The sequence below is a fragment of the Bacillus sp. NPDC057893 genome, assembly GCF_042796455.1.
Lineage (GTDB): Bacteria > Bacillota > Bacilli > Bacillales > Bacillaceae_G > Bacillus_A.
On record NZ_JBHVNG010000001.1, the window covers coordinates 1 to 57,671 of the forward strand.

The following is a 57,671-nucleotide window of genomic DNA, read 5'->3' on the forward strand; positions in this document are numbered from 1 at the left end:
ATGATCAGGTTGATAGGTTCGAGGTGGAAGCATGGTGACATGTGGAGCTGACGAATACTAATAGATCGAGGACTTAACCATATAATATGAAGCAATGTTATCTAGTTTTGAAAGAATATAAAAAACTTGTTGACTTTAAATGTCGAATAAGTTATGATAATTCTTGTCTTAAATGAATACAGTCTGGTAATGATGGCAGAGAGGTCACACCCGTTCCCATACCGAACACGGAAGTTAAGCTCTCTAGCGCCGATGGTAGTTGGGACCTTGTCCCTGTGAGAGTAGGACGTTGCCAGGCAATTCGGAGGATTAGCTCAGCTGGGAGAGCACCTGCCTTACAAGCAGGGGGTCGGCGGTTCGATCCCGTCATCCTCCACCATTCTAGCCGACTTAGCTCAATTGGTAGAGCAACTGACTTGTAATCAGTAGGTTGGGGGTTCAAGTCCTCTAGTCGGCACCAGAAAATCATGGCGGTTGTGGCGAAGTGGTTAACGCACCGGATTGTGGCTCCGGCATTCGTGGGTTCAATTCCCATCAGTCGCCCCATTTTTTCTTTTAAAATCATAATATGCGGGTGTGGCGGAATTGGCAGACGCACTAGACTTAGGATCTAGCGCCTTTGGCGTGGGGGTTCGACTCCCTTCACCCGCACTTTTAATAAAATAACTCATACATGTCTTGCGGAAGTAGTTCAGTGGTAGAATACAACCTTGCCAAGGTTGGGGTCGCGGGTTCGAATCCCGTCTTCCGCTCCAATTTTCAATATGACATGCCGGGGTGGCGGAACAGGCAGACGCACAGGACTTAAAATCCTGCGGTGGGTGACCACCGTGCGGGTTCGACCCCCGCCCTCGGCACCATATGCGCCCGTAGCTCAATTGGATAGAGCGTTTGACTACGGATCAAGAGGTTAGGGGTTCGACTCCTCTCGGGCGCGTTTTTTATTAACGGGAAGTGGCTCAGCTTGGTAGAGCACCTGGTTTGGGACCAGGGGGTCGCAGGTTCAAATCCTGTCTTCCCGATATTTCAACATATGGGGCCTTAGCTCAGCTGGGAGAGCGCCTGCCTTGCACGCAGGAGGTCAGCGGTTCGATCCCGCTAGGCTCCACTTATTTGAATATCACTTATGGCGGTGTAGCTCAGCTGGCTAGAGCGTACGGTTCATACCCGTGAGGTCGGGGGTTCGATCCCCTCCGCCGCTACCATAAGGACCTTTAGCTCAGCTGGTTAGAGCAGACGGCTCATAACCGTCCGGTCGTAGGTTCGAGTCCTACAAGGTCCACCACTCAAAGTTCATATCTCGGAGGTATACCCAAGTTCGGCTGAAGGGATCGGTCTTGAAAACCGACAGGCGGCGAGAGTCGCGCGGGGGTTCGAATCCCTCTACCTCCTCCATTTTTTCTAAATTAAATATTATATCATCGCGGGGTGGAGCAGTACGGTAGCTCGTCGGGCTCATAACCCGAAGGTCGCAGGTTCAAATCCTGTCCCCGCAACCAAATGGTCCCGTGGTGTAGTGGTTAACATGCCTGCCTGTCACGCAGGAGATCGCCGGTTCGACCCCGGTCGGGACCGCCATTTTTTTACATAAAGGCTCGGTAGCTCAGTCGGTAGAGCAGAGGACTGAAAATCCTCGTGTCGGCGGTTCGATTCCGTCCCGAGCCACCATTTTGAAATCGCAAGCCGGCTTAGCTCAATTGGTAGAGCAACTGACTTGTAATCAGTAGGTTGGGGGTTCAAGTCCTCTAGCCGGCACCACTTTCAAAATGAGCCATTAGCTCAGTTGGTAGAGCATCTGACTTTTAATCAGAGGGTCGAAGGTTCGAATCCTTCATGGCTCACCATTTTTAATTTAATGCGGGTGTAGTTTAGTGGTAAAACAAGAGCCTTCCAAGCTCTGGTCGAGAGTTCGATTCTCTTCACCCGCTTTTTATGGGCCTATAGCTCAGCTGGTTAGAGCGCACGCCTGATAAGCGTGAGGTCGATGGTTCGAGTCCATTTAGGCCCACCATAATTATTCCGCAGTAGCTCAGTGGTAGAGCTATCGGCTGTTAACCGATCGGTCGTAGGTTCGAGTCCTACCTGCGGAGCCATATTATAGAGAAGTACCCAAGTGGCTCAAGGGGCTCCCCTGCTAAGGGAGTAGATCGCGAACGCGGTGCGAGGGTTCGAATCCCTTCTTCTCTGCCAGATTTTGGCCCGTTGGTCAAGTGGTTAAGACACCGCCCTTTCACGGCGGTAACACGGGTTCGAATCCCGTACGGGTCATACTAAAAGAGATAGCATAATCTGCTATCTCTTTTTTGTTGTGTAAAAGCGGACTTTGGATAGTCCGCTTTTTTTATGAAATGTTGTATACTTTTTTCTATTTCAATCGTCTAACTAATAGAAAGGAGAGAGCGATGGAGTATGAAAAGATCATTATAGAAACATCAAAAAGTATTTATAGATATTTGCTTAAAATTGGAGTAACACCAGCAGAAGCAGAGGATATCGTTCAAGATACGATACAAAAAAGTTATATTAATTTAAATAGGATTACCTCTTCTTATACATAAGAAGAGGTAATCCTATTTTTTGAATATGTTTTAACTCTCTGCTGAATGCCCATCCGGTTTCATAACAGCATGACTATATGCGGAGTGGAGAGTTTTGTATCCTAAAAGTGCAATAGTTAAGGCAAGGCCTCCTGCAATAATAGCCACACTAAATCCTGCGCGAGCTCCAAAGGTATCAATAACTAAACCAGCTACCGCTGATCCTAGAGAGACTCCAATACCAAGTCCTGTAATTGCCCAGGTCATTCCTTCGGTTATTTTTGATTCAGGTACGATTTTTTCCACCAGTCCCATAGTAATAATCATAGTAGGGGCAACAGATAAGCCTGCAAAGAAAACAATAACTACTAGCCAAGCAATAGTGTTTACGAAAACTAGTGGCAGCATTGTTACCATTGATAGTGTGACTGCTATTAAAAATTGATTATATGGTGGAGTACTGAGTTTAAGAGTACCGAAAATAAGACCTGCCAGGCATGAACCGATTGCATAGACGGAAAGCACAAAGCTAGCAGCTACTGTGTTTCCTTGATGCTCAGCAAAAGCCACACTAACTACATCTATTGTGCCAAATATAGTACCTATAGCGATGAGTGTGAATACAAGCACTCGTAATGTACCAATTTTAAATACTGTTCCTTTGTTTGTAATGTCGTGGGGATGTACATGTGGTTCTGTGCTTTTTTGCATGGTGAATAGGCATACCCCGATTGTAAGAAAAACACATGATAAAAGTGGTCCTGCTTCTGGGAAGAACATAACACTTAAACTGACGGATAATACAGGACCAATGATGAAGCAAATTTCATCGACGACCGATTCGAAGGAAAATGCTGTATGCAATTTATGAGATCCACGGTATAGTTTAGTCCAACGTGCACGTACCATGGCCGACATGTTTGGCATACAACCCGCACATAAGGCGGATAGAAATAGCGTCCAATAAGGAGCCTCATATTTCGTACATAGAAGTAAGAGAATCGTAAAGAAAACACTGATACCTGTAGTCGGAAGAAGTATACGAGATTGCCCTAATTGATCAGCCATACGAGAAATATGAGGAGCTAGTAAAGCTGATGATAATGTGAAGGTGGCTGCAACGGCTCCGGCAAGCCAATAGTCACCACGTAACTGAGATAACATTGTAACAATACCAATCCCCATCATTGATATGGGCATCCGAGCTATAAAGCCTGCTAATGAGAATCCTTTTGTACCAGAAGCACTGAAAATCTCACGGTAGGAATTAAACATAATAATCACCAAAGTATTTGACGTTTACATATACATTCTTCATTCTTGTAACTCCTCCTCTGTGTCGTTAATACCTTCTATAAAAAGGGACAGTGAGTCAATTTAGGGTATAAGTAAGAAGTTATATTATCTTGTAAGCTAGAAAAAATTTACATACGCACCGTATGTCAATATCATATTAACATACGGTGCGTATGTCAATTGAAATATTTTATCTCTGGATGGAGAGCTAACGTTAAAAGGAGTTATTCTTTTATATAGAGAACGATACTATAATGGGATTCATTTTGAATAAAGGGAATGAATAGAAGTAGGAGGAAAAGATGGTTAAAAAAACAAGAGCAGAAATGATCATTGAAACACGCGCTAAATTGCTGAGTGCAGCAAGAGAGGCTTTCGGTACAGTTGGATATGTAAACACATCTATGGATGATTTTACTGCATCTGTCGGTTTAACGCGTGGTGCAATTTATCATCATTTTGGCGATAAAAAAGGATTGTTAGAAGCAGTTGTAAAAGAAATTGATATGGAAATGGATAATAAATTACGGAAAGTATCAGATGAGGCGGAAGGAAATTGGGAAGGATTTGTTGGGCGCTGTCGAGCTTATTTAACGATGGCACTTGATCCAGAAATTCAGAGAATCGTACTTCGGGATGCACCAGCAGTATTAGGAACTAGCTATTATCAATCATCGCAATCACAATGTTTAGCAACAATGGGTAATATGCTTCTGCAATTGATGCAGGAGCATATTATTGAAAAAACAGACTGTGAAGCTTTAGCACGGCTCATAAATGGGGGATTAGTGGACCTCGCTTGTTGGATTGCGAATTCTGAAGATGCCGAGGCACAGTTGTCTAAAGCTTTGCATAGCCTATCACTTATATTGAATAGTTTGGTGTTAGAAAAGAATGAGCGATCGTAACGGATATTTTTATTGATATGCAATAATGGTTAGAGTGGAAGTGTACCGTGTGAGGAGTAGTTGAGGCTACTCTTTATTTTTTTCTATTGACGAAAGAGTATTATCTGCTCGTTGCTAAAAATGGTGAGGAATAAAAACATTTTTAAAGTGGTAATTAAACTTGTTTATTTCGATTCACAATCTTTATAAAACATCTTCATTGGTATTGATTCCACACTTGATCTAATCATTTTACACTCTATGTGAAAAAGTTCACAAATAGGTCATAATTTGTGAAGGAATTCACAATAATCCGTGCTACAATATGTATGTAAAGAAGTTAAACAACATTAAATTAGTATTTTAATTAATTACTTAAACAATAATATAAAATATATGTGAACAATAGAGAGGGGAAATTATCATGAAAAAAGGTATCAATCGTGTAGTATTAGTAGGAACAGGAGCTGTAGGTTGTAGTTATGCTTACTCAATGATCAACCAAGGTGTAGCTGAAGAATTCGTACTTGTAGATGTAAATGAAGCAAAAGCAGAAGGGGAAGCAATGGACTTAAGCCATGCGGTACCATTCTCTCCAGCACCAACAAAAGTTTGGAGCGGTAGCTATGCAGATTGTAAAGATGCAGATCTAGTTGTTATCACTGCTGGATTACCACAAAAGCCAGGCGAAACTCGTTTAGACTTAGTTGAAAAAAATACAAAAATCTTTAAACAAATCGTTCGCGGTATTATGGATAGCGGATTCGATGGAATCTTCTTAATCGCAACTAACCCAGTTGATATTTTAACTTACGTAACTTGGAAAGAATCTGGCCTACCAAAAGAGCGCGTAATTGGTTCTGGTACTACTTTAGACTCTGCTCGTTTCCGTTACATGTTAGGCGACTACTTAGATGTAGATCCACGTAACGTTCATGCTTATATCGTTGGTGAGCACGGTGACACTGAACTTCCAGTATGGAGCCACGCTACTGTAGGTGTACAAAAACTAGAAACAATCTTAGCGAACAACGAACAGTATAGCCAAGAAGATTTAGATAAAATCTTTGAAAATGTACGCGATGCAGCTTACCACATTATCGAGCGTAAAGGCGCAACTTACTACGGAATCGGTATGTCATTACTTCGTGTAACTAAAGCGATCTTAAGCAACGAGAACAGCGTATTAACTGTATCTGCATACCTTGAAGGTCAATATGGTGAGAAAGATGCTTACGTAGGTGTTCCAGCTGTTATTAACCGCGAAGGTGTACGTGAAATCGTAGAACTTGAATTAAACGAAGAAGAAAAAGCGAAATTCGCTCATTCTGTAAAAGTGTTAAAAGAAACAATGGCACCAGTACTATAATAATTGTTAAATAATTCAGAGGCGGGAAACTGCTTCCTACCTCTGAATTAATATAAATTAATATAAATTCCTTTTCCGGTTTCCCTTGTATATCCCCAATATACCCCTTTTGCTGGATAAGGGTCGTTTATAGAAAAAGCACTCTATTTTTGAATAGAGTGCTTTTGTGCGTTATCCCACTATTTGCGAGCAGAATTTCACTTTATTCTTTAGGAGTTAACCTTGTGGCAATTTTTCCTAAACGCCATTCATCTCCTGCATACTCATTAGACCATGTCCTACCTATTCCTTGAGGTGGGAGTTTTCGTCGGGAAATGATAAAATTTGTGACGAAAAATGTTGAGAAATATTTTTAAACAATAGATTATTTCGCTTGTATTTTACGTGAGAAATAGCGTGAAAAATGGAGAGAAACCAATAAAATAAATATTGAGCAACAATGAAGGGCGAGAAATAGTAAGGAAAATGAAGCGTTTACAATGAATATTCGTCAAAATTCGATATTTTACACGATAAATGTAAACATTTTAAGTGAAATTTAAGAAAAAAACGAATATTTTTTAAAAAACAACAAGGATATTTCAGTTTTTTGCAGAAATGATAAAGAGTAAAAAATTTCTGTCATCTTAGTGAGGTGAACATATTGGATGTAATAAATTGTGAAGAAGTGAAACGAGATGAGTTTCATACAGAAAAGTACTATGACAGTTATAACATCTTTGGGGCACATATTGTGACGGAAGATGGGATGCGAGGTGTACGATTCACAGTATGGGCTCCTCATGCGAAAGCAATGAGTGTTGTTGGGAATTTTAATGAATGGGATTATGAGCAACATAAGATGCTACAAGTGACAGAAGAGGGGATTTGGTCCTTGTTTGTACCGCATATTGAAGAGAATGAGATATACAAGTATGCGATTGAAACGATGGGCGATGACGTTATTTTAAAAGCAGATCCTTACGCAGTATATGCAGAAGTAAGACCAAATACGGCATCTGTAGTTTTTGATATAGAGGGATATGAATGGAATGATAAAAACTGGATTCGTAAGAGAAAGAAAAAATCGATTTATAAAGAAGCGATGACAGTTTATGAATTACATTTCGGTTCTTGGAAAAAGAAAGAAGATGGCGCTCTGTATTCTTACAGAGAAATGGCCGAGGAGCTCATTCCGTATGTGGTGGAACATCAATTTACACATATTGAAATTATGCCGCTTGTTGAGCATCCATATGATCGTTCTTGGGGATATCAAGGAACGGGATATTATGCAGCTACAAGTAGATTCGGCACGCCACATGATTTGATGTATTTTGTCGATGAATGTCATAAATATGGAATCGGTGTCATTTTAGATTGGGTGCCGGGGCATTTTTGTAAAGATGCTCACGGTTTATATTTGTTTGATGGGACACCGACTTATGAATATAAAGATAGAGATGTACAAGAAAACCTTGTATGGGGAACTGTTAATTTTGATTTAGGGAAGAGGGAAGTACGTAATTTCTTAATTTCAAATGCGTTATTTTGGATGAGGTATTTCCATATTGATGGTTTCAGGGTAGATGCAGTTGCGAATATGCTGTACTGGAATAAAGAAGGAAAAGAGCAAAGCAATGAACACGCTGTCTCTTTCTTACGAGAGTTAAATGAAGCTGTGTTTGCAGAAGATGAAGAGTTTCTTATGACAGCGGAAGATTCAACAGCTTGGCCACTTGTAACAGCTCCAACATACGAGGGTGGACTTGGATTCAATTATAAATGGAATATGGGTTGGATGAATGATGTGCTGAAATATATGGAATGTGCGCCAGAGTACCGGAAATACATTCATGAGAAAATGACTTTCTCTTTAATATATGCTCACTCTGAAAACTTCATATTGCCGCTTTCTCATGATGAAGTCGTTCATGGGAAAAAGTCGTTATTAAATAAAATGCCGGGAGATTACTGGGATAAGTTCGCCCAACTTCGTTTATTATATGGATATTTCTTTACTCATCCAGGTAAGAAATTACTCTTTATGGGTGGAGAATTCGGTCAATTTGATGAGTGGAAAGACCTTGAAGATTTAGATTGGAATTTACATGATTTTGAAATGCATCGTTACATGCATGATTACTTTAAAGAGCTCATAGCATTGTATAAGCGCTCAAAACCACTTTGGCAGTTAGATCACTCGCCTGAAGGATTTCAGTGGATTGATGCTAATAATAATGAGCAAAGTATTTTCTCGTTTATCCGCCAAGGGGATAAGCAGGAAGATGCGTTAGTTATCGTATGTAATTTTACGAAAGCTACATATGAAAACTATAAAGTAGGTGTACCAGATTTCGAGTATTATAACGAAATTTTAAACAGTGACTCGGCGCAATATGGCGGATCGGGGCAAGTTAATAAGAAACGTCTCAAGATGATTCTAGAGCCATATCATAATCAAGCGGGACATATAGAAATTACAATTCCACCATTTGGCGTATCCATATTACGACCAGTGAAGACGAGAAAGGGGAGCAAAAAACAAGATGGCTCAAAAACAAAAGTGCGTAGCAATGTTACTAGCAGGGGGAAAAGGTAGTCGTTTAAGTGCATTAACAAAAAATTTAGCCAAGCCAGCTGTTCCATTTGGTGGTAAATATCGCATTATTGATTTTACGTTAAGTAACTGTGCAAACTCCGGTATTGAAACGGTGGGGATTTTAACACAATATCAACCGCTAGAACTTCATAATTATATTGGAATCGGAAACGCTTGGGATCTTGATCGCGTAAACGGTGGAGTCACTGTGTTACCTCCTTATGCGGAGTCTTCAGGTGTGAAGTGGTATACAGGTACGGCAAGTGCTATTTATCAAAACTTAAACTATTTAAGTCAGTACGAACCAGAATATGTCCTTATTTTATCAGGTGACCATATTTATAAAATGGATTACAGTAAAATGCTAGATTACCATATTGAGAAAGAAGCAGATGTTTCGATTTCTGTTATTGAAGTCCCGTGGGATGAAGCAAGTCGCTTTGGCATCATGAATACAAATGAAGAGATGGAAGTTGTTGAATTTGAGGAGAAACCGCAATTTCCAAGAAGTAATCTTGCATCAATGGGAATTTATATTTTTAACTGGGCCATTTTAAAAGAATATTTAGAGATGGATGCAAGAAATCCTGAATCTAGTAATGATTTCGGAAAAGATGTACTTCCGCTTTTATTAGATGAAGGGAAGAAGTTGATGGCGTATCCATTTGAAGGATATTGGAAAGATGTTGGAACGGTGAAAAGCTTATGGGAAGCGAATATGGATTTACTTCGTGATGAAACATCGTTGAACTTGAACGATCGTAATTGGCGCATTTATTCTGTGAACCCAAACGAGCCGCCTCAATATATTGCAGAACAGGCAAAAGTAGAAGAGTCACTTATTAATGAAGGATGCGTCATTGAAGGGGACGTGAAGCATTCTGTTTTATTCCAAGGAGTGACGGTGGAAGAAGGTAGTATGGTAATCGATTCTGTCGTTATGCCGGGGGCAAAGATTGGTAAAAACGTTGTGATTGAAAGAGCGATCGTTGGATCGGAAATGGTTATTGAAGATGGGACAATAATTCGTCCAGAAAAAAATGTTGATGATGTAGTACTAATTGCTGAAGGAAAATAGAAAAGGGGGATGAAATGAATGGGAGAAAAAATGTTAGGAATTATTAATGCAACGGGAAGTTTTCCTTCCTTAAAGAAAGTAACAGGGCATCGTTCATTAGCGGCATTACCGTTTGGAGGCCGTTACCGCCTCATTGATTTCATGCTTTCAAATATGGTGAATTCTAATATTCATAGCGTGGCGGTTTTTACAAGTCATAAAAATCGTTCTTTAATGGATCATGTCGGTTCAGGAAAACAGTGGGATTTAGATAGAAAGCGTGATGGACTGTTTTTATTCCCACCGAACTGCCAATGTGACCAAGATGAATTTGGATCTTTTGCACATTTTAGAAGACATATTGATTATTTTCTAAGAAGCAGAGAAGAATATGTTGTTATTACGAATAGCCATCTTGTAACAGCGTTAAACTTTCAAGCGGTGTTAGAGCGACATATACATACGTCTGCAGATATTACTGAAGTTTGTCATGAAGGGGTTTCGCTTCAAACATATGTGTTAAAGAAACAATTATTGCTAGACTTATTTGAGACATATAAAGATGTGGAGCAATACAGTTTATTTGATGTAGTGAGAGAAAAGAGCGGGAAATCACTGCATATTGCTACGTATGAGCATACAGGATATGTAGCTATCATTGATTCGATTGAAAGTTACTATAAGCATAGTCTAGAAATTTTGCAGCCTACTATTTGGAAGCAATTATTTAAGAAAGAAGCACCAATCTTTACGAAAGTAAAAGATGAGCCGCCAACTCGTTATATGAAGGGTGCAGTAGTGAAAAATACGATGATTGCAAACGGTAGTATTATTGAAGGTGAAGTGGAAAATAGTGTTATCTCCCGTTCTGTTAAAATTGGAAAAGGTTCAATTGTTCGTAATAGTATTATTATGCAAAAGAGCAAAATTGGAGATAATTGCATAATAGATGGTGTTATTATTGATAAAGATGTGAAACTTGGCGACGGCGTAGTGTTAAAAGGAAGTGCTGATGAGCCATATGTTGTAGAAAAAGGTAGTGTACAAAATAGTACAATCAACAGTTATTCGTAAATAGCAGGTGCATAATTAGTGGGGGATTTAGAAAACCCCCACTAATTAAGGTTTTACTCTATATGAAAACTTGAAGGGAGGAAGCTGTAAGAAGAGCGATTTATGATGTATACGCTTTTCGTGCAGTGGAACAACAGGTGAATATTTTATTTGCAGTATCAGAATGTGTACCGTTTATTAAATCCGGAGGTCTAGCTGATGTAGCAGGCGCGCTCCCAAAAGAATTAAAAAAATTAGGAGTGAATGTTCGCATTATACTTCCAAACTACAGTCTTATCCCGAAAGAGTTAAGAGAAGGATGTACGCTTCATAAAGTAATTAACGTTCCTCTTGGATGGAGAAACCAATATTGCGGGATTTTAAAAGGTGAGCAGGATGGGATTACGTATTACTTAATAGATAATGAATATTATTTTAAGAGAGATTCTCTCTATGGCCATTATGATGATGGGGAGCGTTTTTCTTATTTTTCAAAAGCAGTTTTAGAGTGTATTCCGCATCTTGATTTCGAAGTAGATGTTCTTCATAGCCATGATTGGCATACAGCTATGGTTAATTTCTTACTTCGTGAAAAGTATCAAGATAACCCGTTATATGAGCATATTAAAACGGTATATACGATTCATAATTTGCAGTTCCAAGGTGTATTTCCTCCTGAAGTGATGTACGACTTACTGGAGCTTGGTCATGAATATTTTCATAGTGAACAGCTTGAGTTTTATGGAAACGTGAACTTTATGAAAGGCGGTATTATCGCATCTGACCAAATTACAGCGGTTAGCCCGACATATAAAGAAGAGATTCAATATGAGTTTTTCGGTGAGAAGTTAGATGGATTGCTACGAAAGCATAACGATAAGCTTAGTGGCATTGTAAATGGAATTGATACGAGTGTATATAATCCAGAAACAGATCCATATATTACGGCTCAGTATAGTGCAGAGTCATTAGAGGAAAAGAGTGAAAATAAACGCGCATTGCAGCGTTATTTTGGTTTACCAGAAAAAGAAGATACACCAGTTATTTCGATGGTAACACGATTAACGAAGCAAAAGGGGCTTGATCTAGTACGTACTGTATTCCGTGAAATAATGGAAGAAGATGTACAATGTATTATTTTGGGATCAGGCGATTCTGAATACGAGCAGTTCTTTGAATGGATGGCATACGAATATCCAGAAAAGGTAAAAGTATATATTGGATTTAATGAAGCGTTAGCGCACCAAGTGTACGCGGGAAGCGATTTGTTTTTAATGCCATCGCTGTTTGAACCGTGTGGACTTGGACAACTTATTGCGCTAGCATATGGCACGATTCCAATTGTAAGAGAAACAGGCGGATTAAATGATACTGTACATTCTTACGATGAGGAAACTGGAATTGGGAATGGCTTTAGCTTTACGAATTTTAATGCGCATGACATGTTACATACAATTCTTCGTGCAATTGAGTTTTATCAAGATAAACCGGTATGGGATAAGCTTGTAAAGCAAGCGATGACTGAAGATTATAGCTGGGGGAAATCTGCTCTTGCATATAAGAAATTGTATAAAAGTCTCATGGAATAACATTGAGGTGGTGAAAAAATGTTTACTCATGTTGAAAGCTTTAAATCCGCTTTTCTAGAAAAATTAGAAATGATGTATGGGAAAAGTTTCAAAGATTCTACAACTCGTGATCAGTATAATACGCTTGGTCATATGGTACGTGAGTATATGAATAGTCAATGGATTGCAACGAATGAAAGTTATCGTTCTGGAGATCAAAAGCAAATGTATTATTTATCCATTGAGTTTTTACTTGGGCGTTTGCTAGGCAGTAACATATTAAATTTAGGTATTCGAGATGTATGTGAAAAGGGGCTTTCTGAACTTGGAATTTCTTTGCAAGAGTTAGAAGAGATTGAAGCAGATGCTGGCCTTGGTAATGGTGGCCTTGGCCGTTTAGCAGCCTGTTTTCTCGATTCACTCGCTTCTTTAAACTTACCAGGACATGGCTGTGGTATTCGTTATAAGCATGGCCTGTTTGATCAAAAAATTGTTGACGGCTATCAAGTAGAATTTCCAGAACAGTGGCTTCTTCATGAAAACGTTTGGGAAGTAAGAAGGTATGACCAAGCCGTAGAAGTAAGTTATTTTGGAAACGTTGAACCACTAGAAATTGATGGACGTTTAGAGTTCAGACATACAAATGCAGAAGTTATTATGGCAGTACCATATGACGTTCCAGTTATAGGGTATGAAACAAGTACTGTAAATACGCTTCGGCTTTGGAATGCGGAGCCAGTTCCTTTCCCGCAAAATTGTAAAGATATTTTGAAATATAAGCGTGAAACAGAGGCCGTATCGGAGTTTTTATATCCAGATGATACGCATGATGAGGGGAAAATACTTCGTTTAAAACAACAGTATTTCCTCGTATCAGCAAGTTTGCAAAATATCGTTCGTATGCATAGGGAGAGGCACGGTAGTCTTCGTCAGTTGCATGAAAAAATTGCGATTCATATAAACGATACACATCCGGTTCTAGCAATTCCAGAACTTATGCGTATTTTATTAGACGAAGAAAAATTGACATGGGAAGAAGCTTGGCACATAACAACGCAGACGATTTCCTATACGAATCATACAACGTTATCAGAAGCGCTTGAGAAATGGCCAATTCACATTTTTAAACCGTTATTACCGAGAATTTATATGATTATTGAAGAAATTAATGAACGTTTCTGTCATGAGCTTTGGGACCGTTATTCGTACGATTGGAAGCGCATTGAGGACATGGCCATTATTGCGCATGACCTTGTGAAAATGGCTCATTTAGCGATTGTTGGTAGCCATAGCGTTAACGGTGTGGCGAAAATTCATACAGAAATTTTAAAGCAGCGTGAAATGCGATTGTTCTATGAATTTTATCCAGATAAGTTTAATAATAAAACGAATGGAATTGCTCATAGGCGCTGGCTAATAAAGGCGAATCCGCAGCTGACGAATCTTATTTCGGAAGCGATTGGTGAAGAGTGGAAGAAAGAGCCAATTAAGCTGCAAGCACTGCAAAACTTCATATATGATACTAGTTTTCAAGAAAAGCTTGCAGGGGTAAAACAAGAGCGTAAGATTATTTTAGCGGAGCGCATTCATAATAAAATGGGGATCACTATTGATCCGAATTCTATTTTTGATGTGCAAGTGAAAAGGCTACATGCCTATAAACGACAGTTATTAAATGTTCTTCATATTTTATACTTGTATAACCGTTTAAAAGAGGATACTAGTTTTTCATTTTACCCGCGTACTTTTATTTTTGGAGCGAAAGCATCACCTGGCTATTATTATGCGAAGAAAATTATTAAATTAATAAATGAGCTTGCAAGAAAGGTGAATACCGATCCGTACGTAAGTCAATTTATGAAAGTTATCTTTCTAGAAAACTACCGAGTTTCTTTAGCGGAAGATATATTCCCGGCGGCAGATGTAAGTGAACAAATTTCAACTGCGAGTAAAGAAGCATCGGGAACAGGTAACATGAAATTCATGATGAATGGTGCAATTACACTCGGAACGTTAGATGGAGCTAATATTGAAATAAAAGACCGGGTCGGCGATGATGCCTGCTTCATTTTCGGCTTAACAGCGGATGAGGTTCTTCATTACTACCAAAATGGTGGATATCGTGCAAGTGACTATTACCACCACAATATGCACATTAAAAAAGTAGTAGATCAGTTAACGAATGGTTTCTTTGCACAGTCGGGAGCTGAATTTGAAGCGATTTATGATTCGCTCGTTATTCAAAATGATGAATACTTCGTTCTTCGAGATTTTAGCCCATATGCTGAAAGACAAGAAGCTGTCGGAAGGGCCTATGAAAATAGGAAGAAATGGCTGGAAATGTCGATTTTGAACATTGCACAATCTGGGCATTTTGCGAGTGATCGAACAATTTTGCAGTACAGTAATGAAATTTGGGGTATTGGTAATACTGTTAAACTTTTTTAGATGAAAGCCTCTTTTGAAGGGGCTTTTATTTATTCACTTTTAAAGCAGGGATACGCTTGCTTAGAAAAATAAAACGAGCTTAAGGATATTAAGCTCGTTTTACTTATTTTGCTTAAGAAAGAAATGGGATAGTGGTATATATTATACCTGTTCCACCGTATTCTCCTGTCGCAAAGTATGAAAATGTAAAGAAACCTGTAACCGAAAAAATTACAATGAGAAAAAGTGCAAAGATAAATTTTAACATGTAAGGTCCCCTCATCCAAAAGTAAATTCATATATTATTATAGTATACGAATGTTTAATTTCCAATTGTTTACTGGTTAAAAATGAGAGGTCAGACATGTTTTGTATGTTGTAATGGAATGATTATTCGTAATGGATTTTGTATTTTTCGTAAATGTCATGTTGTGATGGACGTGTGCATATTCCCAATCCTTCTCATTAAAATGGACATTTCTTGGAGGGAGAAGAGGAACGACATCGAATAAATTGACAAAACGAAAGCTACTAGCTACTTGCAGTTTATAATAATTTCGAAAAGCGATATCTCCAACTTTTGGAGAGGCAAATGTATAAAGACCGTACTGTGCGAAGGCAGTATTCATACGGGCATCTAGTATGTGTAGTGTAGCGAGTGCACCGCCTAAGCTATGGCCTGTTGCAAGAAGTTTCTTATGGGCTGGTAATGACACGAGCATATCCATAATAGGATCCCGGCAAGATTCATAAATTGAAAGAAAGCCGTTATGGACATTTCCGCTATTTAAAGCGTATGGGTATGGCCTTTGGTTGACGAGTGAATCGATAATCCAATCTGTATCTGTTTGTGTGCCCCTAAAAGCTACAATAATCGTATCCTCAGATTCTAATATGAACCCAAACCATTCCATCGTTTGAATTGCTTTTCCTTGAAAGCCTTGTACATATTGGAATCCATCAGGTATTTCAAAAATCCCATTTTGTTTATATTGTTCATACGTTAGATCGCAGCAAGAAGCTAACAATATGGCAGTATCTTTATCAAAGGATAAAGGAGTACGCATCAAGAAAGCCCTCCTTAAGAAAAGGTATAGTTCAATATATGCAGTGAGGGACTTGATTCATTCTTTTGAAAAAAGGCTTGAACCTACAGTTACGCGAGGGAGTATGATTTTTGTAAACATATTGTTAGGAGGAGTGTAGGATGAGCAAAAAGGAAGGTTATTCAATTGGTGAGTTTTCAAAGAGAACAGGCACATCAATACGGACACTACTGTATTACGATGGAATATTATATGTTTCAAAATGGTTTATACAGTCCAAAAGAAAAAGATAGTTCCCTATGAAGGAGGGTACTATCTTTTTTAGTGTTTTATTCTTTCCCATCTAAAAGGCGACCAAGTCCGCCTAATACACTGCCTTCACCGGTGCTTTGAGCTGCTGGGCTTGAAAGGCGTGCTGCTAAGCGGCTAAGTGTTAAGGACTGAATCCAAACAGTTCCAGGACCTTCTAACGTTGCGAAGAATAAACCTTCACCGCCAAATAGAGCTGTTTTTACTTTTCCAACGAATTCAACATCATAGTTAACGTCTTTTGTCATTGCGACGAGACAACCTGTATCAATGCGAAGTTTCTCGCCAGGTTTTAATTCGCGCTTATATACTGTTCCGCCTGCGTGCATGAAAGCTAGTCCGTCACCTTCAAGTTTCTGCATGATGAAACCTTCACCACCGAAGAAACCAGTTCCAATTTTCTTTGTAAATTCGATTCCGATAGAAACACCTTTTGCGGCACAAAGAAATGCATCTTTTTGGCAGACTACTTTTCCTTGATATTCTGTTAAATCAACAGGAATAATTTTTCCAGGATAAGGAGCGGCGAATGATACGTGTCGTTTGCCATGACCTGTATTTGTAAATACAGTCATAAACATACTTTCACCTGTAACGAGACGTTTACCTGCGCCCATTAATTTACCGAATAGACCATTAGATGGTCCAGAACCATCACCGAAAATCGTTTCCATCTCGATATGATCTTCCATCATCATCATTGCGCCAGCCTCTGCGACAACGCTTTCTTCTGGATCCAATTCAATTTCAACAAACTGCATATCATCGCCATATAATTTATACTCGATTTCATGTGCTTGCATTTTTTCACCTCATCATATGTAGTAATTATATTGTACAGAAATCAAGGGAATTAGAATACTGTAGTTTTGGTAATTTTTGAATAAAAATAGAATGAAAATTTAAGGTTATACTAGAATTATAAAAAACGATGGGACGAAAGTGTTCTCATTTGACGTTTTTGATATAGCATGATATAGTGAAAACACTATTGAGCTACATAATGTGGTACGGAAATAAAGCACGTTGTATTAAAGGCTGTAAGCTTGTTATACATTCATGTCCTTTATATCCACCTTTTCATGTGGATTCATAGTTTCATTTTTATTTAGGAGGTACATGACATGCAAACAGGTAAAGTTAAATGGTTTAACGGCGAAAAAGGTTTTGGCTTCATCGAAGTTGAAGGCGGAGAAGACGTATTCGTACATTTCTCAGCTATTCAAGGCGACGGCTTCAAAACTTTAGAAGAAGGTCAAGAAGTTTCTTTCGAAATCGTTGATGGAAACCGCGGACCACAAGCAGCTAACGTTACAAAAAACTAATTAGCTAGCGAAAAAAAGCATTCCGAATTTCGGAATGCTTTTTTTATGCTTTAGAACCAGACTCATCTGAAGATAATTCACCTTTAAAGGTGCGTTCTTCAAAGTCATCAAGCAATTGTTCATATTCTTCATGTTCTTCTGTTGCGAAAACTTGTGGGTTTTTTCCATACATATCTGTTCCAATAAAATTTTCGAAATCCTCTACATACCCAACATTTTCTTCACTATTTACGTACATTCCATTATAGTTTTTTGAATCCTGTCGTTCTAAATCGGATGGTGTTTCTGATGTTCCGTAATTTGCGACGTCTTGCCAAGCGTCTTCAGCATCGTATTCAACAGAATGATCTTCGTCGTGCTTGTGAAACGAAGGAGCTAGCACCTCTTCTTCAACTGGGCGCGTGTTCATATCTAATTTATTTGTAGTGTGCTGAATACACGTTGTAGCAGTTGGCATTGCTTCTAATCTTTCAAATGGAATTTCCTCACCAGACACTTCGCAAATTCCGTACGTACCAGCTTCAATTTTTTGCAGAGCATGTTTCGTATCTTCTAACTGTTTATGCCAAAATTCGATGAGTCCGAAATCTTTCTCACGTTCGTACAATTCTGTAGCCATATCACCTGGATGGTTGTCATAGCTAGACAATTCTCCTACTGAATCACGTTCAGATGCACGGTTTTCATTTTCATGAGTTTGTATTGTTTGTTCAACTTCTTGCTGTTGTTTTTCTAAAATAGATTTAAATTGATTTATTTGTTGTGGAGTTAACATAGTCGTCCACCTTCCTACAATTCAGTTTCTTTACATAGTATGAGCGTTGAGAGTAGGAATTATGAGATGAATTTCAGCCGGGAAGTTGGTATATGAAAAAAGGAGCTGCGTAAGCAGCTCCTTTCTATCCCGCTATTTGCCGGGCAGTAAAACTCCCACCTTAAAATTTGGCTGGAGCAAAGAAGTTAGGTGGGAGTCGGGCTGCCCGTAAACGCCCGATTGGTGCCGGCTAATAATCAGTGGGGATGAACAAAATCCCCACTGATTAAAGTTTCACTTTATAGGAAGTATCCAAGCAATAATCCGATTCCCATTAGGAGACCGAAAATTGTATTTGTTTTTGCTGTTGAAATCATCGCAGGTACCATTTCCATTGGAATGCTTTTGCCGATAAAGCCTTTCGTCGCTTTAAATGCTTTCGGTGCACTTAAGAATACGATAAGCATCCATGGTGATACGATGTTAACGATGATTAAAGCGATTGTCCAAATGTAGGAAACGATGAACATAGAAGCAAGTACACCAACTGCTCTTTCGCGTCCAACGAGAATCGCTAACGTTTTACGACCATTTTCTTTATCGCCATCTAAATCACGAATGTTGTTAGATAGTAAAATCGCACCAATTAAAATGGAGCTTGGGATAGATAGTAAAATCACTTCTGATGTTACTGCTCCTGTTTGGATAAAGAATGAAATACCGATAATAATGACACCCATAAATAATCCTGCTGTTAGCTCCCCAAATGGTGTGTACGCAATTGGAATGGGGCCACCAGTGTAAAGGTAAGCAACGGCCATACAAACAAGACCGATTGCAGCAAGCCACCAGCTAGAGTTCATACAAATATAAACACCTAATAGCGTTGCGATGCCTAAAAATCCGAATGCTAAGTTAAGCACGGTTTTTGGTTTAATGCCATCGCGGACGATAGCACCGCCAATTCCAACTGAACCTTCATGATCGAGTCCTCTTTTATAATCAAAGTATTCATTAAACATGTTCGTTGCTGCTTGAATGAGAAGGCAAGCAAGAAGCATCATAAAGAAAAGAGGAAGATGTATTTGATTTATACCTCCGACCTGTATTGCATAAGCTGTTCCGATGAAAACAGGAACGAAAGCTGCTGTTAATGTATGGGGACGTAATAAACTCCACCAAATGCGCCAGCCTGTTTGTTTACTTGGCTTTTGCGCTGTAGGAGAGGAATTCGTTTCGACGTTCATTTCCATGTTGAATCCTCCTTGGTCACATATTGTACACAATTAAGTGTAGAAAAAGCATCATTTAGTGTCAACGTTTATTTTCTAGGAAGAGAAGGTGAATTTCTCAGAAATGCTAAACGTTGACAGGCCTTTCCTTTGAGGTGTATCTTAAAATCAAGCGTAATTATGACTATTTTTCGCCCATAGGGGGGAGACAATTGTGATTCAAACGAAACAAAAAGGCTTACAAGAAGTTCTTGTTACAGCTATTAAGCGTGCGACTGATGAAAAAACATTAGTTAGTTTTGTAAAACAAATAGATTGGGTGAATCCACTTCTGTTTTATGCAGCAGGAAAAAGGGTCTCATTCGAAAATAGATGTTATTTTGCAGACCCAGCTCAGCATGTAATATTTGCTGGAATTGGCTCTGTTTTCACTATAGCAAATTCTTCTCATAAACGCTTTCAAACTGCTCGTGACGAGTGGGATAAAGTAAAAGAGAAAGCATTCGTACAAAGAGAAGGATACGAATTTGGAACAGGTCCTCTTTTATTTGGTGGATTTTCATTTGACCAAGAAAAAGAAAAAACGGATCTTTGGAAAGAATTTGATGATACCACATTTTCACTACCAGCATTTTTATTAACGGTAAAAAATGAAAAAGCGTGGTTAACCATTAATCAGTTCGTTTCAGCTGAAGATTGTGCAGAAACTCTTTATAACGAAATTATTTCTGTAGAAGAGAGAATTTTACAAGAGAGTAAATGTGCACTAGAAGGATCAAAATTAACAGTTACTTCTAAAGTAGAAGTTGATCCGAAGGGCTGGATGAATGCGATCGGAAAAGTACAGGATGAAATGAAGCAAGGGAACGTGCAGAAGGTTGTATTAGCAAGGGAGCTAAAATTAACGATGGATCAGTATATTGATTCCGTTCTTGTTTTAGAAGCGCTTCGCATTGGGCAACCGGATTGTTACGTATTTTCTTTTGATTATAAAGGAGCATGCTTCTTAGGGGCGACACCTGAGCGATTGATTCGAAAAGAAGGCGAGAAGTTTACATCGATGTGCCTTGCTGGTTCAATTGGTCATGGCAATTCTATAGAAGAAAGTAAACAAAATGGTGAGACGCTTCTTCATGATGAAAAGAATTTGGCTGAACACGGTTATGTAGTTAACATGATTCGAGGTGTGCTAAGTGAGCATTGTGAATCTGTTAATATTCCGGAGAGCCCAGGCTTATTAACGACGAAAAATTTAATCCATTTATATACGCCAGTAGAAGCAAAAGGTGATGCAAGTCTTTTAACGATGGTAGAAGAATTACATCCAACGCCAGCTCTTGGTGGTACACCTCGTCATGAGGCGTTGAAATTAATCCGTGATGTAGAGCTTTTAGATAGAGGATTATATGGTGCACCAATTGGCTTTATAGATGATGAAGGAAATGGTGAATTTGCGGTTGCACTTCGCTGCGGATTATTAAATGGCGAGAGGGCATCCTTATTTGCCGGCTGTGGTATCGTAATTGATTCAGTAGCGCAGCTTGAATATGAAGAAACAAGTTTGAAGTTTAGACCGATGCTTGGTGCTTTGGAGGAATTAATGAAATGAACAATCATATAGAAGCATTATCATATTATTTAGGCGCGTTCGTGGACGAACTGACGCGTCTAAATGTATGTGATGTTGTCATTAGTCCTGGCTCACGGTCAACGCCGATTGCCTTACTAATGGAACAACATGAAGGAATGAAAACATATTTACATGTAGACGAAAGGTCAGCAGGATTCTTTGCGCTCGGTATTGCGAAAGCAAAAAAACGTCCTGTTGCGCTATTATGTACGTCAGGGACGGCAGCAGCGAACTATTATCCAGCTGTATGTGAAGCGTTTCATTCACGAGTACCGCTTATCGTATTAACAGCGGATAGACCGCATGAATTAAGAGATGTGGGTGCACCACAGGCGATGAATCAATTTAATTTATACGGTACTTTTGTAAAGCAATTTACAGAGATGGCACTTCCTGAAGCGAGTGAAGCAATGTATCATTACGCTCGAATGACGACGCAGCGTACGATAGCAAGTGCCTGTTTAGCGCCGCAAGGACCTGTTCATCTTAATTTTCCAGTTCGCGAGCCGCTTATACCGGATTTCTCATTAGAAAGTTTATGGGATAAAGGGCGTGGTGAATATACAGGAGTAGTTCAGCAAGGGAACGTGACGATGCCGAGTGAATATGTAGATTCTCTTGTAGGGCGCCTTTCACATATGGAAAAGGGGCTTATTATTTGTGGAGACGGCAGTCATCCAGAAATCACAGAAGTTGTTATGAAAGTAGCTGAGAAAACAGGATATCCAATTTTAGCAGATCCACTTTCTAACCTCCGTAGTGGTAATCATGATAAAACGATGGTTATAGATTGTTACGATACATTTTTACGAAATGAATTGTTAAAAGAAACGTGGAAGCCGAATGTTTTAATTCGTTTCGGCGGAATGCCTGTCTCTAAAGCATTAACGCAGTTTATCAAAAAACAAACGAAAGCTGTTCATATCGTTGTTGATGAATCTGGACAATGGAGAGATCCAGCTCTAGTTGCGACAGAAGTTGTACAAGCTAGTGACATTGAATTTTGCAGAGCATTACTAGAGAAAATGCCAGTTATGAAAAAGAATGATTGGTTCGGAATGTGGAAACATATAAACGAGAAAACGAGAGAAACACTTCGTGAGATGGAAACATATGAAACGGCATTTGAAGGAAAAGTAATTACGGATATTGTAAGTGTATTACCAGAAGGGGCAACGTTATTTGCGAGTAATAGTATGCCAATTCGCGATACCGATTCATTCTTCTTCACATCGGATAAAAACATTCAAGTGATGGCGAACCGTGGTGTAAATGGTATTGATGGAATCATTTCGACAGCCTTAGGAGCGAGCGTTATTTGTGATCCGCTCGTATTAGTAATCGGTGATTTATCATTTTATCACGATTTAAACGGATTATTAGCTGCAAAATTACATGAATTAAATATAACGATTGTTGTTGTGAATAATGATGGTGGAGGTATTTTCTCATTCTTACCACAATATGAGAAAAAGGAACATTTCGAATCATTATTTGGAACACCAATTGGGCTTGATTACGAGCATGTTGTCAAAATGTATGGTGGTTCATTTAGCCGTGTGAATGGATGGGAAAACTTCCGAGAAGAAGTACAAACTGGAACGAAAACGAATGGATTACACGTTGTGGAAATTTGTACGAATCGCGAAGAAAACTTGAAATTACATCGTGAACTATGGGCAAAAACAATGGATGTTATTACTACATCTTTGCAAGGTGAATCAAAATGAGAGTAACATTGCAAGGTGTATCGTATGAATATGAAGTAGCCGGAAGCGGGGAACCACTTCTACTTCTTCATGGTTTTACGGGAAGCATGGAAACATGGCGTTCCTTTATTCCTTCTTGGAGCGAGCAGTTTCAAGTCATTCTAGTAGACATTGTTGGACACGGGAAAACGGAAAGTCCTGAAGATGTGACGCATTATGATATTCAAAATGTGGCGCTGCACATGAAGGAACTACTGGATCATCTTCATATTGAAAATGCACATGTACTTGGCTATTCAATGGGTGGGAGACTTGCGATTACGATGGCATGCTTATATCCAGAATATGTACGTTCTATTATTTTAGAAAACTGTACAGCTGGACTTGAGAGTGGGGAAGAGCGAAAAGAACGCAAGGAAAAAGATGAGCGACTTGCCGATAAAATTGAGCAAGAAGGCATCCGAAGTTTTGTATCGATGTGGGAAAATATTCCGCTTTTTGAAACGCAAAAACGTTTAGCGCAAAACGTAAAAGAAGCGGTGCGAAGAGAACGACTTGCTAATAATCCAAAAGGACTTGCAAATAGTCTTCGCGGCATGGGAACAGGGGCTCAGCCTTCATGGTGGAACGAATTGCAAAACTTAAAAATACCTGTCCTTTTATTGAATGGAGAAAGCGATGAAAAGTTCTTTCGCCTATTAAAAAACATAGAAAAATGCATCCCTCGCGCGAATTTTGTCAAAATTGATGGTGCTGGTCATGCAATTCATGTGGAACAACCGGAAAAGTTTGATACAATAGTAAAGGGATTTCTAAAAACTATGCAGTGATGCTTTTTTCAGCAAGAAGGAAGTTGCACTTATAGCGGAGATCAGAAATATAAAAGGAGGTAATAGTAATGACTATTGAATGGGTAAAAGAAGGCAATTACGAAGATATTATTTATTCAACATACAATGGCATCGCAAAGATTTCGATTAACCGCCCTGAAGTACATAATGCATTCCGTCCTAAAACGGTAATGGAGTTAATCAATGCTTTTGCACACGCTCGTGATGATGCAAATGTTGGCGTTATCATTTTAACAGGTGAAGGTGGACGTGCATTCTGTTCTGGCGGCGACCAAAAAGTTCGCGGTCATGGTGGATATGTAGGTGACGACCAAATCCCACGTTTAAACGTATTAGACTTACAACGTCTAATTCGCGCAATCCCTAAACCAGTTATCGCAATGGTAGCAGGTTATGCAATCGGTGGTGGACACGTACTTCATATCGTATGTGATTTAACAATCGCTGCAGACAACGCTGTATTCGGACAAACAGGTCCTAAAGTAGGAAGCTTTGACGGTGGATACGGAGCTGGTTATTTAGCTCGTATGGTAGGCCATAAGAAAGCCCGCGAAATTTGGTACCTATGCCGTCAATACAACGCACAAGAAGCGCTTGATATGGGCTTAGTAAACACAGTTGTACCATTAGAACAACTTGAAGCAGAAACAGTACAATGGTCACAAGAAATTTTAGGAAACAGCCCAATGGCACTTCGTTTCCTAAAAGCTGCATTCAACGCAGACACAGACGGTTTAGCTGGTATTCAACAACTAGCTGGAGATGCAACGTTATTGTACTACACAACTGACGAAGCAAAAGAAGGCCGCGACGCGTTCAAAGAAAAACGCAGTCCCGACTTCGGTCAATTCCCTCGTTTCCCGTGATCAAAAGCGGAAGCAGCTCGCCCACAGTGTGAGACGCAACCAAAGATCAAAACCGGAAACAAAACAACTAAGAGACTTGATATCATATCAAGTCTCTTTCTTTCATGAAAGGAGAATGGATGATGGAGACGATGCCTAATTGGTTAATGCAACGTGCATTTTTAACACCTGATCGCACTGCAATTGAAATTGAAGAGGAGAAGGTTACCTTCGTGCAGCTGCATGAAAAAGTAGTATCTGTTTGTGAACAACTTTCACATGTAGGAGTGAAGCGGGCACAAAAGGTGGCTGTTCTGATGAAAAATGGTATGGAGATGATTACAGTTATTCACGCCTTATCTTACGTAGGTGCAGTAGCTGTGCTTTTAAATACGCGTCTTTCAAGAGAAGAGCTACTTTGGCAAATGGATGATGCTGAAGTTGTTTGTTTAGTGACGGATCAAGATTTTGGGGCTAAAGATGTTCCTGTATATTCATTTGCTGAAGTGATGAATGGACCGAAGGCGGAAGCATCTATTCAAGAAGAATTTTCTTTAGAAGAAGCGATGACAATTATTTATACGTCTGGGACGACAGGGAAGCCGAAAGGCGTTATTTTAACGTACGGTAATCATTGGGCAAGCGCAGTCGGTTCTTCGCTTAATTTAGGGCTTCGTGATGATGATTGCTGGTTAGCTTGTATGCCGATGTTCCACGTTGGCGGGCTATCTCTTTTAATGAAAAATATTATGTACGGTATGCGCATTTTACTCGTTTCGAAATATGATGCTAATTTTATTCATAAAGCACTTCAAACGAGAGGCGTTACGATTATTTCTGTCGTTTCTAAAATGTTAACAGATCTTTTAGAGCGACTTGGGGAAGGGACATATCCATCTTCTTTACGATGCATGTTACTAGGCGGAGGGCCAGCGCCGAAACCGTTATTAGAAACATGTGTAGAAAAAGGAATTCCTGTGTATCAAACGTACGGTATGACAGAAACGTCTTCGCAAATTTGTACGTTATCAGCAGATTACATGTTAACGAAAGTAGGATCAGCTGGAAAACCACTATTTCAATGTCAGCTTCGTATTGAAAAAGACGGCGTAGTAGTGCCGCCACATGCTGAAGGGGAAATTGTTGTAAAAGGACCGAACGTAACAGGTGGCTATTTTAATCGTGAAGATGCGACGCGAGAGACGATTCAAAATGGCTGGCTTCATACGGGTGACCTCGGTTATTTAGATGAAGAAGGATTTTTATACGTGTTAGATCGCCGCAGTGATTTAATTATTTCTGGCGGAGAAAATATATATCCAGCTCAAATTGAAGAAGTATTACTTTTTCATCCGGCGGTAGTGGAAGCGGGTGTTGTCGGTATGAAGGATGAAAGTTGGGGACAAGTGCCAGCTGCTTTTGTTGTAAAAAGCGGAGAGGTAACAGAAGAAGAAATTCTTCGTTTTTGCGAGGAGAAATTAGCGAAATATAAAGTGCCGAAGAAAGTATGTTTCTTAGAGGAATTACCACGAAATGCTTCAAAGAAATTGTTAAGACGAGAGTTAAGACAATTAGTGGAGGAGATGTAGGTGGAAATAAAAAAAGCGACATTTTATATAACGGAAATGCCACTCGTCATTCCGTTTGCCGCAAGCTACGGGACTTACGAAAAACGTGAAAGCATCGTCATTGAATTAGAAGATACGGATGGATACGTTGGTTTTGGTGAAGTCGTTGCATTTTCTGAACCGTGGTATACGGAAGAAACGGTGAAGACAGCGCTACATGTACTTCAGGATTTTTTAATACCTGATTTATTGAAAGCTGAAATTTCTCATCCGAATGAGGTACCTGATTTGTTCCAGCATATAAAGAGAAACCGAATGGCAAAGGCGGGAATTGAAGGAGCTGTTTGGGATTTATATGCGAAGCGTAAAAACAAATCTTTAGCGACATTACTTGGTGGAACTAGACCTGAAATTGAAGTCGGAGTTGTGATTGGGATCAATACGATTCCGGTTATGTTAAAACAAATCGAGAAGTACGCGGAAGAAGGATACGAGCGCTTTAAAGTGAAAATAAAGCCAGAACATGACTACGAGTTATTGAAAGAGATTCGTAAAGAGTTTCCGCACATCCCGTTAATGGCTGATGCAAATTCAGCGTACACGTTAGCTGATGTAGAGAAGTTAAAACGGTTAGATAAATTTCAATTGATGATGATTGAACAACCGTTAGCGGATTACGATTTTCTTGATCATGCACAGTTGCAAAAGAAAATTGAAACACCGATTTGTTTAGATGAAAGTATCCATAGTTTAGAAGATGCACGTGTTGCGATTACGCTTGGCAGTTGCCAAATCGTTAATATTAAACCAGGGCGAGTGGGCGGATTAACAGAATCGGTGCAAATCCATAATTATTGTATGGAGCATAACATAGCAGTTTGGTGCGGCGGTATGGTAGAGATGGGGATATCACGCGCACAAAATGTTGCCCTCGCTTCATTGCCGAACTTTACGATTCCTGGAGATATATCTGCTTCTAGTAGACATTGGGAAAAGGATATTATTTCGCCGGAAGTGATGCTTAAAGATGGGAAAGTGATTGTACCGCAAAGCATTGATGCTGAGTATGAAGTTGACCGCGGAAGATTGGAAGAAATAACGAAGCAGCGGATTGTGTTTGAAAGATGAAATAACAAAGGTTACTCTTATGAGTAGCCTTTTCTTATTGTACAAATTGGATAGACTAGTTTAAAATCGAGCGTATGAAAACGGAATGAAGTAGGGGGAGTAAAATGAAGCGCATTTCAATTTTAATAGCGGATGATGAGGCAGAAATTGCTGATTTAATTGAGATACATTTAGAAAAAGAAGGTTACCACGTCGTGAAAGCAGCCGATGGGGAAGAAGCGGTGCATATTATTAAAACGCAGCCGATTGACTTAGTGGTTTTAGATATTATGATGCCGAAAATGGATGGATATGAAGTGACGAGACAGATTCGTGCCAAATATCATATGCCGATTATTTTCTTAAGCGCGAAAACATCTGACTTCGATAAGGTGACAGGTCTTGTACTGGGTGCAGATGATTACATGACAAAGCCTTTCACGCCGATTGAATTAGTCGCGCGCGTAAATGCACAGCTGCGTAGGTTTCTTACGTTAAATCAGCCGAAAGTAGAAGAGAGTAAATCTGCTTTAGAGATTGGCGGAGTTGCTATTGATCCTGAGCGCCGAACGGTAAATGTATATGGAGAGCAAATTGAGTTAACACCGAAAGAGTTTGACATTTTATATTTATTAGCGAGTCATCCGAAGAAAGTGTACAATGTGGAAAATATTTTTCAGCAAGTATGGGCAGATGATTATTATGAAGGTGGAAATACAGTAATGGTACATATTCGTACACTGCGGAAAAAGCTTGGGGAAGATAAACGAAAGGATAAGTTGATAAAAACAGTATGGGGAGTAGGGTATACTTTCAATGGCTAAAAAGATGAGAAGTTTTCGTTCGAAGATGGTTATGCTATTTGCGTTAAGTATGATATTAGCTGGTGGGGTAACGTATTTGATGTATGAGGGATTACGGCTCTATTATAAATTAGCAGTTCGTTATGAGGATCCTTTAGCTCAATTTCGTTCAATGGTAAGACAAATTGGGGATATTAATTTCTTTTTAATTATATTTATCCCTCTATCCATTATGTTTTTCTTCTTCCTTACTAGACCATACTTAAAATATTTTGATGAGATTTCGAATGGGATTCATCATTTGGCGAACGGTGATTTTACAAATCAAGTTCGCGTTTCATCAAATGACGAGTTTGGATATATTGCTCGTGAAATAAATGTAGCGAGTGAGAAATTAAAAGAAGCAGTTGAACGAGGAGACTTTGCGGAAAGTAGTAAGGATCAGCTCATTGTTAACTTAGCTCATGATTTAAGAACACCATTAACTTCTGTTTTAGGTTATTTAGATTTAATTCTTAAAGATGAGAATTTGACGAAGGAACAAATTAAACATTTTTCCACAATTGCTTTTACGAAATCGGAAAGGCTTGAAAGCTTAATTGATGAATTATTTGAAATAACGAGAATGAATTATGGCATGTTGCAGCTGGAGAAAAGACCAATTGATATAAGTGAATTACTCATACAGTTAGAGGAAGAATTGTATCCGTCATTAGAAAAAAAAGATTTAGAAGCGAGATTGAATATTGCACCCCACTTACATATTAATGGTGATGGGAAATTATTAGCTCGAGTCTTTGAAAATCTTTTAACGAATGCGATTCGTTACGGATATGATGGGAATTTTGTTGATATGAACGGATATATTGATCATGAAGAGGTAGTTGTACAAATTATTAATTACGGAGATAGCATTCCAGAAGAGGATTTACCATATTTATTTGATATGTTTTATACAGGTGATAAGGCAAGATCAGAGCAGCAAGGTAGTACAGGCCTTGGGTTATTTATTGCGAAAAATATTGTCGAGCAGCATAACGGTACCATTTCTGCTGAAAGTAATGTAATTAGAACGATATTTGAAGTGAGATTACCAAAAGAGGATAATCTGGAAATTTAATAAAAATTTAAACTTTACCCCACTTTTTATTTTAATAGTTTTTTCTATTCTATACGTAAGTTACGTTAAGGAGGAACTAGAAATGAAAAAGTGGGTATTTATTTCTCTTTTTATAGTGTGCACAGTATGTGTAGGCTTTTATATATCACCGTTATTTCAAAAGGAAATCGATGTTAAAATTGCAGAAAAAGATAATAAGGTAAAATCGGCGAATATTGAAAAGGTAGAGGTTACAAAAGAAGAGATTTATAAGGGAAATCTATTATTAGTTAATAAAGATTACCCAGTTAAAAAAGATAGCATTAGGTCCGACATTATAAATGTAAATCACAATAGTGAATTAGTAAGAGGATATGTTGTATTTGATAGAAATCTTCGCTTATCAAAGGATATTGTAAAAAAGTTTTTAAACGTTGTCGATGCAGCTGGCAAAGATGGAGTACAGCATTTCTTAATGAGTAGCGGTTACCGAGATTTTCAAGAACAAAGTAAATTATATAAAGAAATGGGATCCGATTATGCACTTCCAGCAGGATATAGTGAACATAATTTAGGGTTATCACTCGACGTTGGGTCTACTCAAAAGAAAATGGAGAAAGCTCCCGAGGGAAAATGGATTGAAGATAACGTATGGAAATACGGATTTGTTTTACGTTATCCGAAAAATAAAAGTAATATTACAGGCATTCAATATGAGCCGTGGCACATTCGTTATGTCGGCTTACCACATAGCGCAATTATGCAAAAAAAGAAAATTACGTTAGAGGAATATTTGGACTTCTTAAAAGAGGAAAAAGAAATTTCAACTGAGGTGGAAGGTAAGAAATATACGGTTTCTTATTATAAAGTTTCCGGGAACATGAAAGTGAATGTCCCAGTAAATAAGCAGTATGAAATTTCGGGGAATAATATGGATGGGGTTATTGTGACTGTTCAAGAATAGAGAAGAAAGCTATCTGAAGTAGATAGCTTTTTTAATTATTTGTTTTCAAACATTATAACGTTATATTTACTTTTCGTTTTTTTCGTGATACTCTAAATATGTGAAAGAGATATAAAATGAAACTTTAATGTAAGCGTATTCTTGAGGCTTCTTATAGAAAAGGGTGGAAATACAATGACAGAACGATTCGTGCTACGTAATGTGAAACGTGTGAACGGGGAAGAGATTGACATTGTAATTGAAAATAATAAAATCGCTGAGGTGACGAAAGCTGGTGTTGGCGAAGGTGGAAAGGTTCTTGATTACTCAGGTACTTACGTATCGAGTGGCTGGATTGATTTGCACGTTCATGCTTTTCCAGAGTTTGATCCGTATGGCGATGAGGTGGATGAAATTGGCGTTAAGCAAGGGGTAACGACAATTGTTGATGCGGGTAGCTGCGGAGCTGATCGCATTGCAGATTTAGCATTAAGTAGAGAACAGGCGAAAACGAATTTATTTGCCTTTTTAAATATTTCTCGCATCGGTTTGAAACGAATTGATGAACTATCCAATATGGAATGGATAGATAAAGAGAAAGTAATAGAAGCAGTAGAAAAGTATAAAGATGTAATCGTTGGGTTAAAAGCGAGAATGAGTAAAAGTGTCGTGTGTGATAGCGGAATTGAACCGCTGCATGTAGCGCGCTCTTTATCTCGCGAAACATCATTACCGATTATGGTACATATCGGCTCAGCACCTCCTCGTATAGAGGAAGTTGTACCTCTTTTAGAAAAAGCTGATGTCATTACACATTATTTAAACGGGAAAGAAAATAATTTATTTGATGAAGAAGGAAAACCGCTACCTGTGTTATTAGATGCAGTGAAACGCGGTGTACATTTAGATGTTGGGCATGGTAATGCTAGCTTTTCTTTTAAAGTAGCAGAAGCAGCAAAGCGTTACGGCATTGCTCTTAATACGATTAGTACAGATATTTATCGGAAGAATCGTATACATGGTCCAGTTTACAGTATGGCTAACGTTCTTTCGAAATTCCTTTACTTAGGTTATACACTCGAAGAAGTAATTGATGCGGTTACGAAAAATGCAGCGGATTGGTTAAAAAAACCAGAGCTTGGTCGCATTCAAGAAGGGGATATTGCCAACTTAACTTTGTTTACGGTTAAAGATGAGCCGATTACGTTAATTGATTCAGAAGGGGATCAGCGCATTGCTGAAAGAAGAATTGATACGAAAGGGGTTGTAATTAATGGGTCATTCATTGAATGCTAAGTACGGATTAAAAAGAGTTATTAATGCGAGTGGAAGAATGAGTATTTTAGGTGTATCCGCTCCTACAGATACGGTAATGGATGCGATGAAGCATGGTGGACAAAATTATGTGGAAATTGCGGATTTAGTAGATAAAGCGGGGGACCATATTGCGAGAATTCTAGATTCAGAAGCGGCAGTTGTTGTGAACTCAGCATCGAGTGGAATTGCGCTTTCTATCGCTGGTATCGTTACAGAAGGAAATCGTCGTAAAAGTGAAAGACTTCATCAAGAAGTAATCGCGAAAAACGAAGTGATTATGCTGAAAGGTCATAACGTTCAATACGGTGCTCCAGTTGAAACGATGATTTATTTAGGCGGCGGCAAACTAGTGGAAGTGGGTTACGCAAATGAAGGGAAAGCAGAACATATTGAAGATGCAATTGGTGAAAATACAGCAGCGATTCTTTATGTGAAATCCCATCATGCAGTGCAAAAAAATATGATTTCTGTTGAAGAAGCGTGGGAAGTAGCGCAGCGAAATAAGATCCCACTTATCGTCGATGCGGCAGCTGAAGAAGATATTCAAAAATATGTGAAGTATGCAGACCTTGCCATTTATAGCGGTTCAAAGGCAATTGAAGGACCTACTTCTGGTATTGTCGGTGGTAAACGAAAATATATTGAATGGCTGAAAGTGCAATTACATTGCATCGGAAGAAGTATGAAAGTTGGGAAAGAGACGACTTTCGGTTTACTTCAAGCGCTTGATGAATACGGAGTAAAAGAAGATAAGAGTGAACAAGAAAAAGACTTGTTACAAGTACTTATGCCGCTGAAAGAATTAAATGGTGTAAATGTAACAATCGTTCAAGATGAAGCAGGAAGAGCAATTTTTAGAGCGCGTATTCATATTAACGAGAAAGAATTAAATAAATCAGCAAAAGATGTTGTGACAGCATTACGCGAAGGGGAAATCGCAATTTACACACGTGATTACGGAGTAAGACAAGGCTTCTTTGATATCGATCCACGTCCACTTCAAGGTGATGATATACATGTTATTGAAGAAAAAATGAGAGAAATTGTAGGGGGAAACTAAAATGACAAACATTCAAAAACGTTTTTATAAGGGGCGCGTAGCATTAAATGTATTAGCGAACAATATCCGAAATGCGAAAGATATTTTTGAAGCAGCAGAAGGTTATGTAGTAGTCGGCGTTTTATCAAAAGATTATCCGACAGTAGAAGAAGCAGTAACTGCGATGAAAGCATACGGAAAAGAAATTGATGATGCTGTATCAATCGGACTAGGAGCAGGAGATAATCGCCAAGCAGCAGTTGTAGCTGAAATTGCGAAGCATTATCCTGGTAGTCACATTAACCAAGTGTTCCCTTCAGTTGGAGCAACGCGCGCAAATCTAGATGGAAAAGATAGCTGGATTAATAGTTTAGTATCGCCAACAGGAAAAGTAGGCTACGTAAATATTTCTACTGGTCCAATTAGTGCAGCTGGGGAAGAAAAAGCAATCGTTCCAATTAAAACAGCAATCGCACTTGTACGTGACATGGGCGGAAATTCATTAAAATACTTCCCGATGAAAGGCTTGGCTCATGAAGAAGAATATCGCGCAGTTGCGAAAGCATGTGCGGAAGAAGGATTTGCATTAGAGCCAACAGGTGGAATTGATAAAGAAAACTTTGAAACAATTGTACGTATTGCGTTAGAAGCAAACGTAGAGCAAGTTATCCCGCACGTATACTCTTCTATTATTGATAAAGAAACTGGCAATACGAAAGTAGAAGATGTACGCGAATTATTAGCAGTAGTGAAGAAGTTAGTTGATCAATATGCGTAAGAAAATTGCAGCGTTCGGTGAAGTAATGATGCGCCTGCAAGTGCCAGGATATGAATTGTTGTCGCAAGCTAACACACTAAATTACTCATTTTCTGGTACAGGTGTGAACGTTGCAGCAGCACTTTCTCATCTAGGGCACGAAGGATTTCTTATTTCAACTTTACCGGAAAACTCAGTTGGAGATGCTGCGGTAGCGCATATTCAAAAATTAGGCATTCAGGCACCGTTTATTTCAAGAGGCGGTAAATATGTCGGCATGTACTTTTTAGAAAATGGATTTGGAGCACGTGCAAGCCGAGTTACATATTCGAATCGACTAGAAAGTAGTTTCAATACGGCATCTGAAGAGATGTACCAATTTGAAGAAATCGCAAAAGAAATTGATATCGTTCATTTTTGCGGTATTACACTTGCGATGAATGATACTGTTCGCCATCATATGAAATCTTTAGCGAAAGCAATTAAAGAAAATGGAGGCACTGTCGTTTTTGATTGCAACTATCGTCCATCGCTTTGGGGAGAAGATGGATATGAACAGGCGAAGCCGCATTATGAAGAGATGCTTGGGCTAGCTGATATTGTAATGATGAATGAAAAAGATGCAATGTTTATTCTAGGAATGAAAACAGAAGGGACGGAGCGAAAGGCACAACTGATGGATCTCATTCCAAAGGTCGCTGAAACGTATCATATCACTACAATTGCTGGTACACATCGCTCTATTAATAGTGATAATACACACTCACTTCGCGGATTCATATGTAAAAATGGAGCGTTCACTTTTGCAAAAACACTTACGTTTTCTGTGTATGATAGAATAGGTGCTGGAGATGCTTATACGAGCGGAATTATTCATGGCGAGATAGAAGAGTTTGCACCAGAGAAAGCTGTTTCATTTGCGTCAGCAGCTGGAATGCTTGCACATACAATCGTCGGTGATACGCCAATGTCATCAGAGAAGGATATACTTCGGGCAATGACGGCATCAGTAGGTGATGTAGAAAGGTAGTGGGTGTAACAGTGAACGTAACGAGAAAAAAAGGACCATTATATTTACAAATAAAAAATATTATTCGCGATCGAATATTGCATGGTGTATATGCGATTCATACGAATATTCCTTCTGAACCACAATTAGAGGAAGAGTTCAAAGTGAGTAAAATTACAGTGCGAAACGCAATTAAAGAACTCGCTCAAGAAGGATATTTAGAAAAGAAAAGTGGTAAAGGAACGAAAGTCATTCGTAATACTTCTGCGACAAAACTTTCAAAAGGTAAAAAATTTACAGAAGTGTTAGTGGAAGAAGGCTATAAAGTACAAAAGAAATTGCTAAAGGCAGAAGTAGTTCATAATGAAGAAGGGACAGTGCCATTTCGTTTATTTGGAAAAGAGAGTTTCAGAATCGAGCGTCTATACTCTTTAAATGATGCCCCGTACATTCATTATACGCACTATTTTTCAGCGCGCATGGCAAGTACAGACTTATCGGACTTTGATTTACAATCGCTTTACGATCTAGTCGAGGAACAAGGTATACATTTAGAAAATTTCAGAGATGAATTTGCTGTTGGGGCTGCACCTAGTTTCGTTGCGGAAGCGTTAGGGGAAAAAGAAGAGACAGCATTATTAAAACGTATGCGTTATTCTTACGATGAATTAGGTGAAGTAATTGAATATAGTGAAGGCTACTACAATACGGAAATGCAGCATTATGTAGTTAATTATGATGTGTAAAAAGTGAAGAGGGACTAATTCTCTCTTTTTTTGTAAAAATTTTTCATATCGAAGGGGAATGGGATATGGATATATACTTATTAATCGTCACGTTAATTGCAATCGCAATTGTTATTTTAGGAGTATCGTGGTGGAAGTGGCATGCATTTATTAGTTTAACAGTTGCTAGTTTGTTTTTAGCTATTATGTCTGGATTGAACTTGACCAAAATTGTTACTGCCTATGAAACTGGTGTTGGAAGTGTACTAGGGCATTTAGTCGGTATTTTAGCTCTCGGTACGATTTTGGGTAAAATGATGTCTGATTCAGGGGCTGGCATGCAAGTAGCAGATTTCTTCATTCGATTCTTCGGGGTGAAAAAATTACCTTGGGCAATGTTATTTGCTGGATTTGTAATCGGGATTCCAGTGTTTTTTGAAGTAGGGATCGTCATCTTATTACCGCTCGTTATTTCCATTCGAAAAACAACAAAGCAAAATATATTGTTAATTGCGTTACCTGTTATTGCAGGATTATCCATAGTACATGGGCTAGTGCCGCCGCATCCAGGTGCGATGACAGCAATTGGTATTTATAATGCGAACTTAGGAAAGGTACTATTGTATTCATTAATTATCGCATTACCAACAGCAATTATCGCAGGACCGGTATTTGCAAAGTGGGTACATAAGCGAGTTATACCTGAAAATGAACCAGAACTTGTTCGTGTTACAACAGTATCTACCGATTTACCAAGTCGTAAAGCTTCATTTTTTATCATTTTATTACCAGTAGTCTTAATGATTTTATCAGTAGTCGCACCATATATTTCATTACCGGAAAAAATGACGGAATTTTTAATCTTTATTGGAAGCCCAGTGATTGCTTTACTTATTTCATGTTTCGCAGCGTTTTATTTATTAGGTATACGACAAGGTATTGATAAAAAGATGATTAAAAAATTAACAGATGAAAGTTTATTACCGGTCGGTTCAATTATTTTAATTATCGGTGCAGGTGGTGGATTTAAACAAATATTAATTGAAAGCGGTGTCGGAACAGCAATCGCTCAAATGGCAGAGCATATTTCATTATCACCAATTGTATTAGCTTTCATGGTAGCTGGATTAATTCGAATTGCAACAGGATCAGCTACAGTAGCATTAACGACAGCAGCAGGAATTGTATCACCAGTCATTCAGCATATGTCTGGCGTAAATCTAGAATTGCTCGTTATTGCAACAGGGGCAGGATCATTAATGTTTTCTCATGTAAATGATGCAGGATTTTGGCTTGTAAAAGAGTATTTAGGATTAACAGTGAAGGAAACGTTTAAAACGTGGACTGTACTTGAGACATTATTATCATTTATTGCATTCGGCTTTGCTCTTTTATTAAATATGTTTCTTTAGAAGATACCTTAACAGGTATCTTTTTTTTGTAGCCCTTTTCACGAAACAAGCCCGTTTTTAGGAAAGCCAAGCTTCCGATTCGCCCTGAAAACATAATATAAATGGAATCCCCTCATTTAGAACAAGAAGAACTTGTTATGAATGATACTAAAGGAGGAATAGAATAATGGGCGAAAAGTGTGAACACAGACATGATGATTGCGACCGCAGATGTGATGATTTCGATCGCAGACGTGGCTGCGGAGGCGGTTTTGCGCTTCTAATCGTATTGTTTATTTTATTAATCATTATCGGTGCTAGCTGCTTCGGCGGAGGCGGAGGCGGTGGTTGTGGTTACGGCGGTTATGGTGGATATGGCGGCGGCTATGGTGGATACTGCTAATTATTAAAAACTATTGAAAATGGCCTTGTGCAATACGCACAAGGCCATTTTATTCATGTTCTAATATGCTGTGATAATTTACTAATGTACAGAGAACGGATTAAGAAGAAGAAAATAATCTCGATGATCCCGAACAAAGTGAGTACGATTAATAACTCTTTTAGTAAGGAGAAAGCAAACATGCTTTGTAAAAACTGAATCGCAAATACTGTATGAATGCCAGCAACGATATAAGGAACGAAAAATAAAATTCCTAATTGAATCGTTGCAGAACGAAACATTTCTGATTCAGTTAATCCAAGTTTGGTAATTGTAATATACTTTTGTTTCTCGCTCGTTAAGTCATTATACATACGGAAATATAAAACGCTAGCGGCTCCAATAAAGAAAATAAAGCCGAGAAATGCCCAAATAAAGAATTGAGCGACCGCATTTTCTTTACTATTAATGAGTTCATCAGTAGCTGTATGAATATGAAATGGCTTGATGAAATTTTCTTCATCCTTATGTGCTTCATACAAGTTTTCTGCATCATGATCTAAGCTTTTTAATATATTTTTTGTTGGGACAATTGCATCTTCCCAATTTTCCACGAAATAGTTATAAACTGTAATTGTTTCAATATGAGGAATCATATTTTCGATGACATTATCTTGCATCACGATTAAATGAGGTAATGCAAAGGTTGGTTCGATTCCTTTATTGATAAAACCTTTAATATGAAATTCCTTTTTATTTGAGCCAAGTGTAATCGTGTCTTGTTTCGCAAATGGGTTTGAGACAAGATTTACCAACTCTGGCGAATAACGAGAAATACTATAAACTTGTACAGAATTAAGGCTGATTTCTGGCCTGTTTAATTGTTTAGCTATCGCGTTATAATCACTCATTTTCATAATGGCAATTTCCTCTTTTAAAGCCGTATCTTTTAAAACGGTAAACTTATATTTGTTAGATTGAAAATTAGCATTTGTAAGTTCAGTTTCAATAGTAGTAATATGCTTTTGTTCAAATGTATTATCACCTTCTGATGTATATGTGAAGGGGATTGGATATCGTTCTAATATCGATGTTTTCGTGTGGTTATTTGCAGCAAATAGTCCGATAATAATCGTAAATGCAAGTGCAGATAGCATAGAAACGATAAAGAGTACATTAATATTACTACGGGTACGAGCAACTAAATCTGAAATCCATAACATATTTATTTGTTTCAAATAAAACTTTCTGCGCTTCTTTAAAATATAGATAAAGAGAAGAAAGGTTTGTGAAAAGAATAAATATGTCCCAACTACTACGAGCGGTAAAATAGATAACATAATAAAGAAGACAGATCCATTTTGTACATTTTTTTCTGTTACGTAGCCTTGTGGGTAACCGGCAATATAATAGCATAGCCCTAAACAAATTAAAGCGAATAAAGAGATGGGTATAGATGGCCTTTTTTCGGCTGTCACTTTTTTGTTACCTTTAATGAGATGGGCTGTTTTACGAGTGCGAATAAACATCGGCGTAAACGTAGAAACGATTAAAAATAAAATGATAAAGGTAACGGTTGTAACGATAATCGCTTCTGTTGGCCAATATAAATAAAGGCCTTTAGCACTTGTTAATTTCGAAGTAACTAATAAGAAAAAGTTAGAGAACACAAGGCCACCTTGAATACCGATAAAGATAGATAACATCCCGATTATCATGTTTTCAGTAAATAAAAGTCTTTTTAACTGTTTCTGTGAGATACCAAGAATAGTGAGTATCCCGAATTGTTGCTTTCGTACATTTAAAAATGTTCCGATTGAATATAAGAGAAAGAAGAACGAGAACAGAACGATAACAAACTGTGCTGTACTCGCTAAATTCATTAGAGGATCCCGTTCTTGAAAGCTTTGTACATTTTGTAAACGCGGGTGATATGCATATACAGTAAATGAAAAGAAAACCATAATGGAAAACGCACTGCTTACAAAATAAGCGAAATATGCTTTAGAATTACGCGTGACATTTTTAAATGCAAATTGCCAAAACGTCATCCACGTCTTCCTCCTAATAATGCTAAAACATCTAATATTTCTTGATAAAACTTCTCGCGATATAGTCCGCGGTGTAGTTCATTGTAAAGTCCACCATCTTTAATGAAGATGACGCGGTTACAATAACTTGCTGCAAACGGATCGTGCGTAACCATTAAAATTGTGGCATCTTCCTCTTTATTTAACTTCGTAAATAACTCCATTACATCAATTGCTGCTTTAGAATCTAAGTTCCCTGTTGGTTCATCCGCGAGTAAAAGTGACGGATGATGAATAACGGCACGTGCTACTGCAGTACGCTGTGCTTGTCCTCCAGAAACTTCAAAAATACGTTTGTCCAAAATATGATCAATTCCAAGCTTCTTTGAAATGTTATCGAGTTTTTCGTCCATTTCTTTTAAAGGAACATTATCTAAAGTTAAAGGTAGTACGATATTTTCACCGATTGTTAGTGTATCTAGTAGGTTAAAGTTTTGAAAAACAAAACCTAACTCTTGGCGGCGGAAAATAGCTAACTTCTCTCTACGAAATGTGTGCGGTTTTTTTCCGTTAATAACGACATCACCAGAAGTAGGGGAATCAATTGTAGAGATAACGTTTAAAAATGTAGATTTACCGCTTCCGGATGGTCCCATAATCGCAACGAATTCACCTTTATCTACGTGTAAATTTATATTTTTTAAAGCAGTATGAGGGACTTTTCCTTCATACACTTTTGAGACGTTTTTTATGTGTAATACCTCTTCCATAATAATCACCTTTCTATTTTTAAAACTTAATATGTTGTGATAATTTTTGCATATAAAAGGAACGAATTAAAAGGAAAAAGAGAATTTCAACCGTTCCAAAAATCATAAGCACGACTGTAATTTCAGCGAAGAACGAGAGATTTAATACATCTTGTAGCATCTTTGTCGCAAACATCGTATGGATGGATGCCATAATGTAAGGGACGAAGAATAAAATAGCAAGCTGAATTGTCGCTGAACGCTTCATCTCGGCTTCTGTTAAGCCGATTTTCGTAATCGTTATATACTTTTCTTGCTCATTTGTTAAATCTGTATACATTCGGAAGTAAAGAACACTGCCAGCACCGATAAAGAAAATAACGCCAAGGAAAGTTCCGATTAAGAAAAAGGAAGATACATTTAGTTTCGTTTCATATAGTGAGTTACTCGCTTCACTTGCATGGAATGGTGGATGCTCTGCTTGAATCGCTGCATTGTCGTTGTTAATTTTAGTTATAAATGATGAGCCAATATTATGTGCCTTTTCCCAATCTAGAACTTTAAAGCTATATACACTCATTTGTTTTGAAATGGTTGATAAGGCTTCTACATGTTCATCAGATAGTACGATTAATTGAGGTACTAAGCCAATTGGGAACGGGCTATAACTTGTATAGTCTTTCACCTGCAATTGTAAAGAGTTTTGAGTAAGTGTAAGAGTGTTTTTCTTTTCCTTATTATGAAGCGTTCCAATGACTTGAGCATCTAAATCTTTAATTAATATATAAGACTCGTCTTTATTCACTGTGAGAGTTTCCCAATTTAACGCCTTAGCCAGTATATTATAGTCACTTTGTTTAATGGCATAATAGAGCTGCGTGTTATCTTCAGCTGAAGATACTTCATATATATCCGTTTTATATTTTTTATAAGTAAAGTGTTCTTCATTAAATTTTTGCTCTAACCAGTTTAAATGCTCATCAGCTAACGTATTTTCAGTATGTGATAAATAAGTAAACGGGAAAGGGTTTTGCCTAATTTCATCAAACTTTGTAAATTTCCCGAATCCATATAAGAATGTAATCATTGTAAAAGCGAGCGTCGATAGCATCGCTACAATAAAGAGCATGTTAATATTCGTTCGAATACGAGTTGCTAAATCAGAAACCCAAAGCATATTAATCCGTTTCATATAAAACTTTCTTCGTGTTTTCAATATACGAATGAGCAAGAAGCTAATTTGTGAGAAGAAGAAGTATGTTCCGGCTGCAATGAGAGACGGAATGACAAGTATACTAGAGATGATATATAAAGGCCCAATGATGTCACCTAGCGACATAAAATATAGCGGATTTGCTGCTAATACGTATCCGGATATTAAACATAGCGCACCAAATAAAGAAATAAGCACGGATGCTTTTCTTTCTTTTTGCTGTTTTCCTTCTTTTAAAAGTCGTACAGCTTTTCTCGTACGGATTAGCATCGGTGTAAAAGATGATACGAGAATGAAGAGTCCAAGAAAGATAATTATAGTTAAAATGATAGCACCTGTAGGCCACCAATATAAATATAAACCAGGCACATGCGTAATTTTGGCGGTAACTAATAAAAAGAACTGTGAAAAGACAAGGCCAAATTGAATGCCGAAAAATATGGATAGGCCACCAATTAACATGTTTTCTAGAAATACAAGCCTCTTTAACTGCTTTGGAGATATGCCAAGTACTGTTAAAATCCCGAACTGTTTTTTTCGTACTTTTAAGAAAGTACCGATTGAATATAGTAAAAAGAAAAATGAAAAGAATACAATGACAACTTCTGAGATTGTCATTAATATGTTCAGAGCAGCATTCACGCCTGTCATATGCAATTTAGGATGAAATAAATAAACTGCAAACGAGAAGAAAATTGCAATGGAAAACGCACTGCTTATAAAATAGGCGAAATAAGCTCTGGCGTTCCGCGTCACGTTTTTAAATGCAAACTGCCAAAATGTCATGCGCCTAGACCTCCTAATAGAGTTAATGTGAAAGGAGCATGGGGGATTTTTCCGCATACTCTTTTCATAAAGCTCACCTTTTTCTTATTTAAAACTTAATATGTTGCGATAATTTTTGCATATAAAGTGAACGAATTAATAGGAAAAAGATAATCTCAACCGTTCCAAAAATCACAAGTACAACCGTAATTTCAGCGAACAATGATAAGTTAATAATATCTTGCAACATCTTTGTCGCAAACATCGTATGAATAGAAGCCATAATGTATGGAACGAAAAATAAGATTCCAAGTTGAATGGTCGCTGAACGCTTCATTTCTGATTCTGTTAAGCCAATCTTCGTAATCGTTGCATATTTTTCTTGCTCGTTTGTTAAATCTGTATACATACGGAAGTACAGTACACTACCAGCTCCAATAAAGAAAATGATCCCAAGGAATGTACCAATGAGGAAGTAGGAAGCACTTCCGGATTTGATTCTGTATAAAGAGTTGCCTGATTCAAAAATACGAACGAGAGATCCTTCGTGCTTGATACTCGCGCGGTCTTTATCTGCTCGTTTTACAAACTCATCAGCAATAGCATATGTATTCTCCCAGTTTTCTACGTTGTAATTATAGACTGTCACATGTTTAGTGTTAGTTGGCAAATTGTTAACGACAGAATCAGATAATACTAATGTTTCATAAGCAAAAGTAGACGGGAGGGTATTATCTATTTTGATCCCTTTTATTTGTAGCTTATAATTTGTATTAGCGAGTGTAATATGTGTTCTATTGTAATTTGGATCGAGTGAAGTAAATAGTGGGACATATGCTGCTCTAGATAATACATATGTTTCATTCTCATTTATAAATAGTTTTTGTAATTGTAATGACGTAGCGAGCTTATTATAGTCACTTTGCTTTATGGCATATGTGTCATAATAAATTTCTGTATTATTTTTCGCTTCTACAGGCGTAGCGTATAAATCTACTCTAATTTTGTCGTAAGAGAATTGCCCATCTTCTAATTGTTTTTCTAGCCAATTTAAGTGCTGGGAAGTAAATGGATTCTCATCAAATGAGAAATATGAAAATGCGAATGGTGAATTTCGTTCAACATCAAGTTTCATAAATTTCCCGAACCCATATAAAAATGTAATCATCGTAAAAGCAATTGTAGATAGCATTGCCACAACGAAAAGCATATTAATATTTGATCGAATGCGGCTAGCTAAATCAGAAATCCAGAGCATATTAATACGCTTCATATAAAAATTCCGTCTCTTTTTCAACAGGTGAATGAGCAAGAAACTAATTTGCGAAAAGAAGAAATACGTTCCGATTGAAACGAGTGCCGGAATGACGAAAATACTTGAAAGCATATAAACTATTCCTATTTGTGGGCTTATTGATACGAAATATATTGGTTTGCTCGCTAAAGCGTAGCCACCTATTAAACATATAGCACCAAATAGAGAAATGAGTATGGATGGCTTTCGTTCTTTTTGTTTTCCGCCATTTGCTTTTAAGAGATGTACTGATTTTTTCGTTCGAATGAGCATCGGTGTAAATGTAGATACAACGATAAAAAGACCAAGAAAAACAATTGTTGTTAAAATGAAAGCACTCGTAGGCAAATATAAATATATCCCTGGTAGGTGTGTGATTTTCGCTGTAACTAATAAGAAAAACTGTGAAAATACAAAACCAAATTGCATCCCGAAAAAGATAGATAAAATACCGATTAACATATTTTCCATAAAAACGAGACGGTGTAATTGTTTTCTTGATATTCCTAAAACGGTCAAAACGCCGAATTGTTTTTTACGTACTTTTAAAAACGATCCGATTGAATATAGTAAAAAGAAAAAAGAGAACAAGACAATGACAACTTCTGAAAATATCATTAACCCTGAAACTTCAGAGATCATATTGGAGTTTTTTAATTTCGGATGAAATAAATAAACAGCAAACGAAAAGAAAACAGCAATTGAAAAGGAACTGCTTAAAAAGTAGGCAAAATAAGCTCTTGAGTTACGCGTTACATTTTTAAATGCAAATTGCCAAAATGTCATAATATGTACCTCTCGTTAGAAGGCTGATATGTAGTTTTATTGCAAAAAATGTATGAGAGTATATTCTCATACATTTTGCTAGCATATGTTACGATCATGCTTCGGCCACCTTCTCCGTATTTTCTGCTTGATTGTTTGCAGCGTTGTGGAAGATGATTTTAATCGTCGTTCCTTTACCAACTTCAGAGTCTAGTTTTACAGAATGACCTAAATAATCACAAATTTTACTTACGATATAAAGTCCCATACCAGTAGATTCTCCGAATGTACGACCATTTTTCCCAGTGTAAAATGGTTCAAATACTCTTCGAACATCTTCTTGCGGAATACCAACGCCCTCATCACGAACTTCCAAAATGATATCTTTTCCATTTCGATAAGCTGATAAGAAAACTTTCTTTCCGCGTTCACCAGAATAACGAACAGCATTTGTCATCAACTGATAAATGATGAACTTTAGCCATTTCGCATCAGAAGCAACTTTTAAATCTGAATGAACTTCTAAAACAGGGAAGACCCCGTTTCGAATGAATAGCTCTTTTAATCCGTTAATATTTTTTGTTACAGCATCTTTTAATGAAACAGTCTCAACATGGAAGTCTTCATGGAAGTTGTTCAATCTTGCCATGTATAAAGCCATATCGAGTCCTTGATTTAGTCGCTCTAACTCTTTTTTAAATTGCGGGATTAAATGTTCATCTTCCATTTCAAGCACCATAAGTTGCATAACAGAAACGGGCGTTTTCATTTGATGTACCCAGTGGTTAATAAATAATTGGTGTTCTTGTTGTTTTACTTCAAATGTTTGTAGGTCTTTTTGGAATAGACGATATTGCGTACGAACGAGCTCATTTACACCGTGGGGCATAGGAGCAGTCGCTCTTTCAATAAATGCATCTTCCATTTTCTCTGGTGGTTCACTTAATCTGTGATACATTCTACGGTTACGAACGTAACGATAAGCGAGGAAACAGATGAATAAGTATAAGCTTAAAACGATGAAGTAAAACTTATTATTTTGAAATCCGTCTACTGCATCATAAAGAACGAAAATGATTCCGAAGTTTAATACATATAGTAGGAAAAATGCAAAATGATCACGTAAAAATAACTTCATGCTTATTCACTCCAAGTTGCGTTAAAACGATACCCAAGTCCACGTACTGTTTCAATAGCATTTTCAATACCAAGCTCATTGAACTTTTTACGAAGACGCGTGATGTTTACGTTTAATGTATTTTCCTCAACGAAGCTTTCGTCGTCCCAAAGAGCGGCTAGTAAATCTTCACGACTTGCTGTACGAGGAAATTTAGATAATAACATTTCTGCTAAAATTGCTTCTTTCTTCGTTAAAAGAACTTGCTCAGCTCCAAAATGAATTTCTGGACGCTCAGGGAATAGTTTTAGTCCTTCAACCTCAACGATACGCTCAGAAATATTTGGTGCATAATCACCGTAAATACGGCGTAATTGCCCTTTAATTTTTGCCATTACAACGTCATAGTGGAACGGTTTCGTAATGTAATCATCCGCACCGCTTTCAATCGCCATAATTTGTTCCATTTCGCCAGCACGAGCCGAAATGAAAATAATTGGACAAGTAGATTCATGACGAATTTGACGGCACCAGTAGAATCCATCAAATTTCGGTAAGTTTACATCAAGTAAAACAAGATGTGGTTTCACGGCATTAAACGATTCCATAATATCATCGAAGTTCTCTGCAACAACAGCATCATAGCCGTATTTTTGAATATGAGATTGTAGTAATGATGAAATATTTGGATCGTCTTCAACGATTAAAATTTTATACATATGTATATTCCTCCTAAAAAACAATTGTAGCTATAGTGTAACATGTGTTTCTCGTCTTTTCATTATGTTGAAATATAAGCTAGTTAACAGTATAGGTTAAAGGTGAGAAAAGTAAAAAGGGCTGCATATATAATTGACAATTAACTAAAAACATTTTAACATTTAGATAAATATCTAAATGTCTAATTATCGAAAGGAAGAAAGACATTGAATCAAGCATTCAAAGCATTAGCAGACCCAACAAGGCGAAAAATTTTAGATTTATTAAAAGAAGGCGATTTAACTGCTGGCGAAATTGCTGAACAGTTCAATATGACAAAGCCAAGTATTTCTCATCACCTAAATGCGCTTAAAAATGCTGAACTTATCCAAGATGAAAAAAGAGGGCAATTCGTTATGTATTCTTTGAACACAACTGTATTTCAGGATTTATTGACTTGGGTGTTTACGTTTACGAATAAGGGGGAAGAGGGGAAATGAGGAAGCATCTTTTTGCAATTATATTGATTCTTATAACTGGTTTAGCTTGGGCATATGCTTGGCCGAATTTGCCTGACACGATGGCAATTCATTGGGGGACTGAAGGTGTGAATGGCTTTGCTTCCAAATTTAATGCAATGCTGTTGCTACTTGGGATTATGATTTTCACCTATGTTTTATTAACAATTACTCCTAAAATTGATCCTAAGAAAAAGAACTACGATAAGTTTTCTAGAAGTTATACGATAATGAATTATAGCGTATTAGTAGTATTGTTTTTAGTAAACATGCTCGTGATTGGGGTAGGATTAGGTTATGACATTCCGATGAATAGTACACCATATATTCTTGTTGGTCTGTTATTTATAGTCATCGGCAACTATTTACCACAATGTAAGCCAAACTACTTCGTAGGTATAAAAACACCGTGGACGTTAAGTAACGAAGAAGTGTGGAGAAAGACGCATCGTTTTAGCGGAAAGGTGTTTGTTGTACTAGGAGTTATTATGATTTTAAGTGTTTTTGCACCTGCAGCATGGAAAGCTTTCTTAATGGTTGGAATTATTATTGGGGCGGTAGGATTAACGATGGGATATTCTTATGTGGCTTATAAGAAAGAGATAGGGTCTTAATAGAATAATATAGAATTTGTGTTGGCTGGAGTGATGTGAATATGTACCTTCATACCAACAATAAATTCATATGTTATTTATAAAAAGAAATAGTATAGAATGAGTGAATTAAAAACAGGGGAGTGCAGGAAAGGTGAAAAAACATCTTTTTGCAATTATATTAATTGTTACAACTTGTTTAGCTTGGGCGTTTGCTTGGCCTCATTTGCCGGATACAATCGCGACACATTGGAGTGGTGGTAAGGTAGATGGCTATTCTTCTAAACTTTACGGAATGATTTCTATGGTTGGAATTATGATTGCATTATATGTATTTCTAAATGTGATACCAAAGATTGATCCAAGGAGAGCAAATTACGAGAAATTTGCTAAAGCTTTTATGATGATGAATAACGGGATACTCCTGCTACTATTTGTAGGAAATATAGATATTATTACAAGTGGACTAGGATATAATTTATTCATTAATCGAGTTCCAGAATTATTAGTTGGTGTTTTATTTTTAGTGATGGGTAATTATTTACCGCAGTGTAAGCCTAACTTTTTCGTTGGGATGCGTAATCCTTGGACGTTAAGTAATGAAGAAGTATGGCGGAAAACACATCGATTTAGCGGAAAAGTATTTGTGGCTTTAGGACTTATTATGATTATAAGCGTTTTCGCTCCAGCTGATTGGAGATCTTATATGATGCTTGGGATTATAGTAGTTGCTGTTCTCATAACGAATTTATATTCTTACGTTTTATATAAAAAAGAAATGCAATTGTGAGCAATAAGAGATTGAACTACACTAATCAAATTTTATATTTATAGTTTTTATGTGTTAACAGGTTCTAATACTCAGTGAGGATAATAAAAGACTTGCTGAGTAAAATTAAAGGCTTTACAGTCTGAATATTTTGTTTTTTAACCAAAGATAGTTTGGGGGAAATCACATGTTAGAAATTATAAATTTTAGCAAGACATACAAAGGTGGCAAGAAAGCAGTAGATCATTTAAATATTACTGTTCAAGCAGGAGATATCTTTGGATTTATTGGACATAACGGTGCGGGGAAAAGTACAACAATTAAGTCGTTAGTAGGAGTTATAGATTTTGAAGAGGGTGAAATTTTTGTTGATGGACATTCAGTAAAAAAGGATCCGATTGCATGTAAGAGAGTAATGGCGTATATTCCCGATAATCCAGATTTATATGAGCAATTAACAGGAATTCAATATTTAAACTTTGTTGCGGATGTGTTTAAGGTGTCTGCAAAAGATCGGGAAAAGGAGATACAAAAGTATGGAGATGCTTTTGAGATTACACCGTACCTAGGTGATTTAATATCTTCTTATTCACATGGTATGAAACAAAAAGTGGCGATTATATCAGCGGTTTTGCATAAACCGAAATTATTAGTTTTAGATGAACCTTTCGTTGGTCTTGATCCAAAGGCTGCTGTAGTATTGAAAGGTATTATGAAGGAGCTTTGTGAAAAGGGAAATGCGATTTTCTTTTCTACTCATGTTTTAGATGTGGCGGAGAAGTTATGTAATAAAATAGCGATGATTAATAGAGGGAAATTAGCACTTTCAGGGGAAGTGAATTCTTTAATAAAGGAAGGCTCATTGGAAGAGCTCTTTATGAAGGAGCTTGCTAATGAATACTAATAGTCTAGAGCTTTTAAAAATCCGGTTGATAACGCAGCTCGGTTTAAATACTTTTAAATACGAAAAAGATAAGAAAAAGAAGCAGAATAAGATTTTACTGTCAGCATCTATTGCCTTAGTTGGTGTCATGTTAATGTTATATTGCGGAGCCTCAGCATATGGGTTGGTGAGCTTGGGAATAAGTGAAATTATTCCAGTTTATGCACTAGTTATTAGCAGTGTATTGACGTTGTTTTTCACTATATTTAAGGCAAATGGAGAAATTTTTGCTTTTAAGGACTACGATCTTTTAATGTCATTACCGATTCGTGTAAGTACTGTTATTACAAGTAGGTTTTTGTATTTATATTTGCTGAATACAATCTTTTCAATCATAATCATGCTACCAATGGGAGTTGTTTATGGCATACATGAGAATCCATCAGTTTCTTTTTACTTTATGTGGTTCATCGGTATGTTTATAGCATCTTTAATTCCAACAACAATCGCAGCGATCTTTGGAGCTATGATTACGGCAATCGCTTCTAAATTTAAAAATACGAATAAAATAACTACGGTTTTAAGTTTTATAGTAATTATTACATTCGGCTTCTTTATGCTAAAAAACGGAAATGCTCAATATAGCCTTAATGATATGAATGGGATTGGTGCAATTGTTTCAGAGCAACTAACTAAAGTGTATCCATTAGCTAACATGTTTCAAAAAGCAATTGTTAATGCTGATATTGTAGCTTTCGTCCTATTCGTTGGGATATCGGTTATTTGGTATTATCTTTTTGTAAAAATACTTTCGTTAAAATATAAGCAAATAAATACAGAGATTACCACTTATCATATGCTTTCAAATTATGAGATTAATAGTATGAGAAAAGAAAGTGTATTGGTCGCGTTATATAAAAAAGAACTGAAACGTTTCTTTTCTTCTACAGTGTATGTCATAAATAGTGGAATGGGAGTTGTGATGGCGCTAGCTTTTGCCCTAGCTATAGTTGTAGTAGGACCAAGTCAATTAATAGCGTATCCTGGAATTGAGCCGTTGTTGCAGAAGGTTGCGCCATTTGCTATTGCAGCAGCGATTTCGATGACGTGTACAACATGTGTGTCATTGTCATTAGAAGGAAAAAATGTATGGATTATTAAGTCGTTGCCTATAGCGCCAAAGATGATTTATGACAGTAAAATTCTTATGAATCTTTCATTAAGTATACCTGCATCACTTATCAGTGCCGTATTACTGATAATAGGGTTAAAACTAGATGTTTGGAGTTCTCTTTTAATCGCAATAACACCGATAGCATATTCATTCTTTTCGGCAGTATGGGGGATTTTTATTAATAATCGATTTGGTTATTATGATTGGGTATCAGAAACTCAAATAGTAAAACAAAGTGTAGGATCGTTTTTCGGTATGTTTGGTGGTTTAATTACGGCTGTTATACCTGCCTTGTTAATCGGTACTGCTACGATCTCGAATTACAGAGTGTTTACTTTTGTAGTTGTTATAGTACTTACGATTATTACTATTTTCTTGTATAAGAACGAGTCGAGAAGAAGTATAAAGTGAAACTTTAATCAGTGAGGGGTTTGTTCATTCCCCACTGATTATCAGCCCTCACCAATCGGGCGTTTACGGGTAGCAGGGCTTCCACCTAACTTCTTTGCTCCACCTGAATTTTGAGTTGGGAGTTTTACTGCCCGCAAATAGCGGGATAAAATAAGAAGCTGCTTTTCCTTTAAAGAGGAAGAGTAGCTTCTTTATTTTGAAACAGTTTAGACCCTTATATTATTTCTTCAAAACAGGTACCCATATCGCACTTCTGAAATTCGGCGAGGATACGTCTTTACTTTCATTCCACAATATTTCCGGCCCTTCTGCTAGTTCATAGTTTGAAGAAGGGAACCATTCAGAATAAATACGCCCCCATACATTTTGTAATGCATAAAGAAGTTTTTTTATTTAGTAGCCAATCTTGAAGCTGCTTCTTCAACTTCTTTATATGCTTTTTGTAATACTTCATTTTGATCTAGTAAAGTAGTTCCTTGTGCTCGAATCATTTGAAAATCTTCAATACCAAGGAAATTAAACATGGATTTCAAATATTTATGAGAGTAATCAACTTCTGTATACCAATCATCATTTGTATAGATTGATCCGCTTGCTTGTATGACAAGCATTCTTCTTCCATCGTTAAGTAATCCAACTGATCCAGTTTCAGTATATTTAAATGTTTCACGTGCAATCATGATATTGTCCATATAATCTTTTAATTTTGATGGAATATTAAAATTGTGCAAAGGTAATACGATAATATACGTATTGGCACTTTTAAACTGCTGTAAAATTTCACCCATTCGCTCCGTTACTTTTTTCTCTTCGTTAGTTAATTCTATTTCATTTCGTTGTTTGTCCCATGCACTTAAAACTGTTTGATCTATCATAGGGACTACGTCACTGTATAGATTAATTTGTTCAACTACTTCACTGTTAGAAATTACTTCTTTATATGATTCTAAAAAGTGATTGAAAACTTGTATGCTAACTGATGATGTATCATCTATTTTTGGATGCGCATTTATGATAAGTGTTTTAGTCATTTATATTTCCCCCTAAAAACAATTTGTTTATTTTTAATTAAAGACTAATTTAATCGTCGATTAAGTTAGTCTTTAATATAATCATTATAATTATTTTTGTCAAATGTAGTACACGCAAGACTTGTTTTATTTGACTAAAACTTGAAATACTCCTAAGATACAATTTGATAACCCTTAAAATTAGAAGCAGGTGAGTATATATGCAATATAGTGTTGGGGTTGAATATGCTTTACATTGTTTAGTTTATTTAGTTACTGCTCCTTCAAAAGAAAGCGTTGGAATAAAAGACTTAGCAGAGTTCCAAGGACTTTCGGAAACGTTTCTTTCAAAAGTTTTCGGTAAATTATCTAAGGCTGGTATTGTAAGCTCTGTCCCTGGGGTAAAGGGAGGTTATAGATTAGCTAAATCTCCAGAAGATATTTCTTTTTGGGATGTAATAGAGGCTGTCGAAGGACCAAAACCAATTTTTCAATGCAAAAATATTGTGCAGAACGGTCTACTATATCGAGACAAGACCTGTAATTCTTGTGAATCGAGCAATTCTTCTTGCACAATTAATTTAGTAATGCTTGAGGCGGAAGAGCATATGCGGGAGTTTCTTCGTAAAAAGACCCTTGCGTGGTTAGATAAAGAACTTGATATTGTTTTACCAGAAAAGCTAAGAACAGATACTAGAGAATACTTTACAAAAGAAGGCTCTAACTAACCGATATTGACGAGTTAGTTAGGGCTTTTTTGCTATGCGCCTTGAAATTTTGTCTCTTAATTCTTCTAAATACCTTTGAAACGATGATATTTTTTCACCTTACAAAATTGTAATGTTCCTGTAAGGAGAATGAATGGATGGTATGATATCCCAATGCTATAGTAACAAAGTACTTTCATTCAGTAGGTTAAATTTTTATGTCTTTACTTATGCGCCTTACATAACTGTCATGTTTGTGTAAGAAACATCGATAGTGGCAAAAGTAGAGAGTGTATATAGTTGAAAATAGAGAATAGAAGAAATGAGGGATGTCGAGATGAAAACAGTGTTAGAAGCAAAAAATATTGAAAAAGTGTATGACACAGGTGGGAATAAATTTGCAGCTTTAAAAGGTATTAACTTACAAGTAAAAGAAGGTGAGTTCGTTGGAATTATGGGACCTTCTGGTTCTGGTAAGACGACTCTTTTAAATGTTCTTTCTACAATTGATAATGCGACGGACGGTGAAATTCTAATTGATGGAAAAGATATCGTGAAGATGAATGATGATAAGCTAGCTTTGTTCCGCCGCGATCATTTAGGTTTCATCTTCCAAGATTATAACTTATTAGATACATTAACGGTAAAAGAAAATATTGCGTTACCTCTTGCGTTATCAAAGGTGAAAGCGAGTGAAATTGATCGCCGCGTTCTTGAAATCTCAAAGAAATTCGGTATTGATCATATTTTAAGTCAGTTCCCATATCAAGTATCTGGCGGACAGAAGCAGCGCTGCGCGGCATCACGTGCAATCGTTACAAATCCGAGTATGATTTTCGGGGACGAGCCAACTGGAGCACTTGATTCAAAATCTGCAACAGATTTACTTGAAAGTATGAAGTCGTTAAATGAATATGATAACTCAACAATTTTAATGGTAACGCACGATGCATTTGCGGCAAGTTACTGTAAACGAGTTATTTTCATTAAAGATGGTGAGTTATATAAAGAATTGCACCGCGGTGAATTAACACGTAAACAATTCTTCCAAAAAGTCGTTGACGTAATGTCTTCCATTTCTGGAGGTATGGCTGATGACCTTATCTAGCATTGCCCTCCGCAACATACAGCGGAACTTTAAAGACTATTTTGTATATTTTGCATCTATGATTTTTAGTATTGTAATTTACTTTACATTTAAAGCACTACAATATAATTCACAAATGGAAAAAGCTGCGGAAGGTTCTAAAAAAATTAGCGGTGCGTTTCAAGTTTCAAGTGTCATGCTAATCATCTTCGTAGCGGTGTTCATTATATATTCGAACGGTTTCTTTACACGGAAGCGTAAAAAAGAAGTTGGGCTATATTCGTTACTAGGTATTCGAAAAAGACAGATCGGTAAAATGCTCTTTTATGAAAATATGTTAATGGGATTAATGTCTTTAATTATCGGAATTGCGATTGGTAGCGTTCTTTCAAAACTATTCCTTGAACTACTAGTAAGTATGATGGGATTAAATTTAAATGTTCATTTTGAAGTACCGATGGCTGCAATTGTTGATACAGCAATTATTTTCTTTGTGATTATATTGTATACATCACTTCAAGGATATCGTTTAATTTATCGATTCAAGCTAATTGAACTTTTCCGCGCAGAACGCGAAGGAGAAGCAATGCCAAAAGGATCTGTAATTATGGCGTTAATTTCAATTTTCTTAATCGGTTCAGGTTATTTCTTAGCATTAATGTTCATGAAGGCAGTTAAGTATGCAGACTTTATGGCAGTTGCACTTTATATTTTACTTGCGACAGTATTAGGTACGTACTTACTATTTATGTTCTTTACAGTATTCGTATTAAAACGTGCAAGAAATAATAAATCATCGTTTTATAACGGTATGAATATGATAACGACATCACAGCTACTATATCGTATTAAAGGGAATGCAAAGTCACTTGCAACAATTTCTATTTTAAGTGCGGTAACATTAACAGCAGTTGGTACGTCAGTTACGATGTATTACAACACATTTACACAATCAAAAGCATTCGCGCCATACAGCTATTCTTATGAGAAAAAAGATGCAGAACTAGATAAGAAAGTAAATGCGATTTTTGCTGAAGAGGAAGAGAATCATCCTGTAAAAGATCAATTTGAAGTTGAGATGGTTCCTGTAAAAGGAAAGTTTGAAGGAGATAAAGTTGATTTCATCCTTAATATGAACTACAGTATCTCAGAGAAATATCAATTTATGTCTCAATCTGAATTTAATAAACTTGCTAAAAAAATCGATGCAGAAACAGTGAATGTAGCTGCTGGTGAAGCATTTATATATGATAGTTCTTATATGGAAGGGCATGAGTTTAGCCCTCAATATAAAGGAAATAAAGCGGTATTCCAAATTGGAAATGAAACGAAGAAATTAGCGATTCAAGGCGCAAATGATAATGCAATTACGAACCTAGGTGAACTAGTTGTTGTCGTTTCAGATGAAACATATGAACAAGCGAAGCAAGCATTTGGAACACGTGTTGTAAAAAATATTGATGTAAAAGATGAAAGAAACAGTAAAGTATTAACAGAAAAATTAACAAAATTGATGCCAGCTGGTGAATCAGAAATGGTACCATCATTTAGAGATTTCTACACTGGTTTCCAAATGGGGCTTGAAGGAACTGGACTAATGATGTTCATCGGAATGTTCTTAGGACTTGTATTCTTACTAGCAACAGGTTCTATCATTTACTTCAAGCAATTAACAGAAGCAAATGCTGATCGTGAGCGTTATGTTGTACTTCGTAAAGTCGGGGTAACGAAACAGGAAATGAAAAAAGCTATCGCAAAACAAGTAAGCTTTATCTTTGCGATTCCGTTAGTAATCGGAATTTTACACAGCTTGTTTGCATTAAAAGGTTTAGGGAACATATTACCATTTGAAATTATGATTCCGCTCCTAATTAGTATAGGGGTATACGGTGTCATTTATATCGGATATTACTTCTTAACAGTTCGCTCTTATTATAAGATTGTGAGCGCGAAGTAATAGACGGTAGCTGTAAGAGAATAGAAATTAGAAAAATAGCCATTTACCTGATTTTTTATGAGGTGGATGGCTATTTTTTATTTTGCAATATTAGTACTACTAAGAGGAGGACAGAATTAACGTACATCTATTATGTCAATAAAGTTAAAAGTATGTTTACGGTCAAAGGTATCTATGCATATTACAGAACGCTTCAAAGGATTTATTTCAATTACAGTCATACAACTTGTAGGAAAATAATCATCTTTATAATAAGTAATCAATATTTCTTTTTCTGAAATGTATGAGCGTAATAGATGATCTTCAATTCGCTCTCTATCATCGTATGGTGATAGAGAGCGATCAGCAGGTTGTTTAGACATAATAGTCAGTTGCATCGATTTTGATATATTAGTACTACTCATGCTTTTTATTCTCCTAACAATATGTTTTCTATATCTTTCTGACTTAGGAAGTTATTAGTTAATCACTATGGAAGTAGCTATTATCAATAATTCAAGCGCCACATTGTATAAACATCCTATTTTAGCTTTCACATGTATATAGCGAAGAAATTATGGATTAGTTGAAAGGCTAATTTGCTTAGTACTAAAAAATTACCAAATTCATTAACTTATTTATAGTAATTTATTTGTCATTTTTGTACTTTTTTGAATGCGGTTAAAAATTTATTAAAATCAATTTGGATGAAGGAGAATAAAGGTATGGAAAGATTAGAAGAGTATAAAATCGAGGTACATGTTTATTAAATTAAGAAGAAGTAAATCGTGATGGTATTACTAATTGAATGGATGAAGGTGAGCTAGTATTCCATCTATCTCACCTCATGTTAAGAAGGTGTTGTTATATTACGGTATGATTTTCACGATATTGTCTAGGAGTCATACTAGTGATTTTTTTGAAGACTCTTGTGAAATAACTTTGGTCATTAAAATTAAGCCAGGTACAAATATCTGATAATGGATAGGTCGTTAATGTTAATAACTTTTTTGCTTCCTCTACTCGTTCTCTTTGAACATACTCACTTAAAGGAATCCCTACTTCTTTTTTAAACAATTTAGATAAATAGGCAGGAGAAATATCTAAAAGGTTAGCAAGATCATTGAGAGATATTTCATCGTAAATATGTTTGTGAATATGATTTAGGCATGTAGTTATTGAATTAGAATATTCTTGATTACTATATTCTTTAACACGTTCTGCAAAAGTACATAATGCATCTTCAATTAATCTATTTACTGAATACATGTTATCTAGTTTTTCGATGGTTTGGATATATAAAGTACCAAGTGAAAAAGCAATATCTGACGGAAGATTACCATCTATCGCATACCGAATAGCTAGGGTAATTGCTATAATACCATTATTTTTTTGGTTTCTAAGTTGATCTCCTTTTGATACAATTGCCGCATCTTCTTGAGGGAATGAATACGCATATTGTATTACTTTTTCTTTATTTCCCTCTTTAATTGCTGAAAAAAATTTGCGTTCTAATGATATGTTGTAATTTTGCGGATCGTTCCGGCGACGTTTTGAAATATATAGATCAGGGTTTACGATTTTATAAGAAATGTCCTCTAGTAATTTGTTTTTTTCCCAAACAAGATCTCTATCTAATTTTTCATTGAAAATTACGTAATGTAACCAAATACTTATATCAATAAGAGTACTTTTTTTAATCTCAGGTAAAAATTGATAGTAGTCTACTCCTTGTTGCATTTTATTATTACAGTTGAAATACTTCATAAGTTTAATAGCCATTTCATCTGATACTTTTGGATAGGTAGTAGGACCAATTATAATAGTTCCTTTTATATGTTCGTGATTTGTTATATGAATAATAATGAAATTTTCAAGATACTCATTCCCTTTAAAAAGTGGGAAATTACAAGGAGCATTTTCTTGATAAATTTCATTAAGATGTTCTTCTTTAGAAGAATAAAAAGGACTACAAATAGTATTAGAAGTAGATTGATATAAAATTTTTCTGTTGGTAGATAAAAAATGAACAGGTACATGAAAGGTTCTATGTACAAGATCACATAAGTATTGTAGGTCGATGGAATTATTCATTATTTTCTATCTTCTCCTTTTAAGTAGTTCGTAAAACACCACCTTAATAAATTTATTCATTTAATATCTATTATATCAAATAAATAAATTTATTAAGATTAGATAATTATAATATAAAATATTTTATTAATATGGATATAAGGATTTTAATAAAAAATAAATTGATAAGTACAGCTAAAAAACTATATGGCTATTGATACACTTAGCTTGAAGGCTGAAGGCTGTTCAAATACAATCTTACCTCACGGTAGCTATCGCTGTAAGCGATAGCTATTCTTTAATTCTTCATAAAATCTTAAGAAATCTCCTCAATTTTTGTTAAGAAACGATAGTTATACTTAGACACAAGTTAAAAACTATGGAACGAATGAGGAGAGGTTTACATGCAGCTCATAACATTCTTAAATGAATTTATTAAACACCCGAAACATACTGGTGCGATTGCGCCAAGTTCAAAAATATTAGCAAAGAAAATGGTAGATGTAATTGATTTTAATAGAGCGAAGTGCATTGTGGAATTAGGTCCTGGTACAGGAGTCTTTACGAAAGAAATTATGAAGCGAAAGAAGAAGGAGACAATATTTCTTCTTATCGAAATTAATGAAGTGTTTTGCAAAGAGCTAAAGAGCAAATTTAAAGATGAGCAGAACGTCATTGTTGTACACGGTTCGGCTGAAAATATAAAGAAATATATGGAAGAGTTCAATATAGAATGCATTGATTACGTCTTATCAGGATTGCCTTTTACTTCTTTACCAGAAGAAGTTTCAAAACGCATTTTAAACAATGCAATGGAAGCGATACATGAGAATGGGGAATTCATTACATTTCAATATTCACTTGTAAAAAAAGGATTTATACAGCATTTCTTCCCTGAAATTACACTAGAAAAAGTGTGGTTCAATTTCCCGCCAGCCTACGTCTTTAGCTGTAAAAAAGAGCTAAGGAGAGCATATGCATAATGGAATTACATGAATTATTATCATATATTGAGCAGTACGGTTATTGGGCACTATTTTTCTGCTTATGGCTCGGTATTATCGGTATGCCGATTCCAGATGAAATGATTGTAATGAGTGGTGGATTTGTATCTTCATTAGGCGTATTAAGTGTCATTCCTGCGTTTTTATTAACATATTTAGGTGTTGTATCAGGTCTTTCTTTAGGGTACATACTAGGGAAAATATTTGGCATAAAAGTACTTGAAAAATTGATGAAAAAGAAAAAGGCAAAGTACCTTT

The 57,671-nt window shown here is 36.9% G+C and carries 50 protein-coding genes, 22 tRNA genes, 1 rRNA gene and 2 pseudogenes (1 of these 75 running past the window's edge); 59 read left to right on the top strand and 16 right to left on the bottom strand.

Annotation, left to right across the window (positions count from 1 at the left end):
* Positions 1 to 182 precede the first annotated feature (182 nt).
* From rrf to ACFVQC_RS00125, 24 genes are all read left to right on the top strand, one after another.
* Positions 183 to 298, top strand: a 5S ribosomal RNA gene (gene rrf, locus ACFVQC_RS00010).
* A 5-nt stretch (positions 299 to 303) separates the two neighbouring features.
* Positions 304 to 379 (top strand) — tRNA-Val (locus ACFVQC_RS00015).
* A gap of 5 nt (positions 380 to 384) precedes the next feature.
* Positions 385 to 460: transfer RNA gene (locus ACFVQC_RS00020), tRNA-Thr, on the top strand.
* 10 nt (positions 461 to 470) lie between these two features.
* Positions 471 to 546, top strand: a tRNA-His gene (locus ACFVQC_RS00025).
* Between the two features lie 24 nt (positions 547 to 570).
* Positions 571 to 651: transfer RNA gene (locus ACFVQC_RS00030), tRNA-Leu, on the top strand.
* Positions 652 to 680: 29 nt separating this feature from the next.
* Positions 681 to 755, top strand: a tRNA-Gly gene (locus tag ACFVQC_RS00035).
* Between the two features lie 16 nt (positions 756 to 771).
* Positions 772 to 860: transfer RNA gene (locus ACFVQC_RS00040), tRNA-Leu, on the top strand.
* Positions 861 to 863: 3 nt separating this feature from the next.
* A tRNA-Arg gene (locus tag ACFVQC_RS00045) sits at positions 864 to 937 on the top strand.
* An 11-nt stretch (positions 938 to 948) separates the two neighbouring features.
* Positions 949 to 1,022, top strand: a tRNA-Pro gene (locus tag ACFVQC_RS00050).
* 13 nt (positions 1,023 to 1,035) lie between these two features.
* A tRNA-Ala gene (locus ACFVQC_RS00055) sits at positions 1,036 to 1,108 on the top strand.
* Between the two features lie 20 nt (positions 1,109 to 1,128).
* Positions 1,129 to 1,205: transfer RNA gene (locus tag ACFVQC_RS00060), tRNA-Met, on the top strand.
* Between the two features lie 3 nt (positions 1,206 to 1,208).
* Positions 1,209 to 1,285 (top strand) — tRNA-Ile (locus tag ACFVQC_RS00065).
* Positions 1,286 to 1,302: 17 nt separating this feature from the next.
* Positions 1,303 to 1,395, top strand: a tRNA-Ser gene (locus ACFVQC_RS00070).
* Between the two features lie 27 nt (positions 1,396 to 1,422).
* A tRNA-Met gene (locus ACFVQC_RS00075) sits at positions 1,423 to 1,499 on the top strand.
* Positions 1,500 to 1,502: 3 nt separating this feature from the next.
* Positions 1,503 to 1,578 (top strand) — tRNA-Asp (locus ACFVQC_RS00080).
* Positions 1,579 to 1,592: 14 nt separating this feature from the next.
* Positions 1,593 to 1,668, top strand: a tRNA-Phe gene (locus tag ACFVQC_RS00085).
* Positions 1,669 to 1,682: 14 nt separating this feature from the next.
* Positions 1,683 to 1,758: transfer RNA gene (locus ACFVQC_RS00090), tRNA-Thr, on the top strand.
* Positions 1,759 to 1,768: 10 nt separating this feature from the next.
* A tRNA-Lys gene (locus ACFVQC_RS00095) sits at positions 1,769 to 1,844 on the top strand.
* A 13-nt stretch (positions 1,845 to 1,857) separates the two neighbouring features.
* A tRNA-Gly gene (locus ACFVQC_RS00100) sits at positions 1,858 to 1,928 on the top strand.
* 6 nt (positions 1,929 to 1,934) lie between these two features.
* Positions 1,935 to 2,011 (top strand) — tRNA-Ile (locus ACFVQC_RS00105).
* Between the two features lie 7 nt (positions 2,012 to 2,018).
* Positions 2,019 to 2,093 (top strand) — tRNA-Asn (locus tag ACFVQC_RS00110).
* Between the two features lie 6 nt (positions 2,094 to 2,099).
* Positions 2,100 to 2,190: transfer RNA gene (locus ACFVQC_RS00115), tRNA-Ser, on the top strand.
* 6 nt (positions 2,191 to 2,196) lie between these two features.
* Positions 2,197 to 2,268, top strand: a tRNA-Glu gene (locus ACFVQC_RS00120).
* Between the two features lie 134 nt (positions 2,269 to 2,402).
* Positions 2,403 to 2,558 (top strand): hypothetical protein, encoded by a 156-nt coding sequence (locus ACFVQC_RS00125; protein WP_377893403.1) that lies wholly within the window; start codon positions 2,403 to 2,405, stop codon positions 2,556 to 2,558.
* 30 nt (positions 2,559 to 2,588) lie between these two features.
* Here ACFVQC_RS00125 and ACFVQC_RS00130 read toward each other — a convergent pair whose 3' ends face one another.
* Positions 2,589 to 3,812, bottom strand: coding sequence for an MFS transporter (locus ACFVQC_RS00130; RefSeq protein WP_377893402.1), 1,224 nt, complete (start codon positions 3,810 to 3,812; stop codon positions 2,589 to 2,591).
* A gap of 323 nt (positions 3,813 to 4,135) precedes the next feature.
* Here ACFVQC_RS00130 and ACFVQC_RS00135 point away from each other — a divergent pair, with 323 nt between their 5' ends.
* The 7 genes from ACFVQC_RS00135 to glgP all read left to right on the top strand — a co-directional run bounded on the left by ACFVQC_RS00135 (position 4,136) and on the right by glgP (position 14,796).
* The gene (locus ACFVQC_RS00135; RefSeq protein WP_377893400.1) at positions 4,136 to 4,741 is read left to right on the top strand and encodes a TetR/AcrR family transcriptional regulator; all 606 of its coding nucleotides are present in this window, start codon (positions 4,136 to 4,138) and stop codon (positions 4,739 to 4,741) included.
* Positions 4,742 to 5,144: 403 nt separating this feature from the next.
* Positions 5,145 to 6,089 (top strand): L-lactate dehydrogenase, encoded by a 945-nt coding sequence (locus ACFVQC_RS00140; RefSeq protein WP_219920692.1) that lies wholly within the window; start codon positions 5,145 to 5,147, stop codon positions 6,087 to 6,089.
* A gap of 643 nt (positions 6,090 to 6,732) precedes the next feature.
* Positions 6,733 to 8,670 carry a 1,4-alpha-glucan branching protein GlgB gene (glgB, locus tag ACFVQC_RS00145; protein ID WP_377897150.1) on the top strand — a complete coding sequence of 646 codons (1,938 nt, stop codon included), beginning with the start codon at positions 6,733 to 6,735 and terminating at the stop codon, positions 8,668 to 8,670.
* Complete coding sequence (glgC, locus tag ACFVQC_RS00150) at positions 8,618 to 9,748, top strand: glucose-1-phosphate adenylyltransferase (RefSeq protein WP_000057600.1); 1,131 nt, start codon at positions 8,618 to 8,620, stop codon at positions 9,746 to 9,748. Before glgB ends, glgC begins: the two co-directional genes overlap by 53 nt.
* Positions 9,749 to 9,766: 18 nt before the next feature.
* Complete coding sequence (gene glgD / locus ACFVQC_RS00155) at positions 9,767 to 10,801, top strand: glucose-1-phosphate adenylyltransferase subunit GlgD (RefSeq protein WP_377897151.1); 1,035 nt, start codon at positions 9,767 to 9,769, stop codon at positions 10,799 to 10,801.
* Positions 10,802 to 10,938: 137 nt separating this feature from the next.
* Positions 10,939 to 12,369, top strand: coding sequence for a glycogen synthase GlgA (gene glgA / locus ACFVQC_RS00160; protein ID WP_002112556.1), 1,431 nt, complete (start codon positions 10,939 to 10,941; stop codon positions 12,367 to 12,369).
* A gap of 18 nt (positions 12,370 to 12,387) precedes the next feature.
* Positions 12,388 to 14,796, top strand: coding sequence for a glycogen phosphorylase (gene glgP, locus ACFVQC_RS00165; protein WP_377897152.1), 2,409 nt, complete (start codon positions 12,388 to 12,390; stop codon positions 14,794 to 14,796).
* Positions 14,797 to 14,908: 112 nt separating this feature from the next.
* On the opposite strand, the gene ACFVQC_RS00170 is transcribed toward glgP, so the two are convergent.
* Both ACFVQC_RS00170 and ACFVQC_RS00175 read right to left on the bottom strand, forming a co-directional pair.
* Positions 14,909 to 15,043, bottom strand: coding sequence for a hypothetical protein (locus tag ACFVQC_RS00170; protein WP_002145142.1), 135 nt, complete (start codon positions 15,041 to 15,043; stop codon positions 14,909 to 14,911).
* A gap of 76 nt (positions 15,044 to 15,119) precedes the next feature.
* Positions 15,120 to 15,842, bottom strand: a complete 723-nt coding sequence (locus ACFVQC_RS00175; protein ID WP_377897154.1) for a lipase family protein — start codon at positions 15,840 to 15,842, stop codon at positions 15,120 to 15,122.
* Positions 15,843 to 15,982: 140 nt separating this feature from the next.
* On the opposite strand from ACFVQC_RS00175, the pseudogene ACFVQC_RS00180 reads away from it, so the two are divergent.
* Positions 15,983 to 16,069: pseudogene (locus ACFVQC_RS00180) on the top strand (MerR family DNA-binding transcriptional regulator); the annotation flags it as partial.
* Positions 16,070 to 16,150: 81 nt separating this feature from the next.
* Here ACFVQC_RS00180 and ACFVQC_RS00185 read toward each other — a convergent pair.
* Positions 16,151 to 16,933 carry a TIGR00266 family protein gene (locus ACFVQC_RS00185; RefSeq protein WP_377897155.1) on the bottom strand — a complete coding sequence of 261 codons (783 nt, stop codon included), beginning with the start codon at positions 16,931 to 16,933 and terminating at the stop codon, positions 16,151 to 16,153.
* 321 nt (positions 16,934 to 17,254) lie between these two features.
* Here ACFVQC_RS00185 and cspD point away from each other — a divergent pair, with 321 nt between their 5' ends.
* Positions 17,255 to 17,455, top strand: coding sequence for a cold-shock protein CspD (cspD, locus tag ACFVQC_RS00190; RefSeq protein WP_001193051.1), 201 nt, complete (start codon positions 17,255 to 17,257; stop codon positions 17,453 to 17,455).
* Between the two features lie 43 nt (positions 17,456 to 17,498).
* On the opposite strand, the gene ACFVQC_RS00195 is transcribed toward cspD, so the two are convergent.
* Both ACFVQC_RS00195 and ACFVQC_RS00200 read right to left on the bottom strand, forming a co-directional pair.
* Positions 17,499 to 18,230, bottom strand: a complete 732-nt coding sequence (locus tag ACFVQC_RS00195; protein WP_002145149.1) for a yteA family sporulation protein — start codon at positions 18,228 to 18,230, stop codon at positions 17,499 to 17,501.
* A 278-nt stretch (positions 18,231 to 18,508) separates the two neighbouring features.
* Positions 18,509 to 19,462, bottom strand: coding sequence for a 1,4-dihydroxy-2-naphthoate polyprenyltransferase (locus ACFVQC_RS00200; RefSeq protein ID WP_002145150.1), 954 nt, complete (start codon positions 19,460 to 19,462; stop codon positions 18,509 to 18,511).
* Between the two features lie 193 nt (positions 19,463 to 19,655).
* Between ACFVQC_RS00200 and ACFVQC_RS00205 the strand changes: the two genes are divergently transcribed.
* From ACFVQC_RS00205 to ACFVQC_RS00280, 16 genes are all read left to right on the top strand, one after another.
* Positions 19,656 to 21,050, top strand: a complete 1,395-nt coding sequence (locus ACFVQC_RS00205; RefSeq protein WP_377897157.1) for an isochorismate synthase — start codon at positions 19,656 to 19,658, stop codon at positions 21,048 to 21,050.
* The gene (gene menD, locus ACFVQC_RS00210; protein ID WP_377897158.1) at positions 21,047 to 22,801 is read left to right on the top strand and encodes a 2-succinyl-5-enolpyruvyl-6-hydroxy-3-cyclohexene-1-carboxylic-acid synthase; all 1,755 of its coding nucleotides are present in this window, start codon (positions 21,047 to 21,049) and stop codon (positions 22,799 to 22,801) included. Before ACFVQC_RS00205 ends, menD begins: the two co-directional genes overlap by 4 nt.
* Positions 22,798 to 23,610: a 2-succinyl-6-hydroxy-2,4-cyclohexadiene-1-carboxylate synthase gene (menH, locus tag ACFVQC_RS00215; protein ID WP_377897159.1), complete on the top strand. Its 813-nt coding sequence runs from the start codon at positions 22,798 to 22,800 to the stop codon at positions 23,608 to 23,610. The genes menD and menH overlap by 4 nt, the downstream gene beginning before the upstream one ends.
* A gap of 68 nt (positions 23,611 to 23,678) precedes the next feature.
* Positions 23,679 to 24,497 (top strand): 1,4-dihydroxy-2-naphthoyl-CoA synthase, encoded by an 819-nt coding sequence (gene menB, locus ACFVQC_RS00220; protein ID WP_377897160.1) that lies wholly within the window; start codon positions 23,679 to 23,681, stop codon positions 24,495 to 24,497.
* Between the two features lie 122 nt (positions 24,498 to 24,619).
* Entirely contained in the window at positions 24,620 to 26,065 is a 1,446-nt protein-coding gene (locus tag ACFVQC_RS00225; RefSeq protein ID WP_483861773.1) for an o-succinylbenzoate--CoA ligase, read from the top strand.
* Complete coding sequence (gene menC / locus ACFVQC_RS00230; protein WP_377893374.1) at positions 26,066 to 27,172, top strand: o-succinylbenzoate synthase; 1,107 nt, start codon at positions 26,066 to 26,068, stop codon at positions 27,170 to 27,172.
* Positions 27,173 to 27,276: 104 nt separating this feature from the next.
* A complete protein-coding gene (locus tag ACFVQC_RS00235) occupies positions 27,277 to 27,975 on the top strand; it encodes a response regulator transcription factor (protein WP_002145159.1) in 699 nt (232 codons plus the stop codon).
* Positions 27,968 to 29,074: a HAMP domain-containing sensor histidine kinase gene (locus ACFVQC_RS00240; protein WP_377897161.1), complete on the top strand. Its 1,107-nt coding sequence runs from the start codon at positions 27,968 to 27,970 to the stop codon at positions 29,072 to 29,074. The genes ACFVQC_RS00235 and ACFVQC_RS00240 overlap by 8 nt, the downstream gene beginning before the upstream one ends.
* Before the next feature lie 82 nt (positions 29,075 to 29,156).
* Complete coding sequence (locus ACFVQC_RS00245; protein ID WP_377897162.1) at positions 29,157 to 30,017, top strand: M15 family metallopeptidase; 861 nt, start codon at positions 29,157 to 29,159, stop codon at positions 30,015 to 30,017.
* Positions 30,018 to 30,191: 174 nt separating this feature from the next.
* A complete protein-coding gene (locus tag ACFVQC_RS00250) occupies positions 30,192 to 31,292 on the top strand; it encodes an amidohydrolase/deacetylase family metallohydrolase (protein ID WP_377897163.1) in 1,101 nt (366 codons plus the stop codon).
* Positions 31,270 to 32,373: a DgaE family pyridoxal phosphate-dependent ammonia lyase gene (locus ACFVQC_RS00255; RefSeq protein ID WP_377893367.1), complete on the top strand. Its 1,104-nt coding sequence runs from the start codon at positions 31,270 to 31,272 to the stop codon at positions 32,371 to 32,373. Before ACFVQC_RS00250 ends, ACFVQC_RS00255 begins: the two co-directional genes overlap by 23 nt.
* Position 32,374: 1 nt before the next feature.
* The gene (gene dagF / locus ACFVQC_RS00260; protein WP_377893366.1) at positions 32,375 to 33,130 is read left to right on the top strand and encodes a 2-dehydro-3-deoxy-phosphogluconate aldolase; all 756 of its coding nucleotides are present in this window, start codon (positions 32,375 to 32,377) and stop codon (positions 33,128 to 33,130) included.
* On the top strand, positions 33,123 to 34,139 hold the full coding sequence (locus ACFVQC_RS00265; RefSeq protein ID WP_377893365.1) for a sugar kinase: 1,017 nt from the start codon (positions 33,123 to 33,125) through the stop codon (positions 34,137 to 34,139). Before dagF ends, ACFVQC_RS00265 begins: the two co-directional genes overlap by 8 nt.
* The gene (locus ACFVQC_RS00270; protein WP_264539366.1) at positions 34,139 to 34,864 is read left to right on the top strand and encodes a GntR family transcriptional regulator; all 726 of its coding nucleotides are present in this window, start codon (positions 34,139 to 34,141) and stop codon (positions 34,862 to 34,864) included. The genes ACFVQC_RS00265 and ACFVQC_RS00270 overlap by 1 nt, the downstream gene beginning before the upstream one ends.
* 65 nt (positions 34,865 to 34,929) lie before the next feature.
* Positions 34,930 to 36,255: a gluconate permease GntP gene (gntP, locus tag ACFVQC_RS00275; RefSeq protein WP_377897164.1), complete on the top strand. Its 1,326-nt coding sequence runs from the start codon at positions 34,930 to 34,932 to the stop codon at positions 36,253 to 36,255.
* Positions 36,256 to 36,421: 166 nt separating this feature from the next.
* Entirely contained in the window at positions 36,422 to 36,637 is a 216-nt protein-coding gene (locus tag ACFVQC_RS00280) for a YjcZ family sporulation protein (protein WP_002145169.1), read from the top strand.
* A gap of 53 nt (positions 36,638 to 36,690) precedes the next feature.
* Here ACFVQC_RS00280 and ACFVQC_RS00285 read toward each other — a convergent pair whose 3' ends face one another.
* The 6 genes from ACFVQC_RS00285 to ACFVQC_RS00310 form a co-directional block, all read right to left on the bottom strand.
* Positions 36,691 to 38,667: an ABC transporter permease gene (locus ACFVQC_RS00285; protein WP_377897165.1), complete on the bottom strand. Its 1,977-nt coding sequence runs from the start codon at positions 38,665 to 38,667 to the stop codon at positions 36,691 to 36,693.
* On the bottom strand, positions 38,664 to 39,416 hold the full coding sequence (locus ACFVQC_RS00290; RefSeq protein WP_000393251.1) for an ABC transporter ATP-binding protein: 753 nt from the start codon (positions 39,414 to 39,416) through the stop codon (positions 38,664 to 38,666). Before ACFVQC_RS00290 ends, ACFVQC_RS00285 begins: the two co-directional genes overlap by 4 nt.
* Before the next feature lie 19 nt (positions 39,417 to 39,435).
* Positions 39,436 to 41,394, bottom strand: coding sequence for an FtsX-like permease family protein (locus ACFVQC_RS00295; protein ID WP_016095907.1), 1,959 nt, complete (start codon positions 41,392 to 41,394; stop codon positions 39,436 to 39,438).
* A gap of 88 nt (positions 41,395 to 41,482) precedes the next feature.
* Positions 41,483 to 43,453 (bottom strand): FtsX-like permease family protein, encoded by a 1,971-nt coding sequence (locus ACFVQC_RS00300; protein WP_377897167.1) that lies wholly within the window; start codon positions 43,451 to 43,453, stop codon positions 41,483 to 41,485.
* Between the two features lie 94 nt (positions 43,454 to 43,547).
* On the bottom strand, positions 43,548 to 44,570 hold the full coding sequence (locus ACFVQC_RS00305) for a sensor histidine kinase (protein WP_002145174.1): 1,023 nt from the start codon (positions 44,568 to 44,570) through the stop codon (positions 43,548 to 43,550).
* Positions 44,571 to 44,572: 2 nt separating this feature from the next.
* Complete coding sequence (locus ACFVQC_RS00310; RefSeq protein ID WP_000276730.1) at positions 44,573 to 45,268, bottom strand: response regulator transcription factor; 696 nt, start codon at positions 45,266 to 45,268, stop codon at positions 44,573 to 44,575.
* A gap of 207 nt (positions 45,269 to 45,475) precedes the next feature.
* On the opposite strand from ACFVQC_RS00310, the gene ACFVQC_RS00315 reads away from it, so the two are divergent.
* From ACFVQC_RS00315 to ACFVQC_RS00335, 5 genes are all read left to right on the top strand, one after another.
* Positions 45,476 to 45,748: an autorepressor SdpR family transcription factor gene (locus ACFVQC_RS00315; RefSeq protein ID WP_002089211.1), complete on the top strand. Its 273-nt coding sequence runs from the start codon at positions 45,476 to 45,478 to the stop codon at positions 45,746 to 45,748.
* A complete protein-coding gene (locus ACFVQC_RS00320; RefSeq protein WP_377893351.1) occupies positions 45,745 to 46,380 on the top strand; it encodes an SdpI family protein in 636 nt (211 codons plus the stop codon). Before ACFVQC_RS00315 ends, ACFVQC_RS00320 begins: the two co-directional genes overlap by 4 nt.
* A 133-nt stretch (positions 46,381 to 46,513) precedes the next feature.
* Positions 46,514 to 47,149 carry an SdpI family protein gene (locus tag ACFVQC_RS00325; RefSeq protein WP_377897168.1) on the top strand — a complete coding sequence of 212 codons (636 nt, stop codon included), beginning with the start codon at positions 46,514 to 46,516 and terminating at the stop codon, positions 47,147 to 47,149.
* Positions 47,150 to 47,315: 166 nt separating this feature from the next.
* Complete coding sequence (locus tag ACFVQC_RS00330; RefSeq protein WP_377897169.1) at positions 47,316 to 48,032, top strand: ABC transporter ATP-binding protein; 717 nt, start codon at positions 47,316 to 47,318, stop codon at positions 48,030 to 48,032.
* Positions 48,022 to 49,596: a permease gene (locus tag ACFVQC_RS00335; RefSeq protein WP_377897170.1), complete on the top strand. Its 1,575-nt coding sequence runs from the start codon at positions 48,022 to 48,024 to the stop codon at positions 49,594 to 49,596. The genes ACFVQC_RS00330 and ACFVQC_RS00335 overlap by 11 nt, the downstream gene beginning before the upstream one ends.
* 219 nt (positions 49,597 to 49,815) lie before the next feature.
* Here ACFVQC_RS00335 and ACFVQC_RS00340 read toward each other — a convergent pair.
* A pseudogene (locus ACFVQC_RS00340) lies at positions 49,816 to 49,968 on the bottom strand (GyrI-like domain-containing protein); the annotation flags it as partial.
* 17 nt (positions 49,969 to 49,985) lie between these two features.
* Positions 49,986 to 50,627, bottom strand: a complete 642-nt coding sequence (locus ACFVQC_RS00345) for an FMN-dependent NADH-azoreductase (protein ID WP_377897171.1) — start codon at positions 50,625 to 50,627, stop codon at positions 49,986 to 49,988.
* Positions 50,628 to 50,827: 200 nt separating this feature from the next.
* On the opposite strand from ACFVQC_RS00345, the gene ACFVQC_RS00350 reads away from it, so the two are divergent.
* The 3 genes from ACFVQC_RS00350 (at position 50,828) to ACFVQC_RS00360 (ending at position 54,357) form a co-directional block, all read left to right on the top strand.
* Positions 50,828 to 51,334, top strand: coding sequence for an RrF2 family transcriptional regulator (locus ACFVQC_RS00350; RefSeq protein WP_016095911.1), 507 nt, complete (start codon positions 50,828 to 50,830; stop codon positions 51,332 to 51,334).
* Positions 51,335 to 51,650: 316 nt separating this feature from the next.
* Positions 51,651 to 52,421 carry an ABC transporter ATP-binding protein gene (locus ACFVQC_RS00355; RefSeq protein WP_377897172.1) on the top strand — a complete coding sequence of 257 codons (771 nt, stop codon included), beginning with the start codon at positions 51,651 to 51,653 and terminating at the stop codon, positions 52,419 to 52,421.
* Entirely contained in the window at positions 52,408 to 54,357 is a 1,950-nt protein-coding gene (locus ACFVQC_RS00360) for an ABC transporter permease (protein WP_377893342.1), read from the top strand. Before ACFVQC_RS00355 ends, ACFVQC_RS00360 begins: the two co-directional genes overlap by 14 nt.
* A gap of 116 nt (positions 54,358 to 54,473) precedes the next feature.
* Here the strand turns inward: ACFVQC_RS00360 and ACFVQC_RS00365 are convergent, their stop codons facing one another.
* Together ACFVQC_RS00365 and ACFVQC_RS00370 are read right to left on the bottom strand one after the other, a co-directional pair.
* The gene (locus ACFVQC_RS00365; RefSeq protein ID WP_377897173.1) at positions 54,474 to 54,761 is read right to left on the bottom strand and encodes a YolD-like family protein; all 288 of its coding nucleotides are present in this window, start codon (positions 54,759 to 54,761) and stop codon (positions 54,474 to 54,476) included.
* Between the two features lie 439 nt (positions 54,762 to 55,200).
* On the bottom strand, positions 55,201 to 56,430 hold the full coding sequence (locus tag ACFVQC_RS00370; protein WP_377897174.1) for a helix-turn-helix domain-containing protein: 1,230 nt from the start codon (positions 56,428 to 56,430) through the stop codon (positions 55,201 to 55,203).
* A 383-nt stretch (positions 56,431 to 56,813) separates the two neighbouring features.
* On the opposite strand from ACFVQC_RS00370, the gene ACFVQC_RS00375 reads away from it, so the two are divergent.
* Both ACFVQC_RS00375 and ACFVQC_RS00380 read left to right on the top strand, forming a co-directional pair.
* Positions 56,814 to 57,392 (top strand): class I SAM-dependent methyltransferase, encoded by a 579-nt coding sequence (locus ACFVQC_RS00375; protein WP_377897175.1) that lies wholly within the window; start codon positions 56,814 to 56,816, stop codon positions 57,390 to 57,392.
* A protein-coding gene (locus ACFVQC_RS00380; RefSeq protein ID WP_377890691.1) for a DedA family protein crosses the window boundary here: on the top strand, positions 57,392 to 57,671 show its 5' end (the start). Its footprint extends 335 nt past the window's final position; 280 of the gene's 615 nt are visible here — the first part of the coding sequence; its start codon is at positions 57,392 to 57,394; its stop codon lies off the right edge, out of view. The genes ACFVQC_RS00375 and ACFVQC_RS00380 overlap by 1 nt, the downstream gene beginning before the upstream one ends.

Excerpts from the sequence above, each read along its gene's own strand:
- ACFVQC_RS00125 (WP_377893403.1), top strand. The coding sequence starts at position 2,403 with ATGGAGTATGAAAAGATCATTATAGAAACATCAAAAAGTATTTATAGA.
- ACFVQC_RS00130 (WP_377893402.1), bottom strand. The coding sequence starts at position 3,812 with ATGTTTAATTCCTACCGTGAGATTTTCAGTGCTTCTGGTACAAAAGGA.
- ACFVQC_RS00135 (WP_377893400.1), top strand. The coding sequence starts at position 4,136 with ATGGTTAAAAAAACAAGAGCAGAAATGATCATTGAAACACGCGCTAAA.
- ACFVQC_RS00140 (WP_219920692.1), top strand. The coding sequence starts at position 5,145 with ATGAAAAAAGGTATCAATCGTGTAGTATTAGTAGGAACAGGAGCTGTA.
- glgC (WP_000057600.1), top strand. The coding sequence starts at position 8,618 with ATGGCTCAAAAACAAAAGTGCGTAGCAATGTTACTAGCAGGGGGAAAA.
- glgD (WP_377897151.1), top strand. The coding sequence starts at position 9,767 with ATGGGAGAAAAAATGTTAGGAATTATTAATGCAACGGGAAGTTTTCCT.
- glgP (WP_377897152.1), top strand. The coding sequence starts at position 12,388 with ATGTTTACTCATGTTGAAAGCTTTAAATCCGCTTTTCTAGAAAAATTA.
- ACFVQC_RS00170 (WP_002145142.1), bottom strand. The coding sequence starts at position 15,043 with ATGTTAAAATTTATCTTTGCACTTTTTCTCATTGTAATTTTTTCGGTT.
- ACFVQC_RS00175 (WP_377897154.1), bottom strand. The coding sequence starts at position 15,842 with ATGCGTACTCCTTTATCCTTTGATAAAGATACTGCCATATTGTTAGCT.
- ACFVQC_RS00185 (WP_377897155.1), bottom strand. The coding sequence starts at position 16,933 with ATGCAAGCACATGAAATCGAGTATAAATTATATGGCGATGATATGCAG.
- cspD (WP_001193051.1), top strand. The coding sequence starts at position 17,255 with ATGCAAACAGGTAAAGTTAAATGGTTTAACGGCGAAAAAGGTTTTGGC.
- ACFVQC_RS00195 (WP_002145149.1), bottom strand. The coding sequence starts at position 18,230 with ATGTTAACTCCACAACAAATAAATCAATTTAAATCTATTTTAGAAAAA.
- ACFVQC_RS00200 (WP_002145150.1), bottom strand. The coding sequence starts at position 19,462 with ATGGAAATGAACGTCGAAACGAATTCCTCTCCTACAGCGCAAAAGCCA.
- menD (WP_377897158.1), top strand. The coding sequence starts at position 21,047 with ATGAACAATCATATAGAAGCATTATCATATTATTTAGGCGCGTTCGTG.
- menH (WP_377897159.1), top strand. The coding sequence starts at position 22,798 with ATGAGAGTAACATTGCAAGGTGTATCGTATGAATATGAAGTAGCCGGA.
- menB (WP_377897160.1), top strand. The coding sequence starts at position 23,679 with ATGACTATTGAATGGGTAAAAGAAGGCAATTACGAAGATATTATTTAT.
- ACFVQC_RS00225 (WP_483861773.1), top strand. The coding sequence starts at position 24,620 with ATGGAGACGATGCCTAATTGGTTAATGCAACGTGCATTTTTAACACCT.
- ACFVQC_RS00235 (WP_002145159.1), top strand. The coding sequence starts at position 27,277 with ATGAAGCGCATTTCAATTTTAATAGCGGATGATGAGGCAGAAATTGCT.
- ACFVQC_RS00240 (WP_377897161.1), top strand. The coding sequence starts at position 27,968 with ATGGCTAAAAAGATGAGAAGTTTTCGTTCGAAGATGGTTATGCTATTT.
- ACFVQC_RS00245 (WP_377897162.1), top strand. The coding sequence starts at position 29,157 with ATGAAAAAGTGGGTATTTATTTCTCTTTTTATAGTGTGCACAGTATGT.
- ACFVQC_RS00250 (WP_377897163.1), top strand. The coding sequence starts at position 30,192 with ATGACAGAACGATTCGTGCTACGTAATGTGAAACGTGTGAACGGGGAA.
- ACFVQC_RS00255 (WP_377893367.1), top strand. The coding sequence starts at position 31,270 with ATGGGTCATTCATTGAATGCTAAGTACGGATTAAAAAGAGTTATTAAT.
- dagF (WP_377893366.1), top strand. The coding sequence starts at position 32,375 with ATGACAAACATTCAAAAACGTTTTTATAAGGGGCGCGTAGCATTAAAT.
- ACFVQC_RS00265 (WP_377893365.1), top strand. The coding sequence starts at position 33,123 with ATGCGTAAGAAAATTGCAGCGTTCGGTGAAGTAATGATGCGCCTGCAA.
- gntP (WP_377897164.1), top strand. The coding sequence starts at position 34,930 with ATGGATATATACTTATTAATCGTCACGTTAATTGCAATCGCAATTGTT.
- ACFVQC_RS00280 (WP_002145169.1), top strand. The coding sequence starts at position 36,422 with ATGGGCGAAAAGTGTGAACACAGACATGATGATTGCGACCGCAGATGT.
- ACFVQC_RS00285 (WP_377897165.1), bottom strand. The coding sequence starts at position 38,667 with ATGACGTTTTGGCAATTTGCATTTAAAAATGTCACGCGTAATTCTAAA.
- ACFVQC_RS00290 (WP_000393251.1), bottom strand. The coding sequence starts at position 39,416 with ATGGAAGAGGTATTACACATAAAAAACGTCTCAAAAGTGTATGAAGGA.
- ACFVQC_RS00295 (WP_016095907.1), bottom strand. The coding sequence starts at position 41,394 with ATGACATTTTGGCAGTTTGCATTTAAAAACGTGACGCGGAACGCCAGA.
- ACFVQC_RS00300 (WP_377897167.1), bottom strand. The coding sequence starts at position 43,453 with ATGACATTTTGGCAATTTGCATTTAAAAATGTAACGCGTAACTCAAGA.
- ACFVQC_RS00305 (WP_002145174.1), bottom strand. The coding sequence starts at position 44,570 with ATGAAGTTATTTTTACGTGATCATTTTGCATTTTTCCTACTATATGTA.
- ACFVQC_RS00310 (WP_000276730.1), bottom strand. The coding sequence starts at position 45,268 with ATGTATAAAATTTTAATCGTTGAAGACGATCCAAATATTTCATCATTA.
- ACFVQC_RS00320 (WP_377893351.1), top strand. The coding sequence starts at position 45,745 with ATGAGGAAGCATCTTTTTGCAATTATATTGATTCTTATAACTGGTTTA.
- ACFVQC_RS00330 (WP_377897169.1), top strand. The coding sequence starts at position 47,316 with ATGTTAGAAATTATAAATTTTAGCAAGACATACAAAGGTGGCAAGAAA.
- ACFVQC_RS00335 (WP_377897170.1), top strand. The coding sequence starts at position 48,022 with ATGAATACTAATAGTCTAGAGCTTTTAAAAATCCGGTTGATAACGCAG.
- ACFVQC_RS00345 (WP_377897171.1), bottom strand. The coding sequence starts at position 50,627 with ATGACTAAAACACTTATCATAAATGCGCATCCAAAAATAGATGATACA.
- ACFVQC_RS00350 (WP_016095911.1), top strand. The coding sequence starts at position 50,828 with ATGCAATATAGTGTTGGGGTTGAATATGCTTTACATTGTTTAGTTTAT.
- ACFVQC_RS00355 (WP_377897172.1), top strand. The coding sequence starts at position 51,651 with ATGAAAACAGTGTTAGAAGCAAAAAATATTGAAAAAGTGTATGACACA.
- ACFVQC_RS00360 (WP_377893342.1), top strand. The coding sequence starts at position 52,408 with ATGACCTTATCTAGCATTGCCCTCCGCAACATACAGCGGAACTTTAAA.
- ACFVQC_RS00365 (WP_377897173.1), bottom strand. The coding sequence starts at position 54,761 with ATGAGTAGTACTAATATATCAAAATCGATGCAACTGACTATTATGTCT.
- ACFVQC_RS00370 (WP_377897174.1), bottom strand. The coding sequence starts at position 56,430 with ATGAATAATTCCATCGACCTACAATACTTATGTGATCTTGTACATAGA.
- ACFVQC_RS00375 (WP_377897175.1), top strand. The coding sequence starts at position 56,814 with ATGCAGCTCATAACATTCTTAAATGAATTTATTAAACACCCGAAACAT.